This is a genomic window from Rhizobium sp. BR 315 (assembly GCF_050577975.1).
In the GTDB taxonomy this organism is placed as follows: domain Bacteria; phylum Pseudomonadota; class Alphaproteobacteria; order Rhizobiales; family Rhizobiaceae; genus Rhizobium; species Rhizobium miluonense.
Window position 1 is genome coordinate 113,240 of record NZ_JARWKZ010000005.1, and the last position, 57,671, is coordinate 170,910.

The following is a 57,671-nucleotide window of genomic DNA, read 5'->3' on the forward strand; positions in this document are numbered from 1 at the left end:
GACCGGCTGCCAGACGAAATCGAAAGGCAGCGACATGAGTACCTTTACCCCGATCGCCATTACAAACAACGCGCCGACCATGCCGCCGCCCATGAGAGCAGCATCGCCGAACGAGCCGAAATAACCGCCAGCAAGCGTTCCAAGGTTCAACAGCACGCAGTCGACCATGGCGAGCAGGAAAATCGTCAGCAACCGGTGCTGCAGATGCGCAGGCGTCGGCGACATGTTGAACGTCAGGGCGCGGCATGCAGAAAGGCCGATCACGAAAGGTGCGACCGTCAGAAAGCCATCGCGCATACCTGCAGAAATGACCAGTTGCGCCACGGGTTGCAACAAGGCGAAGATGCCGGCTGCCGTCATCAGCGTAAGGCCAGTCAGCAGAGAGTAGTAGTCACCGAGCTGTTTCCTGAAGGCAGGTGTCGCTCCTTCGCGATCATAGGCGGCGACCACGTCCGGATACTGGATGGCCTGCAAGGCCGAAACGATCAGCACGAATGGCCGCTGCAAGAGATCGAGCGCCAGCAGTGCGCCTGCCGCCCCTCCGACCCCCAGCGCCGCCGTCAGGATTGACTTCAAGCCCAGTGGCGCCAGCATACCGAGCACCGACGCGCTGGCCGCAACACTGCCATAGACGAAATGCTTGCGGACCAGCGGCGGCTCGAAGCGGGCAGCCTCGTGCAGGTTGTCGCGGGTTAGAAACACAGCCCATAGGCCATAGCCGAGATAGCCTGCCAGCAGCCCAACGATTGTAGAGGTGAAGTTCGGAGCAACGACTGCCCCGGCGAGCGTGCCGACAGCAAGAATGGTAGCGCGCGATCCCTGCAGGCGCGAGAAGGCGCGAAATTCCTGACGGAAGCGCAGCATGGTGAGGTGCAGATCGCTGCCGCCCTGGAGAACCGCGACCAGGCCGCCGAGCACCGCGATCTCTCCCGGAACCGAAAAGAACATCGAGGCCGAGGCCGCAACCAGGCAGATTGCTGCGCATGCGGCAAATTCAATGGTCAACGCCTTCCGCTCCAAAGCCTCGCTCCCTGGCGCCGAACCTGGATAGAAACGGCTGCAGGCATAGCGGATCCATTCGAAGCAGAAGATTGCCGCAAACTGGCTGATCGTTATGAAAAGCGAATAGGCCGCATAGTCCGCCGGCGTCAGCAGATGCGCCACCGCGATCAGCAGCCCGAAGGCCACTGCCGCCTGATAGAAATATGCTGCCAATGCCACAATCTTTGCCATGCTGTCAGCTAACAGCAAAAGATTGAGAAAAGCGCTAATCCGAAACGGAGGAATCCTGAGCCGGATGATCGTCGCCTCCGGCGAGTACTACCGGCAAGGCAGCGCGCTGGCGGCGTCGGGACACGGTGCTTCTATTTCCGTCTCGCCTCTTCGCTCATCCAGGCAATAACCGTCTCCAAGGCTGCCGATTTCCGATAGCGCGGCCAGACGAGGTAGAAATCGGAGGGGCCGCTCAGCGATCCCTCGATGATCTGCGTCAAGCGACCCTCAGCCAAGTCTTGCGCAACGAAATCGCGATTGGCAAGCACGATGCCCTGCCCGGCAATGGCGGCCTCGATGGCGTGCGATGTCTGGCTGAAGCTGATCCCCTTGTAAGAAGCCTGCGCCGCCCCTCCGAAGTGCCTGTCTATGAATTCCGGCCAGGAATTATGGGCGTCATGGAGCAGCACATAGCCCGCAAGCTCCTCCGAGGTCTTCGGCGGCTCCCGATCCCGCAGTAGTGCCGGGCTGCAAACTGCAATGATCTCCTGTTCGAAGAGCAGCTCGGTCGCCAATCCCGGTCCGAAGGGCGGACGCCCGTAGCGAACGGCAAGATCCACCCCATCCGCCTGAAAGCCGGACATGCGCTCTGTCGCGAGGATATGAAGATCGAGGTCGGGATGACGGGCCGTAAAATCCGGCAGGCGCGGGATCAGCCATTTCGATGCGAATGTCGGCGTGGTGCTGATGGTGAGCCTGACGGGTTGCGGCCTGAGATCACCCGTTGCCTGGGCTATAATTTCAAAGGCGCGCCTGATATCGGCGATGTAGCCGCGCCCCTCGCCCGTCAAAACCAAACTCCGCGGCATGCGCTCGAACAGCTTGACGCCAAGCTCCGCTTCCAGCCCGCGGACCTGCTGTGCTACCGCGCCCTGCGTCACCCCAAGTTCCTCGGCAGCCAGCGTGAAGCTATGATGCCGCGCGGACACTTCAAATGCCTTTAGGCCATTCAGGGAAGGAAGTTTACCGAGTAAACCGTTCATGCGATAGTTTTTCTACTGACAATCGAGAGCTTAACTGCTTCGTCCTCGCGTGAAGAAAATGATATTTCATCGGAGAGTTTGAAGCAATCAGCCTTTCCAGACCAGCACGATGGAGGAATCACATATGTCGATAGAAAAAGTGGCTGTTATCACCGCAGGCGGCAGCGGCATGGGCGCCGAAAGCGCCAGACGCCTTGCTGCCGATGGATTCAAGGTGGCTATTCTGTCGTCCTCCGGAAAGGGCGAGACCCTTGCGCAAGAGCTCGGCGGCATCGGCGTCACCGGCTCCAACCAGTCCAATGACGATCTGAAGCGCCTCGTCGATGCCACGATGGAGAAGTGGGGACGGATCGATGTGCTCGTCAACAGCGCCGGCCACGGCCCGCGCGCGCCGATCCTCGAGATCACCGACGAGCAGTGGCACACTGGCCTCGACGTCTATCTGATGAACGTCGTCCGTCCGGTCCGCCTCGTCGCTCCCATCATGCAAAGGCAGAAGTCCGGCGCCATCGTCAACATCTCCACCGCCTGGGCGTTCGAACCCTCGCCAATGTTCCCGACCTCTGCCGTATTCCGCGCGGGCCTTGCCTCCTACACGAAGATCTTCGCCGACACCTATGCCGCAGATAATGTGCGGATGAACAATGTCCTGCCCGGCTGGATCGACAGCCTGCCGTCAACCGAGGAGCGCCGCGACAGCGTGCCGATGAAGCGCTACGGCACCAGCGCCGAAATCGCCGCCACCGTCGCCTTCCTCGCCTCCGACGGCGCCGGTTACATCACCGGCCAAAATCTCAAGGTCGACGGTGGATTGACCCGCTCGGTCTAGTCCCGGCAAGAGATCCAACCATTTCGCTTTCGCTCTCCCGAGCCTTGCCTGGGGGAGCGTTTTCGTTTGGAGTATAATGACGGAGATTAAGCCGTCCCTGACTTGCCGGCGCCGAGAGTTGCGAACCTCGTAGGTCGAAAGCGACGCCGCAGCCGGTGGCGCTTGCCGCTCCCGAATTGCTTTTTTGCACTGCACACGTTAGAAGGCCCCCGCGAATTCAGGGGACGGAAACGGGCGGCGTGGGACGGCGCTGCCTTGGGAGGAGTGTCACTATGAACGTCATCAGCACGATTGCCGCCTTGCGCGAACGGCTTGCTGAGCATCGCAAGTCCAGCCGCAGGATCGGCCTGGTGCCGACCATGGGCTATCTGCATGGCGGCCATATGGAGCTGGTCTCCCGCGCCAAAGCCGAGAACGACATCGTCGTCACCTCGATCTTCGTCAATCCACTGCAATTCGGCGCCAATGAGGATCTGGCGAAATATCCGCGCGATCTCGAGCGCGACAGCGCCATGCTGCGCGACGCCGGTGTCGATTTCCTCTTCGCACCCGACGTGACCGATATGTATCCGCGCCCGATGGAGACGCTGGTCGATGTCCCGAGGCTCGGCGCGGAGCTGGAGGGCGCCGTTCGCCCAGGCCATTTTGCCGGCGTCGCAACCGTCGTCACCAAGCTCTTCAATATCGTCCAGCCGGACAGCGCCTATTTCGGCGAAAAGGATTATCAGCAGGTGGCGATCATCCGCCGCATGGTCGAAGATCTGGCGCAGCCGGTTCGCGTCGTGCCGGTGCCGACCGTTCGCGATGTGGATGGCCTGGCCCTGTCCTCACGCAACGTCTATCTCTCGAAGGAAGAGCGCGCCGCCGCCGTCGTCGTCCCGAATACGTTGGCGGAAGCCGAAAGGCTCTATGGCCTTGGCGTCGACGATCCATCCGCATTCGAGGAAGCTCTGCGGGTTTTCATCGAAAAGGAGCCGCTTGCCACCGCCGAAGTCGCCGCCGTCCGCCATCCCGACACACTGGAAGAACTGACGAAACTGCAAGGCCAGCCCGTACTCGTCGCCCTGTTCGTACGCATCGGTACCACCCGCCTGCTCGACAATCGAGTCATCGGTCGCAAGCCGTCCGCCAACGAAAGGACCGCTTGAGATGAGCACTGTCGGACACACCAAGCGCAAGACGCCTGCCGCCATTGCAGCTATGAAAGGCACGCGACCCATCGTCAGCCTGACGGCTTACACGACACCGATTGCCCGCCTGCTCGACCCGCATTGCGACCTGCTGCTGGTTGGCGATTCCCTTGGCATGGTGCTCTATGGCATGGAGACGACGGTCGGCGTCACGATGGAGATGATGATCGCCCACGGCCAGGCCGTCATGCGCGGCGCAAAGCACGCCTGCATCATCGTCGACCTGCCGTTCGGTTCCTATCAGGAGTCGAAGGAACAGGCCTTTCGCAATGCCGCCCGCATCCTGAAGGAAACGGGTTGCGACGGCGTGAAGCTGGAGGGCGGCGAGGAAATGGCGGAAACCGTCTCCTTCCTCACCTCTCGCGGAGTTCCGGTCTTCGGCCATGTCGGCCTGATGCCGCAGCAGGTCAATACGACCGGTGGCTATCGTTCCCTCGGACGCTCGGACAAGGAAGCAAGCAAGATCCGCCACGATGCCAAGGCGATCTCGGAGGCCGGCGCCTTTGCCATGGTGATCGAAGGCACGATCGAGCCACTCGCTCGCGAGATCACCGCCGCGGTCGCGATTCCGACGATCGGCATCGGCGCATCTGCGGCTTGCGATGGGCAGATCCTTGTTTCCGACGACATGCTTGGCCTGTTCAACGATTTCAAGCCGCGTTTCGTCAAGCATTTTGCCGAATTGGCACCCCTGGTCTCGAAAGCAGCAGAAGCCTATGCCGAGGAAGTGAAGGCACGCACCTTCCCGGCCATCGAACACACTTTCCAACCAAAGAAATGAGACTCTGTCAGCCCTTGGCAGGCTCCTTTTCAAGCAGATAGATCGCCTCGCCGAAGTCCTCCATCTTGCTCATCAGCGCTGCGTGAGCATCGCGCAGGCCCTGATTGTAATAGTATGGTCCGATCTCGGTCGTGAGGAAATCGAGCAAGAACTCGGCCGGCAATGTTCCAAGCGTCTGATCGAGTTCCTCGGAGAAATAGCGCTGAAGACGAGCGACGATCGCCGCCTTCTCTTCCTTCGTGAAGGTGATCTTCTTCATTCTCCGCATCTCCCATTTTGCAAGCAGACCCAAGCAACTGCTTTAAGAAAATCAATTAATCCATCAAGTAAATTGAATTGCTGCTTCCGCGCTCACGGCTTACAGCTCTCGCCATTGAACAGCGCTCGGGGGCAGATGCGCAAGGGGTGCGATGATGTCGTACTTCGTGCCCGGTCTGCGTGCTGGACTGCAATGCGGCATCCGGACGAAACCACCGGGTTTTCCACAAAGGATAGAGCGGACGATGAGTCGCGCGGATTTTTTTGAAGGCACGAAGGGTGGTATTGCCGTCGGCCTTGCTGCGGCGCCCTTCGGCGCCTTGTTTGGTGCGCTGGCCCGCGATCAAGGCATGTCGCTCGGCGAATTGACCCTGATGAGCGGCACCGTCTATGCCGGTGCCAGCCAGATGGTGGGGCTCGATCTATTCGGCCACAAGGTTGAGGCCTGGCTCATCGTTCTGTCGATACTGGCGGTAAACTTCCGTCATGTGCTCTATTCGGCTGCGATTGCGCGCTACATCAAGCACTTTTCCGTTGTGGAGAAGTTCTTCACCTTCTTCCTTCTCGTCGATCCGCAATTTGCCGAAACGATCAAGCGGCATGAAAGCGGCAAGGCGGTGACCTTCGCCTGGTACATGGGCTTTGCGGCGATGGTTTACATTCCCTGGGTGGTTATCAGCCTGATCGGCGGCCTGCTCGGGAGCCTAATCGGCGATCCGAAGGCCATCGGCCTCGATATCTTGCTGCCGATCTATTTCCTCGGCATCGTCATAGGCTTTCGCAAGCGGGACAACTTCCTGCCGGTCGTGGCCGCCAGTGCCGTGGCATCCGCCATCGCATATCGCTATGTCGGCTCGCCCTGGCATGTCAGCATCGGCGCGCTTGCCGGCGTCGCCCTTGCCGCGGTGCTGCCGCCGATAAAGGCGAACCGCAAGCCCGACCTCGTCCACGAAAACCACGAGGTCTGACCATGTTCGATTTCAATCCGCATATGGTCCTGCTGATTGCGGCTGCGGCCGTGGTGACCTTCATGACGCGAATCGGCGGCTACATCCTGATCGTCAAGATGACCCGCATTCCGCCTCGCGTCGAAGCGGCGCTGAATGCGGTGCCCGCCGCGGTCCTGACGACCCTCGTCGCACCTGCCTTCTTCATCGGCGGCTGGGATATCAAAGTGGCGATGCTCGCAGCCCTTCTCGTCGGCCTGCGCTATCCTTCGACCTATATGCTGGTCGCAGGGTGGATCGTCGTGATGGCATGGCGCCATTCCGTCGGCGCCTGAAACGTTAAGAGACCCCATCCCGTTTTGAGTCGGGATGGGGCTCCTGCTTCTTAGTGTTTCAGTTCGAGCGTGGCATTTTCCAGCCATGCCCGGATGTCGTGATCATGGATCAGCGGCATCAGCGCTTCGCGCGTCCTGACGTGATATTCGTTCAGCCAATGCAGCTCGTCATGCGTCAGCAGCTCGACGAGAACCAGGCTGCGATCGATCGGGCAGAAAGTCAGCGTCTCGAAACCCAGCATCGGCATGTCGCCGCCTTCGATCCCCTCCGGATCTCGGATATAGATCAGGTTTTCGATGCGGATGCCGAAGTGACCAGGACGGTAATAGCCGGGTTCGTTGGAAAGAATCATGCCGGGAAGCAGCTCCTGCACGGCAAGCCGGGCGATGCGCTGCGGTCCCTCATGCACGGAAAGATAGGAACCGACGCCGTGGCCGGTGCCATGGGCATAATCGACGCCTGCCTTCCAGAGCGCGATACGCGCCAGCGGATCGAGATCGCAGCCGCGCGTCCCCTTCGGGAAACGTGCCGTGCTGATCGCGATCATTCCCTTCAACACCAACGTGAAGAGACGCTTCTGTTCTTCGGAGATTGCTCCGATGCCGATGGTGCGGGTGATATCAGTTGTGCCGTTGATGTACTGCGCGCCCGAATCGATGAGGAACAATTCGCCCGCCTGAATCATCCGATCGCTCGCCGTCGTCACGCGGTAGTGAATGACGGCGGCATGCTCGCCGGCGCCGGAGATCGTATCGAAGGAGATGTCCTTCAGCGGGTTCTGCATGCTCTCGCCGACGCGGGCGCGGCAGGCCTCCAGCCGTTCGGCCGCCGCAATCTCCGTGACCGTTCCCGGCTTGCTCGTCTCGAGCCAATAGAGGAATTCGACCATGGCGGCACCATCCTGCAAATGAGCGGCCGCCGAGCCGTTGATTTCGGCGGCATTCTTGCAGGCACGCGGTAGTTTGGCAGGATCGCTGCCTTCGACGATCTCGCCGCCCTCGCGACGGATGATGTCCGTGAGCGCATAGGGAGCCAGATCCGGATCGACGAGGATGCGCCCACCATTCGCCGCAGCGGCGGCCAGGCGCTTGGTGAGCTCAGCAGGCGGCAGCTGCTTGCAGATCTGTGCCAGATAGGCCTCCGCCTCGACCTTGGTCTTGCGCTTGTCAAGAAAGAGTTCCGCTGCCCCCTCGGCATGGATGATGGCACGCGCCAGTGGATGCGGCGTGTGAGGAACGTCGCTGCCGCGGATATTGAAAATCCAGGCGACCGAAGACGGATCGGTGATCAATACCGCCTTGAGGTTCTTTTCCTTGAGGTTGGCCGCGATGGTGGCAAGCTTATCCTTGGCCAGAACGCCGGCCTGGCCGATATCCTGAATGATGACGCCGCCGAGCGGCTCGGCCGGCCGGTCGGTCCAGAGCTTGTCGAGCGGATTGTGGGGGAGGAAGACCAGCTCACCGTCGATCTCAGCCAAGGCCTTTTCCAGGCGGCGCACTTCAGCACCCGTATGCAGCCACGGATCGATGCCGAGCCGGAAGCCTTTCTTGGCATGGCGCGGCAGCCAGATATGCGGCGGCTCGTTCACGAGATCGCCGCCGGCGAAAACACTGCGATCCGCCTGCTCGGCAAGCTGCGTGACATAACGGCCATCCACGAAGACCACGGCCTGAGAGTGTGTCACAAGCGCAACACCTGCCGAGCCAGTGAAGCCCGTGAGCCATGCGAGACGCTCCGAGCATTTGGCCACATACTCGCCCTGATACTCGTCGGCACGCGGCACGAGGAAGCCGTCAATGCCAAGATCACCGAAGGCGGCACGTAAGCCAGCAACGCGCTCGCGACCGAATTGCGGGGTGGAAGTGACGTCGAAAGACTGAAACATGAGCTGATCCAAGACTGGTGGAGAATCCGTGAAACTGAATTGTGCCAGTATGTTAGAGCATGATTGCCGGAAGCGCGACGTGATTTTCGGAAGCGGCCGAAAACTGTCTGCGCGATAGCGGCTCGGGCCTGCTCCCTTGCCGAATCCACCCTCGATGCCGTTAACGAATCCGCCCATTTCATGAGCATCGTTGACCAAATATGACAACTTCACGGCACGAAACATGCATCTCGCGCATAGCTCCCATGAAGCCTCCCCCCTGCCACGCAAGCGGGAGAGTCGCTATATCCGCCACATCAAACGGGGTTCGCGAAGAACCCGCTCAAACCAAGGACTAAAGACAATGTCTATCACTCGCTCCGCATATGTTAGCCCGGCGCTGGCTGGCGAGCGTCGTACCGTACGCCACTCCGTTGGCTCGCTTCGTCAGCTCGAAGTCGAAACCTCGAGGGCAATCGGCGCAAGCCGCGGCGGTCACCGCTAAGAAGCTTACAAGCTACGCGTTCTAAGCGATCGCAATCCGGTTCTCCTCCTCCCTCCCGGATCACGATAAGAACGCTAGAGCCCGCTTGAGCACTCCTCCACACACGCTCGCGGGCAAGATCGGCGAAAGCCGGTCTCAAGGCGGTGCCTCGGCACCGCCTTTTTTATTTGCTTGCAATCGGATCGGCAGGAAGTGACCGGCTCAGGGCCGGTCGAGATGGATGGTGACCCAGCCATTGCGCCAGATCGTGCGCACATGGCGCAGATGAACGCCGTTATAAGCCGCCAAAACCTTCCAGCGCTGCTCGGCCAGGATACCGGAAAGAATGACCGAGCCGCCCGGCGCCAGATGCGCCACCAGCTGCGGCGCCATCTTGATGAGCGGGCGCGCCAGAATATTGGCGATGATCAGATCGAAGGGGCCATGGCGAGAAAAGGCCGTGGAGTGAAACCCCGGCGCAGTCTCCAATGCAATACCCGAAGCGATCCCGTTGCCGCGGACGTTTTCGCGCGCGACGCGGACCGCAACCGGATCGATATCGGTCGCCAGAACCGGAATGTTGCGCAGCTTGCGCACCGCGATCGCGAGAACACCGCTGCCGGTGCCGAGATCGAGCGCATTGCGCACGCGACGGCTGGCAAGAACCTTCTCGATCGTCTCAAGGCAGCCAGCCGTCGTTCCATGATGGCCGGTGCCGAAAGCCTGCCCGGCCTCAATCTCGATGGCGATATCGCTTGCGCCGACCTTGTCGCGATCATGCGAGCCGTGAACGAGGAAGCGCCCGGCGCGTACCGGCTTCAACCCTTCCAGCGACTTAGCAATCCAGTCGATATCGGGGATGACTTCCTTTTGGACGGACAATCCGGAAAAATTCGGCTTCAGGAGCGCCTCAAAACGGCTGCGGACGTCTTCTTCGTCGTCGGCATACAGATAGATGGAGGCTTCCCAGATATCCTTCTTCTCGTCGATCTCGGTCGTCGCGATCGGCAGTTCCTCATCCTCGAAAACCGGCGTCATCAGGTCAAGGATCTGCCCTGCCTCTTTCTCTGTTGTCGTCACATAAAGGCGGATTTCGCTCAACTCGTCGCTCTTTCTCGTTTTTACTCGGCCCAGTCGATCCAAGGCGGCCTTGGCGTATCGTAACCGGCTATACTCCGAAGCAGGGTCCGTCGCGCCGGTCCGAAGCGCAAAAGCAGCGGTGCAAAAAGATTGCGCGCCGCGATTGCCAGCGGATTTGTCATGGTGATCAGTCGCGTCAGGCCATAAGTCTGCTTCAACACTTGTTTTACGGCGGGAATTCTTAGCGCCGAATACTCCTGTTCGCGGCCTTCCGCAATGAGCCAGGCAAGCCAGCAGGCATCTTCGATACCGAGATTCATGCCGCGCGCGCCGGCCGGCGAATGGATATGGGCGGCATCGCCAGCCAGAAAAACATTGCCTTTGGCCATCGGCTCGACATGACGAAAATGAACGCGAAACTGCGAGGCCCAGATCCTTTCGGCAACTGCTGCGGGATGAACGATCCGGCTTTCGAAATCCTCCAGCGTCGAAATATAGCGAATGACATCCGATGCCACCGGCAAGCGGCCGATCATGCCGGGATCCAAGACCGAAACATCGCCGAAATGGGTATCGATCGGGCCGGCATAGCGAAAGTCAACGAGATAGAAATAGGCTTCCAGCGCCTCGCCCGGGAAGCCTGCTCCCATGGCCTTGCGCACGACGGAGTGGGCACCGTCGGCACCGACCAGAATGTCTGGGCGAACCGTTTCCATCCCGCCGTCCGGGTGCCGAAGCGTGACCTCCGGCTTCTGCAAATCGGCAATCTCGCTCGCGACGATCGCCGTCTGCCATTCAGGTGCGATACTATAACTCGCAAGCGCCTCCATCAGCAGACGTTCCGTATGCCCCTGAGCCAAGCCGCGGATGGCGCTGAAGCGGCCGCTCACCTGCCTTGGATCCAGCTCGAAAAGCGTCTTTTCGCCGGAATGGAAACGGAAACAATCGATGGATTGGGCAGCGTCGATGATACGCTCCGCGACACCGGAGGGAGAAAGCAATGTCAGCGTACGGGCGTTGACGCCAAGAGCGCGGCTCTCTTCGGCGGGCGTCGGGCCGGAGCTATCATCGACGATGCGCGGCGCAAAGCCGCGCCGGGCAAGCTCGAGCGCCGCCGTGAGACCGGCAGGCCCCGCCCCTGCAATCAAAATGGATCTTCTTTCCTTGCTAGCCCCGTTTCCCATCCAAACCCCTATCCCTTCTTGATCAGCTTCTCCAGCTTCTTCACCGCCACGTCCGGATCCTCCTGATAGGCGATGGTTCCGGCAAAGCCGCCGGACGAATCGAGCAGGAAGACCGAAGCGGTATGATCCATCGTGTAGTCGCCGTTCGGCTGCTTCTCATCCGCCGGTACCTTCTTGGCGTAAACCCGGAATCCCTTGATCATATCCATCACCTTGGCGGGGTCGCCCGAAATGCCGGTTATGCGCTTGGACACGTTGGAGACATATTGGCTCATGATTTCGGGCGTGTCGCGCTCGGGATCGACGGTTACGAAATAGGCATTGAGCTTGGTTCCATCCGGATCGACCTTCTCCAGCCAACCGTTCAGCTCGAACAGGGTCGTCGGGCAGACATCCGGACAATGCGTATAGCCGAAAAATACCGCCGAAGGCTTGCCGCGAAATGCCTGCTCGCTGATCGGCTGGCCGCTCTGCGAGACCAGCGTGAAGGCCACGCCATACGGCCCCGCTGCGGCTACCTCGGGCGTCTTGCCGCCGCCGAAGCTCAGCCAGCCCAATATGCCGGCGACGATCAATACGGCCACCCAGACACCAATTCGCACGCTTCTCATGACTGCATTCCTCATCCAACCCCGGCGACGGCACCTGAAAGCCGGTGGCGTCGATCTACCCGTCGGTGTAGCGGCTCAAAGTAGAGGACGCAATTCAAGAAGACGTGCCGAACAAGCCGAAATTGCCGCAGCAAGCGAGCCACCACTTCAAGTGCTTCCGCATTCCCCCGCACACGCCTCTCGCAGGGTCGCATAGATAAATTCTGTTTCAGTGTTAAAGCAATCCTAACCAGTCCGCGCGAACATCTATCGCAAATGTCGAGCTCGACTTCGGCCATCGCTGCCGGAACGCACGGCAGACCGATTTACTTCAGAAGGGCATGACGCCCGCCGGGTACAGCCAGGCGTTTCCCGCCGACGCACCGGACGCTGCCGCTGCTCAAGCCGCTTCAGCCGATCTTTCTTTTCAATCGCCAGCGCCGCTTGCCACCGGCGCCAAACGGGAAGCCTTCAATCATGACGAACGCCATCAAACAAGCCGGCGCCTATCTGGAAATCGTCTCCTTCCACCTCGGCGATCAGGAGTTCTGCATCGACATCATGGCCATCCGCGAAATCCGCGGCTGGGCGCCCGTGACGCCGATGCCGCATACGCCGCCTTATGTGCTCGGCCTGATCAACCTGCGTGGCGCCGTAATCCCGGTCATCGACATGGCTTGCCGCCTCGGCATGAAGATGACGGAGCCCTCCGAGCGCTCAGCCATTATCGTCACGGATATCGCCGGCAAGCTCGTCGGCCTGCTGGTCGAGCAAGTTTCCGACATGATGACCATCAAGAGCGAGGATCTGCAGCCGGCGCCGGAGATCATTCCGGAGGTACAGCGCGCCTTCTGCCGAGGCATCGTGGCCCTGGAGAAATCGATGGTCTGCTTCCTCAACCTCGACACGATCATTGCCGATCAGCTGGCACAAGCCGCGTAACTTCAAGAAGTTAGCACAAAATAAAAATCGCCCTGGAGCCTCGCTTCAGGGCGATCGATTTTTGTGTGACCAGCATTGGCAGGGGTGTAGCCAACGCGCCAGTCAGCAGGCCGTGAACAAGCGGAAGAGTCACCTCCCTTGTTCATTTTCGAAATTGCATCAAAAAGGTGCAGACCGAAAGCAACCAGAAGGAATTCGACAACCCAAGAGTATGACTTTTTTTGGTACTATCCTTCTATCGGTTGTCATTGAGGTATTCTGGTAACTCTATTTTGGCTTGCCGTTCTTCCAGTTAACGTTCTGGCCGAACAGAGGTATCGTCGAAATCGCCATTTTAGCCGACCCATCCGTCAGCTGGCGTGAGTGGATGAGATAGACCAACGTATCGTTCTTCTTGTCGTAGATGCGGGTGACAACCAGCTTCTTCCAGATAAGCGACAATCCGGCGCGGAACACTTCCTCGCCGCTCTGCGACAGGTTGATACTGCCGATCTCGATCGGTCCGGTCTGGCGGCAGGCGATGGAATTGTTGGAGGGATCTTCGAACCAGTTGCCCTTGCGCAATCGGTCAATGACGCTGCGATCAAAATAGGTCACATGGCAGGTGATGCCCGAGACTTGCGGATCCGGCACGGCATCGACCAGAATATCGTTACCCGTCCAGTCCACGCCAACCTTGCCAACCACCTCGGCAGAGGCGGAAACAGGCGCCAGGGTCAAGAAAGATGCGGCAATGGCGGCGCAGAATTTCAGTGAGGTCATCGATCATCCTCCAACATCAGCCGCAGGGAGCGAGAGCGGCTCCGCTAAGGTAAGACGGCGAATGACCGATGCAAGAGACTGCGGCTCGCAAAGCAGTGCCCGTTAAAAGGCATCGACGGCAATTCTCGTCGAGAGGCGCCATCGCCAAGGCAACGGCGCTTCCCAACATGGAGGAGAGGCGGCTCTCACTTGTTCTCGATCGCGATCCTGCCCGTTTCCAGCAGCGACTTGAGATTGGACAATATCTTCGGCCAGCCACCGGAGACCGCTTCGATGAACTTCGAATTCTCAAGCTCGATCGTGTGGGTGACCGTCAGTTTGACGGCGTCGGCGGCGGGCTCCAACTCCATGACGCAACGCGACCAGCCCTCGGCTTTCAGCTCTGGTCTGAACTCATTGCGCCATTTGAAGGCGATGCGCCGCGGCGGTTCGAATTCGGCGATTTCCCCCGTGTCGGCGATGCGGCCATCGGGAAAAAGCATCTTCCACGGCGAGCCGACCTTCCAATCGGTCTCGTGCGTCATGTCGAACCAGTATTGCCTGATGAACTCCGGTGTCGTCAGTGCCGACCAGAGCTTCTCCGGCGAAGTGCGGATGAATGTGACGTAGACGAACTTGCTTCCAGTCATGTCATTTCTCCTTGTTTCACTATTCTTGCTTCTCGGGCCTATGAACCGCCCTCGCCTTCAAGAGCCTTCTTCAATGCCGAAAGCGCGCTCAGCTGCCGGCGCTCGAACTTGCTGATCCAACGCTCGGCAATCTCGTTGATCGGCACCGAATTGATGAAATGCAGCTTCTCCCGCCCCTGTCTCTCGGTCGACACCAGATTGGCCTCCTCCAGAATGGCGAGATGCTTCGCCACTGCCTGTCGGGTCATGGCCAGATCCTCGCAAAGCGCGTTCAGCGTCTGGCCGTTGTGCTCATGGAGTCGATCCAGCAATTGCCGCCGACTGGTGTCCGCCAGAGCCTTGAAAACCGCGTCGTCATTCATATCAATACGGAACCATCTGGTTGCCTATATCTCTCTTATAGGCAACCAAATGGTTGCCTGTCAAGTAATCTTTGGAGGGCACAGCCGTAATCGATGGTAGCAAAATTGGAGGAAGACAATTGACAACGACCCCATCGCATCGGATCATCGCTCCATGATCGCAATTCGCACCACGGCAATGCATCTTATCACCATCTCTCCCTTTGCAGGGCGAGTGGAAGCTGTGTTGCGCTGAGCTAACTGCGATCCATCTCAACCCTGCCGAGGCGAGCAGGGTTGAAATCTCCTTGCTCTCCTCCCCAATACCAAGGAGAGCCCATGTCTTTCGACGAACAAGAGCCCGTTAAGCGACGATCAGGCAAAGTCGGCCCGATCGAGATCCGTGCGACGCGGCCGTCCGATGCCGAAGCGATCGCGGCGATCGCCAATCTTCCCGGTTTCCGCGCCGGCACCTTGCGCCTGCCCTTTCAAAGCGTCGAGGAAACCCGGGAATGGCTGGAAAAGCCCGCCCCCAACTCGACCCGCCTTGTCGCGGAGGTCAACGAACAAGTCGTCGGCAATGCCGGCCTCAACCGGCTTTCCGGACGACGGATGCACATCGGCCAGATCGGCATGGGTGTGCACGACGATTTCACGGGCTGCGGCGTCGGCTCGGCGCTTCTTGCCGCGCTTGTCGACAGCGCCGACAACTGGCTGGCGATCAAGCGCCTGGAACTCACCGTCTTTGTCGACAATGCACCGGCGATCCGGCTCTACGAGAAATTCGGCTTCGAAACCGAAGGACGCCTGCGCGCTTTTGCATTCCGTAACGGCGAATATGTGGACGCCTTCACGATGGCGCGCTTAAGACTCTGAACGATCGAAGGGCGGTGGGTCACGATCCCGCCGCCATCTCTTATCCGCCGATAAAATCCAGCCACTCGTCCTCGGTCATGATCTGGACGTTGAACTCCCGCGCTTTGTCGAGCTTCGAACCAGCGCCCGGTCCTGCTACGACAATATCGGTCTTTTTCGACACCGAGCCGGAAACCTTGGCGCCTAGGCTCTCTGCCTTGGCCTTGGCTTCATCGCGGGTGAACTTTTCCAAGGAGCCGGTGAAGACAACTGTCTTGCCGGCAACTGGGCTCCCGGATGTCACGGGCTGCTCGGCCTCCTGAGGCTGCACCTCTTTGAGCAAGCTTGCGATCACCTCGGTATTGCGCGGCTCCTTGTAGAATTCGACGATCGCACGCGCCACCACCTCGCCGATACCCTCGATATTGTTGAGGTCGTTCCACGCATCGCCTGAAAGCGGGGCCGCCTCTTTCATCGCCACCTCGAAGGCTTGGTAAGTGCCGTAGGAGCGTGCAAGCAGCTTGGCGGTCGTCTCGCCGACATGACGGATGCCAAGCGCGAAGATGAAGCGGTGCAAGGCAATCTGCCGCCTCTCATTGATGGCAGCATAAAGCTTGCCGACGCTGACCTTACCGAAGCCGTCGATATTTTCCAGCTTCGCAAGCGACGATTGCTGGCGCTTCTCAAGAGTGAAGATGTCAGGCGCGGTCCTGATCTGCAGTGCCTGATCTTCGCTCTCGAAAAAGAAATCGATCTGCTTCGAGCCCAAACCTTCGATATCGTAGGCATTGCGCGAGACGAAATGCTTGAGATGCTCGGTCGCCTGCGCCCGGCAGATAAAGCCGCCGGTGCAGCGGGTCACGGCATCGACCTTGCCTGTCTTTTCGTTGATGTCCCGCACCGCGTGGCTGCCGCAGACCGGACAAACCCTGGGAAACTCATAGGGCGCGCTCGACGCTTCACGCTTCTCCATCACGACATCGACGATCTGCGGGATGACGTCGCCTGCTCGCTGCACGATCACCATGTCGCCGACGCGGATATCGCGGCCATCGCGGATCGCCTCGCCCTTGTTGCCGATACCTTTGATGTAATCGGCATTGTGCAGCGTCGCATTGGTGACGACGACACCACCGACCGTGATCGGCTCAAGCCGCGCGACGGGCGTCAGCGCACCGGTGCGGCCGACCTGGATATCGATGCCGACGAGACGTGTGAACGCCTGCTCTGCGGGAAATTTATGTGCCGTCGCCCAGCGCGGCGAGCGCGAGCGGAAGCCAAGGCGAGCCTGAAGTTCCAGGCTATCGACCTTGTAGACCACGCCGTCGATATCATAATCGAGATCGGGTCGCTGCAGGCCGATCTCTTCATAGTGGCCGAGAATATCGGCGACGGAATGCAATCGCGCCATCAGCGGATTGACCGGGAAGCCCCACGATTTGAAGGCCTGCACCATGCCATATTGCGTATCGGCCGGCATGTCCGACATCTCGCCCCAGGCATAGGCAAAGAATTTCAGCTTGCGGCTGGCCGTTACCTTCGCGTCCAGCTGGCGTAGTGAACCAGCCGCGGTGTTGCGCGGGTTGACATAGGTCTGCTTGCCCTCGGCCTCCATCTGCGCATTGAGCGCCAGGAAATCGCTCTTCGCCATGTAGACCTCACCGCGTACCTCGACAACAGCGGGCGCGCCTGCGGGCAAGGTCTGGGGGATCTCCTGGATAGTTCTGATATTGGCGGTGACATTTTCGCCGGTCGTGCCGTCGCCGCGCGTTGCAGCACTCACCATCCGCCCATTTTCGTAGCGGATCGACATGGAAAGACCATCGATCTTCGGCTCGGCGGTAAAGGCAATCGAATTATCCGGAAGCCGGCCGAGGAAGCGATAGACGCTCGCAACGAAATCCTCCACATCTTCCTGCGAAAACGTGTTGTCGAGCGACAACATCGGCCTTGCATGAACGACAGGCGCGAAGGTCTCCGAAGGTGCTGCACCCACCCGACGCGATGGGCTGTCGGCGCGAACCAAAGCCGGGAACCGGGCTTCGATAGCGTCATTGCGCCGCTTCAGCGCATCATAGTCGGCATCCGAGATCTCCGGCGCGTCCTTGCCATGATAAAGCGCATCGTTGCGTGCGATCTCCGCGGCCAGATAGGCAAGCGCGGCGGCCGCTTCGTCTTCGGTCAGATCTTCGACGGGCTTCTGTTCGGTGCTCATGAATCGACACTCCCCGATTTCGGAGATGTTTTAGAGCACTTCGAGAAAAAGTGTGAAGCGGTTTTCCGCCCGGAGCGCGTAAAAACAAAGAGAAAAATCAAGTGGTGGGACGTGTGCAGCGATCAGCCGTTGCCTGATAGCAGGCGCTTAGCAGCCGCCCTCGCCTCGTCCGTCACCGAAGCGCCAGCAAGCATGCGGGCGATTTCCTCGGTCCGATCCTTGGGCTCCATGGTCGCCACGCGTGTCGAGATTTTTTCCGATCCATCTGCGACCGGGCCTTTGGAGATCAGGAGATGTGTCCCGGCGCGTGCAGCGACCTGTGGTGCGTGCGTGACGGAAAGCACCTGCACGCGATCGGACAGGCGTTTCAGCCGCTGGCCGATCGCATCGGCGACCGCACCGCCAACACCGGTATCGATTTCATCAAACACGAGGGTTGGCGCCGAACCGCGATCGGCGAGCGCCACCTTCAGCGCCAGCAGGAAACGCGACAGCTCGCCGCCGGACGCGACCTTGGTGATCGGACCGGGGCGCGTGCCGGGGTTGGTCTGCACATGGAATTCGACAACATCGATGCCCTCGGCCGTACCGGCGTCCCGGTCGCTGGTGATTTCCACCATGAAACGCGCCCGCTCTAGCTTCAGCGCCGGCAATTCCGTCATGACGGCGGCGGCAAGGGCCTCGCCCGCATGGCGACGCTTCTCCGACAGGCTGCGAGCGGCGACATCATATTCCGTCTTTGCGGCAACCAATTCGGCATCCAGGCGGGCCAGCTTCTCTTCGCCAGCATCGACATCGGCAAGATCGGAAACCATGCGCTCGGCGAGAGCCGGAAGCTCGCTTACGGGCACCGAATATTTGCGCGAGGCCGCGCGGAGCGCAAACAGCCGCTCTTCGACCCGCTCAAGTTCGCGCGGATCGTATTCCGTCTTGCGCAGTGCGGCCTCTACTTCCATCTGCGCATTGGAGAGCTGGTCGAGAGCCGCGTCGAGCAACGCGACAGTATCCTCCAGCAGGCCCGGCGCCTCATGGCTCTTGCGCTCGAGCCGGCGGACCAGCGAAGCGATATGCGGCACGGGCGAGGCGTTGCCGTTCAGGAACTCCGAAGCCTCGGCGATATCGCCGGCGATGCGCTCGGCTTTCATCATCCGCGAGCGCTTTTCGGCGAGATCATCCTCTTCGCCGTCCTGCGGCGACAGCTTTTCCAGTTCTTCGACGGAAGCACGCAGATAGTCGGCCTCGCGGGCCGCCTTCTCCACCTGCTCCCTGTGCTTCTTCAAGGTGCGCTCGTTATCGCGCCATGCCTTGTGCAGCCTGCCGACCCCTTGCGCCTCTTCCGCCAGACCGGCGAAAGCGTCGAGCAGCATGCGGTGTGCATCCGTATCGACAAGTGCACGGTCGTCATGCTGTCCATGGATTTCGACGAGAAGCTGCCCGATCTGGCGCATAAGCTGAACGCTGAGCGCCTGATCGTTGACAAAGGCCTTGGTGCGGCCGTCGGCAGATTGAACGCGGCGAAAGATGAGATCGCCGTCGTCATCGAGGCCATTCTCGCGCAAGAGCTTGCGAGCGGGATGTTGCGTGCCGACCTCGAAAACCGCCGTTACCTGACCGCGGTCCTCTCCATGACGCACGAGACCGCCATCGCCGCGCCCGCCAAGGGCCAGCGACAGGCTATCAAGCAGGATGGATTTGCCTGCACCCGTCTCGCCGGTCAACACCGAAAGTCCGGACTCGAAGGCAAGATCCAGCCGCTCGATCAAAACGATATCGCGGATCGAAAGCTGGATCAGCATCTGCGCTCAATCTCACGTCCCAAGAAGAAGTTTCTTGCCCGCTCTGGAAATCCACGAACCGGAGTTTTCGCTCGGCTCCACGCCACCCTTCTTCAGCAGCTGAAAGGAATCGGAGTACCAGCGGCTGTCCGGATAGTTGTGGCCGAGAACGGCGGCTGCCGTCTGGGCTTCAGGCACGATGCCCATCGCGTAATAGGCCTCGACCAGACGCGCCAAGGCTTCCTCGATCTGGTTGGTCGTCGGGTACTTCTCAACGACGATGCGGAAGCGGGAGATGGCGGCAAGATAATCCTTGCGCTCAAGATAATAGCGGCCGACCTGCATTTCCTTGCCGGCGAGCTGGTCGCGGGCAAAGCGGATCTTTTCCTGCGCGTCGCTGACATATTGCGACTTCGGATAATTGGTGACGAGCTTGCTCATCGCCTCGATCGTCTGCTGCGCCGCGCGCTGGTCCTGCGTGATGTCGACGATCTGCTTGGCGTAGGACGAGCCGACCAGGTACTGGACGTAATCGGCATCTTCGGAGGCCGGATACTGCCGCAGGTAGCTATTGCCTGTCTGCACGGCGTCGTCGTAGCGACCTGTACGGAACTTCACGAAAGTGCTCATCACCATCGCCTTGCGCGCCCATTCGGAGAAGGGCTGCTGCTGGTTGATGGCATCGAACTTCTTGCCGGCTTCCGTCATGTTGCCGGCCTTGATATTGGCGAGGCCCTGATTGTAGAGCAATTCCGGCGGATCGGTATCGACACCGAGCTTGGTGATGTCGATATCCTTCTTCGTATTACAACCGGTCACCACAGCACTGGTACCAGCCAGGAGAAGCGATACGAGCAAAGCCCGTGCTGCGATATTCATGCTTTCAGACCTTGCAAAACTCATCGGATCACTGTCCCACTAGCCGTCGTTGCGGAGACGGCGTTCTCTCGCTGGCGTTTCTAGCCGTAAAAACACCATCAGGGCAACGCATTGATGATGCATTAACGCATTTTTGTGGCAAAGGCCGGATTTCAGCAGGCTTTAATCACTGTTTTGACAGGGAATTCCTTTGCCGCCCACCTGATTTTCACGTCCTGCTCCAACCGAAGACAAAGCTTGCGAGTCGCCTGTCAAAAAAAGAGCCGCTCCTCATCAGAGCGGCACTCAATTTCATTGCGATTCCGAAAGATCACGCCGACCAGGGGGCGAATTCCGGGGCGTTGACCGGAACGAAATCGCGGCTGTGAGCACGCTGACGCTGCGCCGAGGACTCAACGACGTCATAAGCACTGGGATCGCTCAGCAGCGCCTTGAGAGCATTCGCATTCATCCGATGGCCGCCGCGATAGGAGCGGTAGTGGCCGATGAACTGCGCACCCGCAAGCGCGAGATCTCCAACGGCATCCAGCGTCTTGTGACGAACGAATTCATCCTTGGCGTAACGCAGGCCTTCGACGTTGATAACCGTATTGTCGTCGGAGATGACGACGGAATTCTCAAGCGACGAACCCAGCGCGTGGCCCGAAGCCCAGAGGCGCTCGACATCGCGCATGAAGCCGAAGGTGCGCGCACGCGACAGTTCGGTCTTGAAGCTCTCGGCGGTCAGGTCGCCTTCCCACTTCTGTCGGCCAATCAGCGGGCATTCGAAATCGATCTCGACTTCGAATCGCGTGCCGTCATATGGACGAAACTCGCACCAGGAACCGCCGGCCTCGATGCGCACCGGCTTGGTGACGCGGATATAGCGACGTTTGGCGCTGAGCGAGACGATACCGGTCTGCTCGATGGCTTCGATGAAGGGATAGGAGCTGCCGTCCATGATCGGCATTTCGGCGCCGGTGACTTCCACGACGACGTTATCGAGGCCGACCGCGTAAATCGCAGCCATGACATGCTCCACCGTCGCAACGGAGCGCGCCGGAGAAAAGCCAAGAACCGTGCAGAGATCCGTATTGCCGACCTGCGAGGAAACGGCGCGCAGCTCGGTCACATCGCCATTACCATGCAGGCGCTGGAAAACGACACCGGTGCCTGCCTCAGCGGGATAGAACGTAATCGACACATTGGCGCCGGAATGAACGCCGATACCCGAAAGTGTCACAGGGTTTGCAATGGTGGTCTGAAAACCCAGCAATCCGATTGCCATATAATTCTGCCTTCGTCTGTCTGATCCATGCTGGGTGGCCATCTTCGGACGCTTACCCTTCTCGCCGGTTCAGTCTGTTAACTATGCCGCTCTCTTACAAAAGCTCGCTGCCAAATGTGATTCCGCAGCCTTGCTTGGTATTTACATACGCGCCGAGGCACAGCATTCCAAATCACTGTTTCTTTCGCATTGTTACGAAAGCAGCTGATTGAATTTGTTGGATAATTTCGGATATGACAACAAGTCTAAAATAAGGAAATCCGGAGCCTTGCGGCCCCGGATTTCGTCAAGATGGTTAGCAACCTATTAAAAGGTCGTTCAGCATCAGGTCAGTTCGACTGGCGGCGCAGGAAGGCCGGAATCTCGAGCTGATCGTCTTCATGGTTCGCCATGCGTGCCTGCGGAGCCTGACGGCCCTGGTCGTCGAGGTTGCCGCGACGCGGAGCGTAGAGGCTGGCTTCCGGCGACGGTGCACGGCGCTGCGGCGCTGCGTTCGTCGAGGCCATCATGTCATCGAAGGCCGGATCTTCTTCGCGGCGGCCGAGCGAATTGGTGATTCGCTTCAGCAGGCCCATCGGGCCACGCTCTTCGGTGGCCTGGGGGGCTGCCGGCTGGGCGCGGTGTTCCATTTCGGCCTTAACGACCGGCGGGAAATCCTCGACCTTCGGCATGCGAACCTGCTCGGGAGCCTGACGGATGATCGGCTGCTGATGCATGACCGGTGCCTGCTGCTGAGGCTGCGCCTGAACCGGGGCCTGACGGACCGGCTGAGCTTCCGGAGCAGCTGCGAAGATGCGGCTCTGCGGACGGAAGCTATCTTCCGGCGCTGCGGCCTGCGGCATTACCGGCTGCTGCTGGACATGAGCCTGACGGCTCATCTGGATTTCCAGCTCGCGCTCGAGATCGGCCTCTGCCGCACGAATGGTCTGGGCAACCGGGTCCACGGTACGAGGAGCCGGAGCGGCAGCCTGTGCGGTATGGGCCTGCGCGACATGGGCAGGCTGAGCTGCGGCCGCTACCGGAGCGGCGGCCGCGGAAGGACGCATAGCCGGCTTGGCGGCCGGACGGAATTCCATTCCTCTGTCGGCAGCTTCGTTCATCGCGCGGTCGATACCCGTTGCGACGACGGAAACGCGGATGATGCCTTCCAGCGATTCGTCGAAGGTGGCGCCGAGTATAATGTTGGCGTCGGGATCGACCTCTTCGCGGATGCGGGTTGCAGCTTCATCGACCTCGAACAGGGTCAGGTCACGGCCGCCGGTGATCGAGATCAGCAGGCCCTGTGCGCCCTTCATCGAGGTTTCATCGAGCAGCGGGTTGGCAATGGCGGCCTCGGCGGCCTGCATTGCACGGCCCTGGCCGGAAGCCTCACCGGTACCCATCATGGCGCGGCCCATTTCGCGCATAACCGAACGGACGTCTGCGAAGTCGAGGTTGATGAGACCTTCCTTCACCATCAGGTCAGTGATGCAGGCAACGCCCGAATAGAGAACCTGGTCGGCCATCGAGAACGCGTCGGCGAAAGTCGTCTTGTCGTTTGCGATGCGGAACAGATTCTGGTTCGGAATGACGATCAGCGTGTCGACCGACTTCTGCAGTTCCTGGATACCCTGTTCGGCAAGACGCATGCGGCGGCCGCCTTCGAAGTGGAACGGCTTGGTGACGACGCCGACGGTCAGGATGCCCTTGTTGCGAGCGGCCTGTGCGACGACCGGTGCAGCACCCGTACCCGTGCCACCGCCCATGCCGGCGGTAACGAAGCACATGTGCGTGCCATTGAGGTGGTCGATGATTTCATCGATGCACTCTTCAGCGGCTGCACGGCCGACTTCCGGCTGCGAACCGGCGCCAAGACCTTCCGTAACGTTGACGCCGAGCTGGATGATCCGCTCCGCCTTCGTCATGGTCAGCGCCTGTGCATCAGTGTTGGCGACGACGAAATCGACGCCCTGCAAGCCTGCCGTGATCATGTTATTGACGGCATTGCCGCCACCGCCACCAACACCGAACACGGTGATTCGCGGCTTAAGCTCGGTGATATCTGGCTTATGCAGCTTGATAGTCATTGTACCCGTTCCTTCTCTTTATGGCCGCATCGCCACGCCGGCCAATTCACTCGATTTCACTTGCCTGACGCTTACCCGGAGAAACGACCTCCGGATCAGGCACTCAAAAACTCTCTTTCAACCATTGGCCGACACGGCCGATCCGGCTGTTGTTACCCCCAAGCGACGAGAGCAGACCGCTGCTCGGCGCATGTGTTTCCATGTCTGCGACCTGCGGATAGATCATCAGGCCGACCGCCGTCGAAAAAGCCGGCCCCTTGGCTGCCGTCGGCAGACCGGACACGCCCATCGGACGACCGATGCGGACATTGCGGGCAAGGACCCGGCGCGCCACATCAGGCAAACCGGTCAGCTGGCTGGCGCCGCCCGTCAGGACGACACGCTTGCCGACGATCGGGCTGAAGCCCGAACGCTGGATGCGATCGCGAATGAGTTCGAGGGTTTCCTCGATACGAGCCTTGACGATGCGCGACACCAGGGCCTTCGGCACCTGCGTCGGCTGGTCACGCTCATCTTCGCCGATCGGCGGGATGGAAATAAGTTCGCGCTCTTCCGAGGAATTCGCCAGCGCGGAGGCATGGACGACCTTCAGACGCTCCGCATCCTCGATGCGGGTGGAAAGGCCACGAGCGAGGTCGGTGGTGACGTGATGGCCGCCAAGGCTGACGGCATCGGTATGCACCAGCTTACCCTCGGCGAAGACCGAGATCGTCGTCGTGCCGCCGCCCATATCGATCGCAGCGCAGCCAAGCTCGACTTCGTCGTCGACGAGAGCGGCAAGACCGCTCGCATAAGGCGTCGCCACCATGCCTTCGACCGAAAGATGTGCGCGATTGATGCAGAGTTCGAGGTTACGAAGCGCGGCGCGCTCGGCCGTCACGACATGCATGTCGACACCGAGAGCGTCGCCGAACATCGCAAGCGGATCACGGATGCCACGCTCGCCGTCGAGCGAGTAGCCTGTCGCCAACGAATGCAGCACGGCGCGCTCCTGGCGGACCGATTGCTGGCATGCCGCAGCCAATACCTTCTTGAGATCGTTTGATTCGACTTCCTGCCCGCCCAGGTCGATGGTCGCGGTGTAGATATCGCTGCCGAGACGGCCAGCCGAGACATTGACGATCAGGCTGTCGACGGTGAGGCCAGCCATGCGCTCGGCCGCGTCGACGGAGAGCCGGACGACGCCTTCCAGCGCGTCGAGATCGGCGATCACGCCGGTCTTGATACCACGGGAGCGCTGATGGCCGATGCCGATGATCTCGATGTTATGCGTGCGGTTCGGCAGAACCTGGCTCTCTTCGCGAGGCGTCAGCCGGCCGATCATGCAAACGACCTTTGTCGAGCCGATATCGAGAACCGAGACGATGTGCGACCGCTTGGAAGACAGCGGCTTCAACCGCGGCAGGCCGAAATGAGACGAACCGAATAAGCTCATGTATCCTGCCCTGCTTTCTTCAAAGCCTTGTTTCTTGCATCGACCGCGGCCTGGCGGCGAAGCGTTGCGTCGGGGGTCAATTCTATTGCGGTACGATCTGCTAGACGAAGATCCACGGCAGCGATGTCGCGCTGCAGAAGGCTCTGGTCCTTGTCGAGCTTGGTAAGCCGCGCCAGCGCGCCATCGATATTGTCTTCCGGCAGCCTGACGATCACGCCGTTGTCGAGATAAAGATCCCAGCGACGGCCGGCGACGCGGACGAATGCTTTTACCTGAGCGTGAATATCAGGCCATTTGGCAAACGCCTCTTCCACGGAAGCGGCCGAGGTCTCTGCATCGCGCCCGACAAAGAGCGGCAGCTTGGCAAACTTGTTGTCGCGCAGCGGCGCGATCACGCTGCCGTCCTTCTGGATCAGCGAAAGTTCCGCCCCGTGCTGCCAGATGGCATAGGCCTTGCGCTCTTTCAGCTTCACTTCGACTGTCTTAGGATAGACTTTGCGAACCTCGACATTCTGAACCCAGGGCAGATTGGCAATCTTCTGACGAGCAGCATCCGCATTGAGGGCCACGAGCGAGGTCGTACCATCGAGGCCGAGCAACTGCAGGATTTCGATTTCAGAAGTCTCATCGTTGCCGGAGACCTTCACATCCTCGATCGCGAATCCGGCAGCGGACGTCGTCGCCTCTGCAACTGCCTGGCCGTGACCACCGACGGACATGCCATAAAGGCCGGTGACAGCAAAGAGCAGGACGGTCGAGACCGTACCGGTGTGAGCGGGGATATTGATACGGCCCGAACCGAGGCTGACCAGGAAGCGGACTGCACGGCGCAATGGACGCGGCAGGACGAACGCATCTTCGACGTCGTCGATGGCGAGCGGGACGCGATGACGGGACCGCCTCATATTTTTGACCGTCAGCGCAAACAAGACGCGTCCTCCACCATCCACCGGAGAAATTCACCAAACGAGTAGCCGGCATAAGCGGCCATTTCGGGCACCAGCGAGGTAGGAGTCATACCGGGCTGAGTGTTGATCTCCAGCCAGACAAGTTCACCTTCTTCGGAAAAGCGATCATCGAAACGGAAGTCAGATCGACTGACGCCGCGGCAGCCGATAGCTTCATGCGCCCTTAACGATAATGTTTGTATCTTTTGGTAAAGATTCGGTGAAATTTCCGCTGGCAGGACATGTTTTGATCCACCTTTGGCATACTTCGCGTCGTAGTCGTAGAAGCTGTGGCCGAGTGGCACGATCTCGGTAACGCCGAGAACCTTGCCTCCCATCACCCCGCAGGTCAGCTCGCGGCCATGAATATAGCGCTCGACCAGCACCTCATCGCCATAGCGCCATTCCGAAGACGTTATGATTTGCGGCGGATGCGCCTGATCTTCCTTGACGATCACGACACCAAAGCTCGACCCCTCGCGCACCGGCTTGACGACATAGGGCGGCTTCATCGGATGCTCGCCGACGATGCGGAAACGATCCATGACGAGCGAAGCTGCGACGGGAATGCCAGCGGCGGCTGCGACCGTCTTTGCCCGCGCTTTATCCATCGCGAGAGCCGAGGCAAGCACGCCGGAATGGGTATAGGGAATCTGGAGGTATTCGAGGATACCCTGGATGGTGCCGTCCTCGCCGAACGGTCCGTGCAGGGCATTAAAGACTACATCCGGCTTCAGCTCGGCCAAACGGCTGGCAACATCATGATCGACGTCGACGCGAGTGATCTGAAAGCCTTCGGCTTCGAGGGCGTCAGCGCATGCCTTTCCCGAGGAAAGGCTGACAGGCCTTTCCGAGGAAAATCCGCCCAAAAGGACAGCCACATGCTTGGCACCCATTAATACCCCCGACTTCACGGTCTCTGCTCTGCTTTTGCCGGGCCTCGCCTAACAGCGATTCTCGCCCCGCTTTCAATAGGCCGATTAGAACGACATTAAGGTTAATGAAGCGTTTACTTTCGTTAACCTTCGGCCGCTCTGCTGATGCTCGAATGGTTCGAATCAAATCGATCTAAAGAATTCTGCCATTAGATTCAGAGAGTTGCTACTTTTGAAATCGCTACATTTAGATTTTTCAAACAAAGAGGCCCGCATCGAAGGATCCGATGCGGGCCAGAAAGCCTTAAAATTGCACGCTGATTTTACTCGCTATCGTCGACCAATTTCCAGACGAGGCCGCCCAATGCACCCCCCACGATCGGCGCGACCCAGAACAGCCAAAGCTGCTGCAGCGCCCAACCGCCGACGAACAGGGCCTGACCTGTCGAACGGGCCGGATTGACCGATGTGTTGGTGATCGGGATGGAAATCAGATGGATCAGCGTCAGTGCCAAGCCGATGGCGATCGGCGCGAAACCAGCCGGCACCTTGCTGCTCGTCGATCCGAGAATCACGACGAGGAAGAACAAGGTCAGCACAATCTCGGCCACAAGAGCCGATACTATGGAGTAGCCGCCGGGCGAATGCTCGCCGTAACCATTCGCAGCAAAGCCGCCGAGCTGGAAATCAGCCTTCCCGCTGGCGATCAGATAAAGCACGGCAGCAGCGGCGATGGCGCCGACGACCTGTGCGATGATATAGGGAATAAGCTGCCCACCGGGAAAACGGCCGGCCACGGTCAGGCCAACCGATACGGCTGGATTGAAGTGCCCGCCCGATATGCCGCCGACGGCAAAAGCCATAGTCAGCACAGTCAGACCGAACGCGAAGGCAACGCCAAGAAAACCAATACCGAGGCTCGGAAATGCTGCTGCGAAGATCGCGCTGCCGCAGCCGCCAAATACGAGCCAGAATGTTCCAAGAAATTCAGCTATAAGCTTTTTCTGCATGAAATATTTCCCCTTTGCCCTCAACCGCAGCGAAAATCAGCCATTTATGAGAAGATTCCGGGAAAGCCTCGCCGGAAAGACGCCCACGCGGTAGCAAACATTCGCCCAGTTGCTCGCGAATCAACCATTGCGGCTAAATAATAGCATGCAACCGTTGATTTCTTGCGCAGTTGGCGTTTGCGTTGAACAAAAATTACGCTAAGGACAGATTCTGTCCGCTAAGTACCCCTTAGAATCGTCCAAAATGGTGGGAACATGACTGACGCGATATCTCCTTTATCGCCGACCCCCTCGTCATCGAACAACGCCGTTGCCAATTCTCCGGCACGTGTTCTGATCGCGAGCCTTATCGGCACAACGATCGAATTCTTCGATTTCTACGTTTACGCGACGGCGGCGGTTATCGTCTTCCCGAAGCTGTTCTTCCCTGCAAGCGACCCGACATCTGCAACGCTGCAGTCTTTCGCAACCTTTTCCATCGCCTTCTTCGCGCGCCCGATCGGCGCGATGATCTTCGGGCACTTCGGAGATCGGGTCGGCCGAAAGGCAACGCTTGTCGCGGCCTTGATAACCATGGGCCTATCGACGGTGGTGATCGGCCTGCTGCCGACCTATACCTCGATCGGCGTTCTCGCACCGATATTGCTGGCGCTTTGCCGGCTCGGCCAAGGCCTCGGTCTCGGCGGCGAGTGGGGCGGCGCAGTGTTGCTCGCCACGGAAAACGCTCCGGAAGGCAAACGCAGCTGGTACGCCATGTTTCCGCAGCTCGGCGCACCGATCGGCTTTATCCTGTCGGCAGGTCTGTTCCTGATCCTGCGCGAGAGCATGGCTGATGCGGACTTCCTCAACTATGGCTGGCGCATTCCCTTCCTGATCAGCATCGTGCTCGTTGCCGTCGGCCTTTATGTCCGGTTGAAGATCACGGAAACTCCGGAGTTTCAGCGCGCTATCGAGAAGGAAGAACGAGTTTCCGTTCCGATCGCGGTCATCTTCCGCTCGCACTTCCGCAGCCTGATCCTCGGCACCATCATCGCGGTCGCCACCTTCGTGCTGTTCTACCTCATGACGGCCTTCACGCTGAGCTGGGGCACCCGCCCTCCCGGCAACGGTCCGCTGCCGGCAGGTCTCGGCTACTCGCAGGGCCAGTTCCTCGTCGTCCAGCTCGTCGGCGTCGTGTTCTTCGGCCTGATGATCCCGCTCTCCGGCCTGTTGTCGGACCGCTATTCGCGCCGTCTGGTTCTGATCCTGACGACGATCGGCATTCTCATCTTCGGCCTGTTCTATTCGTCGCTGCTGACGGCCGGCCTTGCAGGAGCCTTCGTCTGCTCGATCATCGGTCTGGCATTGATGGGCTTCACTTACGGCCCGATCGGCGCCGCGCTGGCAGCGCCGTTCCCGACCACCGTGCGCTATACCGGCGCCTCGATGACCTTCAATCTCGGGGGCATCGTCGGTGCGTCTCTGGCTCCCTACATCGCCACATGGCTCGCAACGACCTACGGCCTCGTCTATGTCGGCTACTATCTGGCTGCCGCCGCCCTGCTCTCGCTGATCGGCATCCTGCTCTCGGGCAATGACGAAGTCTGAGAAAACAAGCGTAACAAATTGAAAAGGCCGGGTTTTCACCCGGCCTCTTTTCTTGAATCACTTTATGAGGTTTGAGCCGATTACGGCACCAACTTATTCGGTCGTGACGCCCTGGAACGGGCGAACTTCGCGACCGGGCATGAAGTGGCCGAAGCGCTTGATTTCCCATTCCAGCTTGACCCCGGAATTCTCGAAAACCTCGCGGCGCACCTGTTCGCCGAGATATTCCAGATCGTAGCCCGTCGCCTGCTCCATGTTGATCATGAAGTTGCAATGCAACGACGACATCTGCGCGCCGCCGATCACAAGACCGCGGCAACCGGCTTCATCGATCAGCTTCCAGGCGGAAAGGCCTTCAGGGTTCTTGAAGGTCGACCCCCCGGTCTTCTCGCGAATGGGCTGCACCGTCTCGCGATGCGCGCGCACGGCATCCATCTCCGCGCGGATCTTGGCGCGATCTTCGGGATAGCCTTCGAAAAGGACATGCGTGAAGATCAAGTCTTCCGACGCGTCCGAATGCCGATAGCTGTAGCCCATCTCGGCGTTGGTCAGCACATGCTTTTCGCCCTTGCGGTCGATTGCATGAACTTCAATGACGCGCTCGCGGGTCTCGGCACCATTGGCGCCGGCATTCATCCGCGCGGCGCCGCCGATGCTGCCCGGAATGCCGTAGAAGAAATGGAAACCGCCGATGCTGTTGTCCATCGCCATGGCGGCGACGTGCTTGTCCGGGCAGATGGCGCCGGCCAGAATGCGGTTCTCGCCTGCAAGCTCGACCGCGCCGAAGCCCTTGGCCGAAAGCCTGAGGACAACGCCCGGAATGCCGCCGTCGCGCACCAATATGTTCGACCCCACGCCGACGACCGTCAGCGGTACTGCTTCCGGCAGGATCTTCAGGAAGGCGATCAGGTCGTCCGTATCGTGCGGCTGGAACATGAGCTCCGCCAATCCACCGGCGCGGAACCACGTGACGCGATCCATCGGCGCGTCCGGCGTCAGCCTTCCCCTGATGTCCTTTACGCTGTCGCCGAGCGACGCCAGAAGCTTTTCTCCATTTACCTGTTTCATGCGGATTTACCCGAGAGGCCTTCCAATTCCTTTGGCAATGATGCTGCCCAATATGTGATACTGCCAGCCCCCAACAAAACCACAAAATCACCCGGTTGCGCAATCTCCGCAACCATGGCGGCAAGATCTTCCTGTGCCGACAGATAGCGCGCGTCGCGATGGCCGCTAGCCTTGATGCGCGACACGAGAGTCTGTGAATCCGCGCCTTCGATGGGATCTTCACCAGCGGCGTAGACCGGCGCCAGGAAGATGCTGTCGGCATCGTTGAAGCAGGCGGCAAACTCTTCGAAAAGGCTCGACAGGCGCGTGTAGCGATGCGGCTGATGCACGGCGATGACACGGCCCTTGCAGGCCTCGCGCGCAGCCTTCAGCACGGCCTTGATCTCGACCGGGTGATGACCGTAATCGTCGAAAACCTTCACCCCGTTCCATTCGCCTGTCAGCGTGAAGCGCCGCTTGACGCCGCCGAAGGACGCCAGCCCTCTGGCGATTGCCTCGTTGGAGATGCCCAACCGATTGGCAACGGCAACAGCCGCCGTCGCGTTGGAAATATTGTGACGTCCGGGCATCGGCATCACCAGATCCTTGATATGGATCACCTTGCCGGTGCGGCGTCTGCGAATTTCGACATCGAACAGCGACCGCGTGCCTTCGACGCGCACATTCATGAAACGCACGTCGGCCTGCGGATTCTCACCATAGGTAATGACCTTGCGGTCCTCGATGCGCCCCACGAGCGCCTGCACTTCCGGATGATCGATGCACATAACGCCGAAGCCGTAGAACGGCACGTTCTCGACGAACTGCCGGAAAGCCGCGCGGACGGCATCGAAATTGCCGTAATGGTCAAGGTGCTCCGGATCGATATTGGTAACGACTGCGACATCGGCTGGCAGCTTCAGGAACGTGCCGTCGGATTCGTCGGCCTCGACAACCATCCACTCGCCCGCGCCCATGCGCGCATTGGTGCCGTAGGCATTGATGATGCCGCCGTTGATGACGGTGGGATCGAGCCCGCCGGCTTCCAGAAGCGTCGCCACGAGCGATGTCGTCGTCGTCTTGCCGTGTGTGCCGCCGATGGCGATCGCATTGCGGAAGCGCATGAGTTCGGCGAGCATTTCGGCACGACGCACCACCGGCAGCAGCTTCTCGCGCGCAGCAATGAGTTCCGGGTTACTCTTCTTGATGGCAGTGGAAACGACCACGACTTCCGCGTCGCCGAGATTCTCCGCCTTGTGACCGATATGGACCGGAATGCCCTTGTCGCGCAGCCGCTGTACGTTGGCGCTTTCCGATTGGTCGGATCCCTGCACGCGATGGCCGAGGTTATGCAACACCTCGGCGATGCCGCTCATCCCGATACCACCGATACCGATAAAATGCACAAGGCCGATTGCCTTCGGCAGCTTCATACGCCTGCCCCCTTGAATTGCTGAATTGAACGTCCCCCGGCAATAGCCTCAACCATGTCGGCAAGCAAGTTAGCCGCATCCGGCTTGCCTGCCTGCTTGGCGGCCGCCGCCATCTTGGCGAGTTTTTCCGGCATGGTCATGGAGCCGCGCAGGATCGTGGAAAGCTTTTCCGGCGTCAGTTCCGATTGCGCGATGACCTTGACGCCGCCGGTTGCCGCCAGTGCTGCGGCATTGGCCGCCTGATCGTGATCGAGCGCATGCGGATAGGGCACCAGGATGGCCGGACGGCCGATTACTGCCAATTCGGATACTGTAGAAGCACCGGAACGGCAGAGAACCAGATGCGCAGCACCGATACGCTCGGCCATGTCGTTGAAGAATGGCGCGACATCGGCGCCCATCTCCAGCTTTCTGGTGCAGCTGTTGACCGTCTCCATATCCTCGGGACGCACTTGCTGCGTGATCCGCAAGCGCTTGCGCAGCGGCTCTTCCAACAGGCTGATGGCCGTCGGCACCGCTTTTGAGAAATATTGTGCGCCCTGGCTGCCGCCGAAAACGACCAGATTGAACGGATCGTCCGGAACGGAAGGCACATAGGGTCGCTTCGCAGCTTCGATGACGGCCGGACGTACGGGGTTGCCCGTTGTGACCGTCTTCTCCCCAAACGGTCCCTCTTCTGAAAGGAAACCGCCCGCAATCGCCCGCACCCGCGTCGCCAGCATCTTGTTGGCGCGGCCCATGACGGCATTCTGCTCATGCAGCATCGACGGCACGCCCATGCGTGTAGCCGCAAGCAATGGCGGGACAGTCGGATAACCGCCGAAACCGACGACGCAGACGGGCTTGATTCTCTGGATCAGCTTGCGCGCGGCGCGCATGCCCCTCCACAGCGTCCAAAGGGCGCGCGCAACCTTCAACGGGCTCTTCGAGCCGATCGTTGCCGAGGGCACGACATGGATCTCATCGGCCGGAAATTTGCCAGCATAGCGTTCGGCGCGGCTGTCGGTGACCAGGTGCACGGAATAGCCGCGCTCTTTCAGCTTGTAGGCCAGAGCTTCGGCCGGAAATACGTGGCCGCCGGTTCCGCCGGCGGCAAGAAGGACAATGCCTTTACTCATAATTTTCGCTCCCGCGAAGACCCCATTACTCGGGGCATCTCCCTGATATAGGAAGTCGCCACGACCGCGTCATCAGCGCGGACCAAGCCCCTCTCATAGACCGGCGCCTGTGCAAAAGCGACCGGAGAATGAACGGGAAGTATGGGGTGAAGTAAGGGCAAGTCCACGATGCTACTCCGCCGGCAGTCCATGCGTGACACGGAACATGCTGCGATCCTGCGCACGCTTTTCCGGGCGGTGACGCGTCAGCGCCAGAATGAAGCCTGCGGTCACGCAGATCGCGGTCATCGACGAACCACCATAGGAAATCAGCGGCAGGGTCATGCCCTTGGCGGGCAGCAGCTGCAGGTTCACGCCGATATTGATGATCGACTGAATGCCGATCTGCAGCACCAGGCCGGCAACCGCGAAACGATTGAAGTCGTTCTTCTCCCTGTAGGCATGCGACAGGCCGCGCAGCACGAGGAAGGCGAAGACGCAGACGAGTACCATGCAGAAGATCACGCCGAACTCTTCGGCAGCCACCGAGAAGATGAAGTCGGTATGGGCGTCCGGGATGATCCGCTTGACGACGCCTTCGCCCGGGCCGACGCCGAACCAGTTGCCATGGACGATCGCCTGCTTGGCGGTATCGACCTGGAAGGTGTCGCCCTCACCGGTCATGAATTTATTGACGCGTTGCGCCACGTGATCGAAGACGTAATAGGCCGCAACGAAACCACCGGCGCCAAAGCCGCCAAGAACGATGATCCAGAGCCAGGGCATGCCGGCCATGAAGAACATGCCACCCCAGACGGCCGTCGTCAGGATCGTCTGTCCAAGGTCCGGCTGCGCGACGAGCAGCGCAACGACGATGCCGAACAGAATGATGGCAAAGAGATTGCCCGGAATTTCCGGCTGGCGCGCATGCTCGGCAAACAGCCAGGCGCAGACGACGACGAAAGCGGGCTTCATGAATTCCGAAGGCTGAATCGACAGCGCCGCGATGTTAACCCAGCGCCGCGAACCCTTGACCTCGATGCCGAAGAACAGCGCGAAAAGCATCATCGCCAGCGAAACGATCAGCAGGATGACCGCCGTGCGCCGTACCTGACGAGGCGACATGAACGAAATGCCGATCATCGCCGCGATCGCCGGAACGAGGAACAGGGCGTGGCGCTTGACGAAATGGAAAGGCTCAAGCCCGATGCGCTCTGCCACCGCAGGCGACGCCGCGAAGGAGAGCATGAAGCCGATACCGATCAACAGGATGAAAAGGGCAAGGAATACACGGTCGATGGTCCAGAACCATTCGGCCAAGGCCCCACGTTCAACGCGGCTTACCATATCATTTGCCTCCAGTTGCTGAACCGATCAGCATGGTGACGCCCTCGATCGCAGCCACATGGCTGACGAACGCGTCACCCCTGACCTCGAAATTCTTATATTGATCGAAACTTGCGCAAGCCGGTGACAACATCACCGCCGCAGACTGATGCTCGTCCCCGTCCGCGTCCGCGGCCGCGTGCGCCACGGCTCGCTCCAGCGTGCCGGAGATCTCGTAGGGCACCTGTTCACCGAGCGTTGCCGCAAAGGCAGGAGCAGCCTCACCGATCAGATAGGCTTTTGCGATGCGCGGAAAGAGCGGTGCGAGCGTCGTAATGCCACCCTCTTTCGGCAGACCGCCGGCAATCCAGTAGATATTCTCGTAGCTCGAAAGCGCCGGCGCCGCGGCATCCGCATTGGTAGCCTTGGAGTCGTTGACGAAGACGACCCGACCGCGCCGGCCAACGGGCTGCATGCGATGCTTGAGACCTGGGAAGGATTTCAACCCTGCGCGAATCTCATCGGCGGTGACGCCAACCGCAAGGCAAGCGGCAATCGCCGCTGCTGCATTCTGTGCGTTATGACCACCGCGCAAGGTTTGGATACCGTCGAGATCGGCGATCCCACTCGCTGCACCGTTCGATGCCCGCATGATGCGGCTGCCCTCGGCATAGAGACCATCCGCCAACGCATGCCGGCGCGAGATTCGCGTCACCTTGGTGCCCGCCCGCTCAATGCGATCGGCGACCAGCGAGGAATAGCTGTCATCGATACCGACGACGGCAACGCCACTGCCCGCAACGAGACGCTCCTTGATATCGGCATAATGCTGCATGGTGCCATGCCGGTCGAGATGATCGGGCGTTAGATTCAGCAAAATACCGGCAGAAGGATCGAGCGTCGGCGCGAGATCGATCTGGTAGGAAGAGCATTCGACGACGTAGAAACGGCCGGCCTTCGGCGGGTCGAGCGTCAGGATTGCCGTACCGATATTACCGCCGAGCTGCGTATCGCGACCGCTCGATTGCAGGATATGAGCGATCAGGGCCGTTGTGGTCGACTTGCCGTTCGTTCCAGTGATAGCGATGAATGGACAATCCGGCGCATGCGCTCGCCGCTCGCGCACGAAGAGTTCGACATCGCCGATGACTTCCACGCCAGCGGCATGTGCGAGATCGACCGTCCAGTGCGGCTTCGGATGCGTCAGCGGTACGCCCGGCGACAAGACGAAGACCGACAGGGCATTCCAATCGATCGTCCTGAGATCGGCGACCGGGATGCCCTCGGCCGCCGCATCGCCCACGCTGTCGGGATTGTCATCCCAGGCCGTGACCTCGGCGCCACCGGCAACAAGCGCACGCGCCGTCGCAAAGCCCGAACCGCCGAGACCGAAGAGTGCGACCTTCTTTCCTTTCAGCGTGGTGACAGGGATCATCGGAGCCTCACCGCAGCTTCAGAGTGGAGAGACCGATCATTGCCAGAATGACTGCAACGATCCAGAAGCGAACAACCACCTGGCTTTCCGTCCAGCCCTTCTTCTCGAAGTGATGGTGAATCGGCGCCATCAGGAACACCCGGCGCTTCGTCATCTTGAAGAAGCCAACCTGGATGATGACCGAAAGCGCTTCGACGACGAAGAGACCGCCGATGATCGCCATGACGATCTCATGCTTCGTAGCGACAGCAACCGAGCCGATCATGCCGCCCAGCGCCAAAGAACCGGTATCGCCCATGAAGATTGCGGCCGGCGGCGCATTGAACCAGAGGAAGCCGAGGCCGGCGCCGATGACAGCACCGAGAACGACGGCCAATTCGCCCGTGCCCGGCACGAAATTGATCGCGAGGTAGTCGGCGAAGACGAAGTTGCCGGCGAGATAGGCGATGACGCCGAAGGACGCAGCCGCGATCATGACCGGCACGATCGCAAGCCCGTCAAGACCGTCGGTCAGGTTGACGGCATTGCCGGCGGCTACGATGACGAAGGCGCCGAAGAATACGAAGAACATGCCGAGATTGAGCAGCAGGTTCTTGAAGAAGGGGAACGCGACCGACGAGCCGAAGGTCGAGCCGGCGGGACCGGAAGACAGTGCCGTCGTCATCATGAAGTACACGGCGATCGCCGCGATGACGAATTCGATGCCCAGGCGCGCGCGACCGGAGAAACCCTTGTCGCTCTGCTTCGTCACCTTCAGATAATCGTCATAGAAGCCAATTGCGCCAAATCCGAGCGTGACGAGCAGCGTGGCGACCACGTAGACATTGGCCAGATCCGCCCAAAGCAGCGACGACACAACGATGCCAGCAAGGATCATCAGGCCGCCCATGGTCGGCGTGCCCGCCTTCTTGAAGTGTGTTTGCGGACCATCCGCGCGAATCGGCTGTCCCTTACCCTGACGCACGCGCAGCGAAGAGATGATTCGCGGTCCGAAAAGGAAGACGATCAACGCTGAGGTAAACAGAGCACCGCCGGTACGGAACGTGATGTATCTGAACAGATTGAGGAATCTGAAATGTGTACTGAAAAATTGAATATGGTCCGACAGTTCGGCTAGCCAAATCAGCATAAGAGCCCTTTCTAAAGCCCCTGATGGGTGCGGGTGCCCGTGTCGGAAAATGCGGGAAACTTGTCAAGCAAGCCGGCCACGATCTTTCCAAACTTCATCCCCAACGACGATTTCACCATCAACACATCGCCAGGGGCGACCGAGTTGAGCGCGAATTCCGAGAGTTCCTCCGTCGTCTCACGATATTCGACATGAACACTTTCCGGCAGCTCATCCCTCAAAGCCGCCATCTCCGGACCCGCCAGCCAGACATGCTCGATACCGGCCGCCAAAAGCGGTCCGGCAAGGTTTGCATGAACCTGCTGGGCGTAATCCCCCATTTCCAACATGTCGCCGAGGACGGCGATCCGCCTGCCCGTCCGACCGCCGACACCCGCTTTCGGCGATGTCGTCGCCAGCAGCCCGATGGCTGCGCGCATGGACGCGGGATTGGCATTGTAGCTCTCATCGATCAGCGTGAAGGAGCCGTTGCCGATCGCACGTTTATGGCGCTGCCCTCTGCCCTTTTCCGGCTGCAGGTCCGCCAGCGCCGCGACAGCCTGGTCAAGATCCGCCTCGACGATCATGACAGCGCCGAGCACGGCAAGCGCATTCTCGGCGATGTGACGACCCGGCGCGCCGATCGCCACTTCCAGCGTCTCGCCGCCGATGGTCAGCCAGAGTGTTGAGTTCTCTTCCGAGGTATTGAATTCGGCGAGACGCACATCGGCCTTGGCATGCTGGCCGAAGCTGTGAATGTGTTCGATGCCTGCCGCCGTCGCTGCGCGCTCCAGCATCTCGAACTGGTCGTTGTCGTGGTTGAGGATGGCATGCCCGCCGGGCACCACGCCGTCGAAAATCTCGGCCTTGGCTGCGGCGATCTCGCCGATGCTGTTGAAATTGCCGAGATGTGCCGGCGCAATCGTGGTGATGATGGCGACATCCGGCTGCACCATCTTTGCGAGCGGCCTGATCTCCTCGGCATGGTTCATGCCGATTTCGAAAACGCCGAAATCCGTATCTTCGGGCATGCGTGCAAGAGTGAGCGGCACGCCCCAATGATTGTTGAAGGAGGCAACGGAGGCATGCACCTTGCCCGATGGTGTCAGCGCACGGCGCAGCATCTCTTTCGTGGTCGTCTTGCCCACGGATCCGGTGACGGCGATGATCTTGGCCTGCGTGCGCCGACGAGCCGCAACGCCCAGCCGCGCCAAAGCCGCCAACACATCATCCACAACGACCTTCGGCACGGTCAGGCTACCCATTGCGGGCAGACGCGCCTCGCTGATGACGATAAAGGCCGCGCCGTTCGCCATGGCGACATTGGCATAGTCGTGACCATCGACACGATCGCCCTTGATGGCGAAAAAGGCCTCGCCCGCCTTGATGGAACGACTGTCTATGGAAATGCCTGTAATCCCGGCAGGCAGCGACCCGACGAAGCGGCCCGAGATTGCAGCGATCAGATCCTCAGTTGTCCATAGCCAGCTCAAGACTTCAATTCCTCCAATGCTTTGCGCAGTTCGGCATGATCGGAGAAAGGCAGCGTTACGCCGCCGATCGTCTGCCCTTCCTCATGCCCCTTGCCGGCGACGATCAGCGTGTCGCCGGATTTCAGCATGCCGACGCCCTTGCGGATCGCTTCGGCGCGATCGCCGACCTCCGTGGCGCAGGCAGCCGCTGCCATAATTTCCGCGCGGATAACAGCCGGATCTTCGGAACGCGGATTGTCGTCGGTCACGACGACCACATCGGCGAGACGGCAGGCGATTTCGCCCATGATCGGGCGCTTGCCGCGATCGCGGTCGCCGCCGCAGCCGAAGACGACGATGACGCGGCCCGTCGTGAACGGCCGCACCGAATTCAGGACGTTTTCCAGCGCGTCCGGCTTATGAGCGTAATCGACATAGGCAAGCGCGCCGTCATGTGTATGACCGACGAGCTCGAGACGGCCGGATGCGCCGACGAGCTTCTCCAGCGCCGCCATTGCAACCGACACGGCAACACCCGTCGATATGGCAAGACCGGCAGCGACAAGCGCATTGGCAACCTGGAAATCGCCCGCTAGCGGGATATGGATTTCGAAAATCTCATCGCCGACATGGACTTCAGCGATCTGCTTGTGGCGGAAATGCTCGACGCGCTTCAGCGTCAGGAAATCGCCCTTGCGTCCCACCGTGCGCACATCTTGCCCGGCGGCACGAGCTGCAGCGATCGCCTGCTCCGACCAGGCATCATCGGCAAAGATCACCGCCGGCGAACCTTTCGACAGCAGATCTCTGAACAGCCGCATCTTGGCGGCCATGTAGTCCTCGACCGTCGGATGGTAGTCCATGTGGTCGCGACCGAGATTGGTAAAGGCGGCGGCGGCGAGCTTGACGCCATCGAGCCGGAATTGATCGAGGCCGTGGCTGGAGGCTTCCATCGCCGCATGGGTCACGCCTTCGTCGGCAAGTTCGGCAAGCAGCGCGTGCAGCGACGACGGATCCGGTGTCGTCAACGAGCCATAATCGTTGCGGGTCGGCGACACCACGCCCGTCGTGCCGATCATCGCGGCCGGGTGTCCGGCAAAGGCCCAGATCTGCCGAGTGAAGGATGCGACCGAAGTCTTGCCGGCGGTTCCGGTCACTGCAACCATGGTCTCCGGCTGACGTCCGTAGAAACGGGAGGCGGCAACCGCGAGAAACCGGCGCGGCTCGGATACCCGCAGCAAGGGCACGCCGTTCGCGGCGCGTCCAGGCCCCGCAACGATGACGGAGGCGCCGCGCGAAGTCGCATCGTCAATAAAACTCGCGCCGTTGGCTTTCGTACCTGCAACGGCAACAAAGGCCATGCCCGGCGATACCTGTCGGCTGTCGGCAGAAATCCCGACTATCTCGAGGTCGCCAAGCGCTCCGTCAATCTGTGTGTTGAGTTCCGGAAATCCATCTCCGGCAATATCCCGCAGTTTCATCGAATGTACTTTTCGCTCTTGATCGATCCGCCCTCTCGCGAATCGACCCGTGTATTCTTTCACGCTTAATAAGACGCCAGCAAGGCCGAGTTATCTTTTCCAAAGCTGGGTTGTACTCCGAGGATGGGCGCAGCTCTGGCGATGATGTCACGGGCGATCGGCAGTGCCGTAAAGGCCGAGATCGTGCCGCCGCCGCGCTCGCCGCTCTTCGGCTCATCGATGAAGGTCATGACCATATATTGCGGATTGTCGATCGGGAACGCCGCCAGGAAGCTGTTGAAGTTCAGCGTATGCGAATAGCGACCGTTGACGACCTTGTCGGCCGTGCCAGTCTTGCTGCCGACATTATAACCGGGAACGCGGGCGTTGCGGCCGGAGCCACGGGTGCCGTTAAATTCGAGCAGGTAACGAACGTCGTCGCTGGTGCTCTTCTTGACCACCATCTTTGCGATCGAATCGGCTTGATCACGCGAGCGCGGCAGGAAGGTCGGCTCGATCAGCTTGCCGCCGTTGACCAACGCTGCCGCTGCAACCGCAGTCTGCAGCGGTGTGGTCGAGACGCCGTGGCCGAAGGAAATGGTGATCGAGTTGATCTTCTTCCAGACGCGAGGCTGGCTCGGCGCCTTCACCTCAGGCAATTCGGTGTCCATCTTATTGAGCAGGCCCAGGCGGGTCAGAAATTCCTTATGCGCATCGATCCCGACAAGATCGGCGATCTTCGCCGTACCGATGTTCGACGAATACTGGAAGATTTCCGGAACGCTCAGCACGCGACGCTGGCCATGGAAGTCATGAATGGTAAAGCCGCCGATGCGGATCGGGTTCGTCGCATCGAAAGCGTCGCGCAAGCTGATCTTACCGGAATCGAGCGCCATCGCCATGGTGAAGGTCTTGAAAGTCGATCCCATTTCGAACGTGCCGTTCGTCATGCGATTGAGCCATCCCTCGCTGGCGCCTTCGTTCGGATAGTTCGGATCGAAGTCGGGGGCCGAGGCCATGCCCAGCACCTCGCCCGTGTGCACGTCGATCACCGCTGCGCCTGCCCCCTTCGCCTGGAAGTTCTTGACGGCGTTGACGACCGCGTCGCGGACGATGCCCTGCACACGCAGGTCGATCGAAAGCTTCACCGGCTGCAGCGGCTGGTCGTTGGTCATGCCTGCGGCTGCCAGATCGGCGAGGCCCTGATTATCGATGTATTTCTCCATCCCGGCAACGCCGCGATTGTCGATGTTGACATAACCGAGAATATGGGGGGCGGTCGTACCACCCGGATAGAAGCGACGCTTCTCGGGACGGAAGCCGATTCCGGGGATGCCAAGCGCCAGGATCTGGCTCTGCTGCTTCGGCGTCAGCTGCCGGCGAAGCCAGGCAAAATGCGAGTTTTTGGCAGCAAGCTTCCTGTAAGTGGATTTCGCATCGAGATCCGGAAGGACCTTGCGCAGCTCTTCGACGGCCTCGTCGGCATCGATGATCTTGTTCGGCTCGGCAAACAGCGAGACTGTACGGATGTCGGTCGCCAGCAGAGCGCCGTTGCGGTCGACGATGTCCGGGCGCGAGGCCATCAGGCGATCCGGCGGCAGAATGCTGGAGGTGGTGTCGGGCGGCGTCATGGCGAACTGGGCAAGCCGGCCGCCGATCACACAATAGATGGCAATGAAGCTACCCACCAGCAGAACAACGCGGCTTTTGGCCTGATTGGCCTTGCGCTTGCGCGCTCCTTCGAACCGCGAACGGGAAAAACCATCGCTCGGTCGATTGTTGCCGTCGGTGGAGAAATGCGCCTTGCTCTTCAAGACCATGATGCGGGAAAGGAAAGACATTATTCGGCCACCGATCCCGTTGCGATGTTGTCGATTTCCGGCTTCTTGCGCTTGGCCAAGGCGGGCGCCTTGGGCCGAGGCGCCGGAGCGGACGCGACGTCGGCGATGGCCTTTCTGATCTGCGCGTCGGTCGTGTCACCATTCTTGGAGGCTGCAGCGGCAATCCCCTTGGAACCGACCGGCTTGCCGCTCTTGCCGCCGTCCTTCGCATCCGCCACGATTGGCGGCGGAACCTGCGAGCGCAGCATCGGCAACTCGCTCGGCTGAACGATGGACGTCGAAAGGGTCGGCTGCAACTGAAGCTCTTTGCTGTAGTTGTTGACCAGACGCTCGAGGCGGTTCGGCTGCGAGACCAAGGCCCAGTCGGCCTTGAGGAGTTCGATCGTGTCCTTCTCGAGCTTGATATCGGCCTCGAGACGACGAACCTCTTCCAGCTTCAACTCAGCCCGGTGCTTGATCGTATAGGTCACGCTGGCCATCGCCGTCATGACGCCAATCAGCACGATGTCAAAAGTCTTCAGCATATCAACCTCCGAGCTTTCCGAGACTGGCGAGATTGGGCAGATCGAAGATCGAGAGATCGGCGGCTTCGGCGGGTGCCGTCGTGCGAAGGCCGGCACGCAATTTGGCCGAGCGCGCCCGCGGATTGGCTTCCGCCTCCGCATCGCTCGCTGAAACCATCGACTTACCGATGGCATCGAAGGTTGCCGCCCGCTCATGCACCATCGGCATGTGTCGGGATCCGGCAGCACGGCCGGAGCGATCGGCAAAGAACTTCTTGACGATCCGGTCTTCCAGGGAATGGAAGGTTACGACAACCAGGCGCCCGCCCGGCTTGAGCGCGCGCTCGGCGGCAAACAGCGCCTGAGCCAGTTCGCTGAGCTCGTCGTTGACGAAGATGCGCAATGCCTGGAAGACGCGCGTGGCAGGATGGATCTTGTCCTTGGCCTTTCGCGGCGTCACGATCTCGATCAGACCGGCGAGGTCGCGGGTGGTCACGAAGGGAGCCTCGGCACGACGCTTTTCGATGGCATGCGCGATCCGCGGCGCCTGTTTTTCCTCGCCCAGAAACGCGAAGATGCGAATGAGATCCGCCAGTTTGGCACGATTGACGACATCGGCCGCCGACACGCCGCTTGCCGACATGCGCATGTCCAGCGGGCCGCTCTTATTGAAGGAAAAGCCGCGCTCCGCCTCATCGATCTGCATGGAAGAGACGCCGATATCGAGCACGACGCCATCGAGACCGCCGGCAGGCGCATGATCGGAGAGCTGAGAGAACTGCGACTGAATGAGCTTGAGCCGGCCCCCATGAGCCGCAACGATCGCCTGCCCAGCCGAAATCGCCGTCGGATCGCGATCGAGCGCAATTACATCGGCACCACCAGCCAGGATAGCCGAGGTATAGCCACCCGCGCCGAACGTTCCATCGAGAATAATCTTGCCAGGCGCGGGGGCCAGCGCCTCGAGCACTTCGGAAAGGAGAACCGGAATGTGACGAACCGGTCCGCCACCGGCATCAGAAGAACCTCCGCCTGAATTCGCCACCATTCCGCTTCCCCGTTCTATTCCGAGCGCCTGCCCGCCAGCCTGCGCTCCTCTCGTGCCTGCGCCTGCAAAGCCAGAAAGGCTTCCGGTCGCCACAATTGAAAATGATCCGCCCGACCGACGAAGGTCACTTCGCCTGCAATTCCGGTGAAGTCGCGGATGAAATCCGTGACCATCAGCCGCCCTTCCGCATCGAGCTTCATGAAGACCCCGCCCCCATGAATGAGGAGCGACATCTGGTTCGCCGCCGGCGAAAAAGGATCGTCCGCCGCGATCTGCCGTTCGAAGCGATCGAGCAGATCGAGACCGCCGACACTGATCGCCGGAAAAACAAAATCCTGGAAGCAATAAAGCTCCTGAATATTGCGCTCGGCCAGTACGGAACGAAACGCCGCCGGCACGGAAACCCGCCCCTTGGCATCGATCCGTTTGGTCGCATTTGACAGGAAGCGGTTCATGACCCGAAACACCCGTTCCCCATGACCCGCGTGCAATCATGCGCTCGCAGACACAGCCAAAATCGGACACAGCTTCGCAAACCGAAAGAGCCGACGCCCCTTCGACACTCCCGGAACGGGAGCATTCACGGCTTTGCGATGATTGGGCTCTGATTTGCCCGTATGCAGTGTTCGTTTGGGATACCATGGGACCATATGGGCGTCAATGGGATGAAGCCACGTCAGCCATGGCAACAGCTCGAATATTCATAAGCCGTTAAGTTTAACGAAAGGTTAGGATCACCTTCAGCGGACACCCCGAAACGGATTGTTTTCACAGGCGAAAACTCTTGCCCGCAACAACAGGAAACCCCGGAAAACCAGGGCATCCAAAGGCTCCCGAAATTATTTTGAGAGAGCGAAAGCGCCCTTGTTGAAGGGACGTGTTGATTTGCCAGTTGGCCTGTAAGCCGGGTTCTGTATGGCTCCGGCCGAGGCCGGAACGTGGCAGCCATTCATCTGGGACGGCGCTTGCGCGACGCCTCTTGCAACCCACCCGGATGACCGGCCCGGAAACAGGCTGGAGCGCTTGCGCGCTCCGCGTCATCCCTATTCGGTTTTGCTCCCGGTGGGGTTTTCCGTGCCGTCGCTGTTTCCAGAGACGCGGTGGGCTCTTACCCCACCCTTTCACCCTTACCCGGTCGCAAGACCGGGCGGTTTGCTTTCTGTGGCACTTTCCCTGAGGTTACCCTCGCCGGACGTTATCCGGCACCGTGTTTCCGTGGAGCCCGGACTTTCCTCACCTCATCGCCTTTCGGCATTGATGAAGCGCGGCTGCCCGGCCAACTGGCACTGGCTCATTAACCGAGACTTCAGGCAATTGCCACCGAAATATGCGGCTTTGCCCCGGCCCAATATCAGTTGCGGAAATGCGCTGAGAAATCCGTGCTGTAGCCTTCGTCTTTGATTCGACCTGCGAGCAGAAGCTCCGCTCCTAACCGGCCGATCTCATCGGAACTCTTGGCGGCAGTACCGCAACCGCCGGTCAAAACCGCCAGACGTGGCGACGATGTATAGCCGATCATCGGGTAGCCAGTTGGCGAATAGGAAACGGCACAGGAATTGGTGAAAGCCGGCGGGCGAGCTGCACTCGGAACAAGCTGATGGAATATCCGCACCAGATGCTCGCGCGCCTTGTCGCGGCCGTGCGTGCGGAACCACGCACGCAGCTGCGTCTCGTTTTCAAACTGAAGATCGTCCGGATCGCCGCCGATCTTGATATAATACTTGCCATCCGGATAGCGGATCGGCGGCAGCATATAGATGCTGTCCACGTCGCCTGGCGTCACCGAAATCAGCGACGGCATGCCGGAAAGCGCTTCGGCTTCGCTTTCGCTCACCTCGAAAAAGGTGACCGTGCGGCCATAAACCTTCATCTCAACAGGTCGCGGCAAGAGATTCTCGGCAATGGAAAAACCGCCGGCGGCCAGCAGCGCTTTTTCGGCGCTGAAAGTCTCGCCCTCGGCGGTCGTCACAACCGCGAGGCCAGCCTCATCGCGGATCGATAGGGCAGTCTGCTTGATCACTCGCGCGCCGGCCTTTTCCGCCAGCAGCGACTGCGCCCTCACCAGCCGGCGTGGGCTAATGTGGCCAGCGCCATGCGGTTCAAACACCCCTTCGCTTCCTGACGCAAAGGAGAAGAAGGGAAACTTCGCCTTAAGCCCGGCATCGTCGAGGATATCAGTTCGAACGCCGAGCCGCCCGGCTGCTTCGACGACATCGTCGACATAAGTGGTTTCGCTCCCCCGCTTCGGGCCGGTGACGAGGCAGCCGACGGGTGCATAGAATTGGATGCCGCTATCCCGTTCGATTTCCGCGTAGCGGCTGATCGAACGATTTGCGAGGCGGGCCCAATCCTGGTCCGGATCGATCGTCCGGGTAATGCGCCCCTCGTCATAATGGCTGCCGAAGACGCCCTCATGACTGTCGCGGTTCTCGGGTTCATCAGGCCCGATGACAGCAATGCCGTCCGTTTGCCTGGCCAGATGACGGGCGGCGGCTGCCCCCATCATACCCCGACCGACGACGATGAACCTGAAATCCGCTGCCATGCTATAACCCTCGCAAATGATGGTCGTTCGATAACATGGAAAGCGATTCCGCCCTACCCGCTACCTTGAGCATGACGTCAGTTCAGAAGCGCTAAGACCTTGCCGCAATAACGCTTCGAAACCGGGTTCATGCGCGTGGCGCCATGACCGGCATTGTATTTCAGGATGGTATTGCAGGTCGGGCCACCGCCGAGGTTCTGCGCCATGGCTAGATATTTCATGCCGAACTTGATGTTCGTCTCGGGATCGTAAAGCCCCTTGGCACGACCGGAATAGCCCATCAGCCGCGCCGTTGCCGGCTTGATCTGCATCAGGCCGATTTCCCCGGCGCTTCCGTGCGTTTTTGGATTGAAGTTGCTTTCGATCTTAATGACGGCCTTCGCCAGATCGACGGACACGCCGTTCTGCTTGGCATATTTGGTAATCAGTGCGGAGTAACGATCTTGCCGGACGAAGGACTCTTCGGCGCTACGCATTTCGGCGGGAACATTGGGCGTTGGAAAGCCGGTGGTGCGGCTGACAGTCTTGAGAGGAGCGGTCCGTTGCTTTGCATCAAGCGGTCCCGCAAAGGCACAATTATAGCCCATCAGCAGCATGCCCACGCACGCTGCTGCCGCAACAATCAAATTTTTCATGTAGTCTTTTGTCTCCGGGCGCGGGACTGCGGACAGCCTCAAGCCGTCCGTCCGGTTGGAGGCAAAAAGAGCCACCGGAGTGCACAGTCCCCATTTGTCGTCTACGACCGCGCGACACACAAACCAGACGGCGCGGCCGCCGTTCAGTGAGCGCCGTTAGATCAACGTAATGCGGAGATAATAGGGAAAAGCTGTGGCATAGCAGGGAGTTACGCACTTTACGGCTCATAGCCAGCTATGGATATCGCTGCCGGCGACCGCGTCTTTATGAAAAGCGAGGCAATGCGGACAGAAGGCGGTGAAGCGTATCGATCGTGGAAAAATCGGCGATGCCGTCGACACGCTCGGGGCGAAAATGGCGCTGGAAAGCCTCGACGTCGCCCTTCAGTTTCTCTGAAAATTCGCCTGTGATTTCAGTTCCGTACCCGTAGAGCGAGAGCATGGACTGCAAGGCCTCGATCGGCTGCCCTACATCGCCCTTCTGGAAGAAGCGCCCGCCGGTAATGGCAGCCGGCTCAACCCAGTGCCCGACACCTTCAGCCGCAAGCCGCGCCCAGGGGAATTTTTCACCCGGATCGACCTTGCGCACAGGGGCTACATCGGAGTGCCCAAGCACCCGTTCAGGCGCGATTGCCCAGCGTTGGCCGCAATCGTGACACAGTTCGATGACCGCTTCGATCTGCGCTTCAGGAAATTCAGGCAGTCCGCCGGGATGGCCGGCATTGGCTATTTCAATGCCGATCGACCGTGAGTTGATGTCGATGTCGCCATGCCACGAGCTCTTGCCCGCATGCCAGGCACGCCGCTCTTCGGGAACGAGCTGAACGATGCGTCCATCCTCGAAAACGAAGTAGTGGCTCGACACCTGGCTTTCCGGGCGACAGAGCCAATCCAGCGCTCCCTCGGCCGTGCCCATGCCGGTATAGTGCAGAAGGATGATGTCTGGTCGAACACCATCGCGCCGTTCGCCGTGGTTCGGCGACGGCTGTACCTTGGCGCGAGCGAAATCGGCCTTAAATGCATTCATGCTGCGCGGCGTTCTTTCTCGATCTCGGCATAGGCCGCATTCAAAGCTGCCATCCGCTCGTTGGCGATGGCATGGAACTCCTCCGGCACACCGCGCGATACGAGGCGATCTGGATGATTCTCATAGACGAGACCATGATAACGGCGGCGGATCGTCGGAAAATCGTCCTGGCGAGATACGCCGAGCACCTTGTAGGGATCGCGGCCACCGGCGTTCACATGCCGTGCCATGATCTGGTCGAACCGATCCTCGCTCATATGGAATATCTGAGCAACGTGCTGCAGGAAATCCATTTCCTTTTCGTGAATCAGACCATCCGCCTTGGCGATATGGAACAAGCCGTCGAGTACGTCTTCCAATACAGGGCAATTCTTGGTGCAGGTCTCGCAAAGCGTCGACAGCCGCTCCGCATAAGCTTCGTAGCCCGCCACGTCCTGCCGTGCCAGATTATAAAGGCGGGCAACATTCTTGGCCTGGTCCGGCGGAAATTCGAAAATCTCGCGAAACGCGTTGACCTCGTTTTCGGTCACAATGCCGTCCGCTTTCGCCATCTTGGCGGAAAGCGCGATGATCGCGACGGAAAAGGCCACCTTGCGGCGGGTTTCCGGATCGCCTTCGAACACGGTGCGAATAGCCTCGACCACCGCCGATAGGGCATTGCCAGCAGTGCTACCAATAGCATTCAGCAATTTTTCCCAAAACGACATAAGCGGTTCCGCAGGCTCTCATAAACTATGGGACACCTTGACCAAATAATGCCTGCCATTGCAAGCGGTCCATTCGTCGCAAGGCCGAAAACACTTTTCACAATTTGGTAATGATGCCGTGTATCAGGCTCGCGCCCACAGCCGAGCGCGAACACGGCCCGACCGAGCCTGAGCGGCAAAACAAACCGCGGATTTCTTAAATTCTTTACTTTACAGCCATGCACGCCTGTCGCATCCATTCCGACGGCAACCATCGAAATGACGCAGCTTGACTGCAAGGAGGATCTCCATGGCCAAACAGAAAGTCGCAATGCTTACAGCCGGCGGATTGGCGCCCTGCCTTTCTTCTGCGGTTGGCGGGCTTATCCAGCGCTATACCGACGTGGCGCCGGAGATCGACATCATCGCCTATCGTTCTGGCTACCAAGGTGTTCTGCTGGCTGACAGCATCGGGGTGACGCCGGCCATGCGCGACCGCGCCCACCTTCTGCACCGCTACGGCGGCTCGCCGATCGGCAACAGCCGCGTCAAACTCACCAATGCCGCCGACTGCGTGAAGCGCGGGCTGGTCAAGGAAGGCGAAAACCCGCTGCGCGTCGCAGCCGAACGCCTCGCAGCCGATGGCATCACCATTCTTCATACAATCGGCGGTGACGACACCAATACGACCGCGGCTGATCTCGCCGCCTATCTCGGCGCCAATGGCTACAACCTGACCGTCGTCGGCCTGCCGAAAACGGTCGACAACGACGTCGTGCCGATCCGCCAGTCTCTCGGCGCCTGGACGGCAGCCGAAGTCGGCGCGCATTTCTTCGACAATGTCAGCAACGAACAGACCGCTGCCCCACGTACTTTGGTCATTCATGAAGTCATGGGCCGTCACTGTGGCTGGCTGACGGCGGCCACAGCCCGCGCCTATATCCAGAAGACCAGCGCCAACGAATATGTCGAAGGCTTCATGATGAATGCCGCGATGAAGAGCATCGACGGCCTCTACCTGCCGGAAATGGCCTTCAATATCGAGGCGGAAGGCGAGCGGCTGCGGAAAATCATGGAGAAGACCGGCCAGGTGACCCTGTTCGTATCGGAAGGCGCCGCCCTCGACGCAATCGTCGCCGAGCGCGAAGCCGCCGGCGAGACCATCAAGCGCGATGCCTTCGGCCATGTGAAGATCGACACGATCAACGTCGGCGGCTGGTTCCAGAAGCAATTTGCGTCGATCATCGGCGCCGAGCGCTCCATGGTGCAGAAATCGGGTTATTTCGCGCGCTCCGCACCGGCAAACGGCGATGATCTCCGCCTTATCCAGGGCATGGTCGATCTCGCGGTCGAAAGCGCCCTCAACAAGGTGTCCGGCGTCACCGGCCACGACGAAGGCCAGGGCGGCAAGCTGCGCGTCATCGAATTCCCCCGCATTAAGGGCGGAAAGGCATTCGACATATCCGCGCCTTGGTTCGCCGACGTGATGGCGCATATCGGGCAGAAATACACACAAGCCTGACTGATCGGCGATCAATCGGCCTGATCGCTGATCAAGCGGCCCGATTCATAATCAGGCGGATTGACTGATCGTCAATCCGATGTCTTTGCTGGCGGCGAAAAAGGAATAGGGGAGGATTCCATGTCCATCGAAACCTGGCTCGCTTTCGCCGCCGCATCCTGCATTATGCTGGCCATACCGGGGCCGACCATTCTCCTTGTCATCTCTTATGCGCTTGGCCATGGCCGCAAAACGGCCTTGGCGACAGTCACCGGCGTCACGCTCGGCGACTTCACGGCGATGACAGCTTCCCTGGCCGGCCTGGGCGCCCTCCTCGCCGCCTCGGCGACCTTGTTCACGATTCTGAAGCTGATCGGCGCAGCCTATCTCGTCTTCCTCGGAATCAAGCTCTGGCGGGCTCCAATTGTGACCGGCCCGATGGGCGATAACGACAATCTTCCGGAAGAAAAACCGTTAAAGATTATGTTGCACGCTTATGTTGTAACGGCTCTCAACCCGAAGAGCATCGTCTTCTTCATCGCCTTCGTGCCGCAGTTCCTCGACATGTCGAAGCCATTTCTTGAGCAAACGCTTATTTTGGAGGCAACTTTCCTCACTCTGGCGGCATTGAATTCACTGATTTACGTCTTTGTCGCCGACATGGCGCGCGGGTTTATTCGCAAGGCAAACGTGCAACGCGCCGTTAACCGAACCGGCGGAACCCTGTTGATTGCAGCCGGCGCAGTGACCGCCGGATACCGCCGGATGGCTGCTTGACGCCGTCCAGGGTTGCGGCGCGATCACGGATAGGTTAATGGGGATTCATAATTTTATCGATCCTGTGACCGAATTGTGAGGTCCTGTGACCGAATTGCATCGCAAATTAGGTTTGGTTTTTTCGAAAGTGACAGAATGGTAGCGATCGGATTTCCCAGCCTGAAGCGCAGCGTTGCCTTATCGGCAATGATGTGCGGCGCTCTCGCAGGGTGTGCAAGCACTCAGCAGCAGCAGACGTCTCAGGCAGAACTCCCGTCGGCACACACCAACGTGCCGCATCCGAATACGACCCTGACCGCAACTGGCGCCGCCGCGCCCGCAGGCGGCGTAGCAATGGCAGCAGTAGCACCGGGTTTCATCGGGCCGCAGCTGCCGCAACAGGCGGCAATGGCAAAATCCGGTCGCGTGGCTGCCGGTACGGTCAACCAGCAGCAGATCGACGCCGCGCAGTCCCGTTTCGGCCAGCCGACGGTAGCGGCAGCAAACGGAGCGAGCGTTGCCATCGCCGCTGCGACGGGCGCGCCTGCGGCCAATATGACGGCAGCGGCCGCCTATGCCGCCTCCGACGTGCCGCTCGTTCCTTCCGTCGTTGCAATTCCGATGCCCAACCCGGCGCGTCCCGGTGATGCTGCGATGATGCCGGTCTCCGGCCCCATTGCGCAGGCAGAACCGACGATCCCGATGACATCGGACATCGCTGCCATCCAGGTCGCCGTGCCGACCCCGCGCCCCGATCCAGCTGCGCAGACAGAAGTCGCCTTTGCGACGCCCGCGCAGATCGGTGCTCTACGCTATGCGGATAACCGCGCGCATTACGACTTCAACTTCGACAGCACCGGACCGACGGTCGTGCCGGCTGTCATGACCACCCAGAATTATGATTCCGACGTTCCCACAGAGCAAAAGGGTTACGTCACGAAGCTGATTCAGAAATACGCCAAGCTTTACGAGATCCCGGAATCGCTGATCCATCGCGTCGTTCACCGCGAAAGCCGCTATAATCCGAAGGCCTATAACAGGGCCGGCTATTTCGGCCTGATGCAGATCAAATACAACACGGCCAAGTCGATGGGCTACGAAGGCCCGCCGTCCGGTCTGCTCGATGCCGAGACCAACATCAAGTATGCCGCGAAATACCTGCGCGGCGCGTGGATGACGGCGGACAGCAAGGCCCAGAACAAGGAAGCCAGCGCCGTTCAGCTCTATGCTCGAGGCTACTACTACGATGCCAAGCGCAAGGGTCTGTCGGACGTCGCCAACGGCAATTACTGATTTTACCGAAGCATCTTGAAAGCCGGCCTAGTTTGTGGCCGGCTTTATCACATCCATGATCCGCTTCAGCAGGATTTGCGGCCGGTAATCGGCCCAGGATGGCGTCAGTCCCATACGAACCACGACGAGATTGGCTGATGGAACGATCGCGATGGTCTGGCCATCGTGACCGGTCAGCCAGAACGTATCCGCCGGCAAGCCGAACTGAGCGTTCGAGCCGCCGGGGCCTGCGAGCCAGGCCTGAACCTGCGAGTAAACGCCTTCGGATGCTGTCGTCGGCGTGCGCATGGCGCCAACGAAGCCCTCCGGCAGAAGACGGCTCCCCTTCCAGACGCCATCCTGCAGCAGAAATTGGCCGAAGCGCGCCCAATCGCGCGCGTTGGCATAGAGATAGGAGCTGCCCACATAAGTTCCGCGTTCATCGGCCTCAAGAACGGCGCTGTGCATGCCGAGCGGCCCGAAAAGCGCTTCGCGCGGATAGGATATCGCAGCGCTCAGGTTCGGCAGCCGGTTCATCCAGAGCCGCGAGAGCAATATCCCGGTGCCGCTGGAATAGCTGAAGCGTTCGCCTGGCGCTGATACCTGACGCGCGTTGGCTGCGATACTCGTCGTATCCGGATCGAGGTAAAGCATGCGGGTTACATCGGAAACGTTGCCATAGGACTCGTTGAAGGCAAGGCCGCTCTCCATGGCGAGAAGGTCGCTGAGCTTGATCTCCTTGCGCGCATCGGCGCTCCATTGCGGAAGGAGATTCTTGTCGTCGAAAGACATGCGGCCGGCCAGCATGAGGCGACCGATAATGGCGGCATTGACGGTTTTCGTCATAGACCAGCCGATCAGGGGCGTAGCCTTGCTGAAGCCGTCGCCATAGGCTTCGGCCACGATATGCCCATCCTTGACCACGACGAGAGCGCGCATGGCGGGGCCGGCAAGATCGGGATTCGCCACGATATTGGCAAGCTTGGTGCCCTCTTCGCCCTCGGCGAGATTGACGGTGTCTCCGTCCGGCCACAGCGCATCGTTCTTCGGAGACTTGACCTTGTTCAGGAAGACGGCGCTGCGTGCTGCCTGCAAATCGCCGTCCGGCACTGCCGTGCAGCCGAGCGCTCCGCGATAAAGTGCATAGTTAGGAGCGAACATCCCGAGGAAACGCGCCCTGACCACGCCATCGTCCCGATCGACTGAAACCTGTATGAGCTTCAGTGCCGGATTTCCAGGAGCTTGCACATCGTCAGCCAGCACCTGAGCCGGATCGCGTTTGGCAACGAATGTGTTGGAGCAGACAATCTTGGCGGCATAGCCATCGCCGACCTTCAGCAGTTCCGGCGGCGAAACGGAAAGCCACACGGCTCCGCCTGCGACAATGATCAGCAGCAAAACAACAAGTGCTACGATCACTCTCGAAATCAAACGCATGTCACATACCCTCCTAAAGGTAGGCGGAGACAATCAGGAAACGGTGCAAGAAGAAAGCCCCATCGCCGCCGGGACTCCTGAAATATGTGCAGCAGCGCATTTCCGCCGGATATTCCAACAGTCTGCGTCATCAGACTGTAGCATTGCCGGGTTACACGCCCTGAACCTTAAAAAACGGTAACAAGACTCAGATGACGGAATTCGCCCCGGATGCCGGTCTCCAGAAGAACCGGAAACTCAAGGACGCTCTGCTGCAGCATAAGGCACTCTCCAAAGCTGGCCTCTCCGAGCGCCTCTTCGGGATGCTGTTTTCCGGCCTCGTCTATCCGCAGATCTGGGAGGATCCGGATGTCGATATGCAGGCGATGGAGCTTCAGCCGCATCACCGCATCGTCACCATCGGCTCCGGCGGCTGCAATATGCTTGCCTATCTCTCTCAGAGCCCGGCCTCGATCGATGTTGTCGACCTTAACCGTCATCATATCGCGCTGAACAAGCTGAAGCTCGCAGCCTTCCGGCTGCTGCCCGGCCATTCCGATCTGGTGCGCTTCTTCGCGACGCCGGATGCTGCCGCAAACAGCCAGGCCTACGACCTGCACATCGCACCGCGGCTGGATGCAGCCACGGCTTCCTACTGGGACGGCCGCGACCTCTATGGCCGCCGCCGCGTTACGGTCTTCAACCGCAACATCTACAAGACCGGTCTGCTCGGCCGCTTCATCGGCGCAGCCCATGTGCTCGCGCGCCTGCATGGCGTCCGGCTTGCCAAGATGACGGAAGCCCGCACGCTGCGCGAACAGCGGCAGTTCTTCGAAAACGAAATCGCTCCGATCTTCGATCGGCGGGCGGTTCGCTGGCTGCTCGGCCGCAAGAGCTCGCTCTTCGGTCTCGGCATCCCGCCGCAGCAATATGACGAACTTGCGAGCCTTGCCGGAGACGATTCCATCTCGGCCGTGCTCAAGCACCGCTTGGAAAAGCTCGCCTGCCATTTCCCGATGCGCGACAATTATTTTGCGTGGCAGGCCTTCGCACGCCGCTATGCAGGTCAGCATCAGGGCCCCCTGCCCACCTATCTGAAGCCCGAGCATTATGCCGCTATCCGCGCTAATGCCGATCGCGTCGACGTGCACCATGCCAACTTCACCGAACTGCTCGCCTCGAAGCCGGCCGCCTCTCGCGACCGCTACATCCTGCTCGATGCGCAGGATTGGATGACTGACGAGCAGCTCAACAGCCTCTGGGCGGAGATCACCCGCACGGCGCGCGAAGGCGCCCGCGTCATCTTCCGTACCGCGGCCGAAAAGAGCATCATCGAAGGCCGTCTCTCTCCGGCAATCCGCGATCAGTGGGTCTATTTCGAAGAACGTTCGCAAGAGCTCAATGCACTCGATCGTTCTGCCATCTACGGCGGCTTCCACATCTACGGGAAAAAAGCGTGAGCCAGGCGGATACCGGCATAGAGACCAGTTCCAACAACCATGCCAGGCTGATGGACGGCATGTACCGTTATCAGCGTCACATCTACGATCTGACACGCAAATACTACCTCTTCGGACGCGACCGAACGATAGCGCAACTGAACGTGCGCGTCGGCGGCTCGCTGCTTGAAGTCGGTTGCGGTACTGGCCGCAACATGCTGCTGGCTTACCGGAACTTCCCTTCCGCAAGGCTCTATGGCTTGGACATTTCGCAGGAGATGTTGATTTCCGCGCGCCGGAATTTTCGCGGCCTGAAGCAGATGCCGGATTTTCGCGTCGCCGACGCCACCGCCTTCTCGCCCACCGACTTCAATGTCGATGGTTTCGACCGCGTGATGGTTTCCTACGCGCTGTCGATGATTCCCGACTGGAAAAGTGCCATCGATGCGTCGCTCGATGCCGTGGCACCCGGCGGTGAGCTCCACATCGTCGATTTCGGCCAGCAGGAAGGCTTGCCGAGCTGGTTCCAAGCTCTTCTCAAGGGATGGCTGAGGAAGTTCCACGTCACCCCGCGCGCCGATCTCCTCACTGTGCTGCAGGAAAAGGCGCAAGCGCGCGGCATGTCTCTCAAGACCGAAAAAATCGGGCGGGGTTATGCCTGGCGAGCCGTCGTCGCCAAGCAGGCTTGAGCAACAGCTATTTTCAGCGCTAAATCACAGGCCGGAAGCAATCAAGCATAAGAATTTGCTTGAAGATAACGCATTTTTTACGTTGATATGGTGAATAAAGTGGCAAGACCAGCTGGCAACGGTATGGTCTGCCGCTCTTTCGGATTCTCGGGGACCATATTACGGAAGCCAAGTCTTGGGGCAGCAAGATCACTCGCGCCATAACAGGATACCCATGCGCCGGCTTCTGGCATGTCTACTGCCGCTCGCCCTTTTCTTGAATGGCTGCACGACGGGCTATGACGCCCTTTCGACAACGTCCCTTCCCAAAACCAAGTTCAGCGATACCAAGCCGCAGGATTTCGGCCGCGATCATCCGGAGCGCCACCCCATCCACGGCATCGATATCTCCAAATGGCAGGGCGATATCGACTGGAAAACCGTCAAGAGCTCGGGAGTTGCCTTCGTCTTCATCAAGGCGACGGAAGGCAAGGACAGGATCGATCCGCGCTTCACCGAATATTGGAATGAAGCGAGCGCCGCAGGACTTCTGCACGCGCCCTATCATTTCTTCTATTTCTGCTCCACCGCCGACGAACAGGCCGATTGGTTCATCCGCAACGTGCCGAAGGATGCCATGGCGCTTCCGCCTGTCGTCGATGTCGAATGGAATCCCGGATCACCGACCTGCAAGACCAGACCGGACCCCGAAACGGTGCGAACAGAAATCAAACGGTTCATGGATCGCCTCCAAGCCTATTACGGCAAGCGCCCGATCATCTACACATCGGTCGATTTCCACCGCCAGAATCTTGTCGGTTACTTCAAGGACTATCACTTCTGGGTTCGCTCGGTGGCAAAACATCCCAAAGAGATTTACGCGGATCGCACGTGGGCCTTCTGGCAATATACATCCACAGGTATCATTCCCGGCATCAAAGGCCCGACGGATATCAATGTCTTTGCCGGTTCCGAGCAAAATTGGCACAACTGGGTGGCAGCAGTACAGAAGCAAGGAAATTCTTGAGACTGATGCCACTTCTCTCTTGCTAATGTCACAATCTTCTGTGAAAGCGACCCTATTCTATCACTAGAGAGGATCGTTCATGGACCGTCACACCATTCGACGCAGCGCGCTCGCGTTGATCTTCGCTTCAGCCATGGCCGGCTCTGCGATCGCTCAGAGTGCGGCTCCGGCAGCAGTACCGCCCGCAAGTAGTGCGGCCACGCCGAAGCCAGCCTGCGGTGGTGATCTTGCAGCCTTCCTGGCCGGCGTGAAAGCCGAGGCGATTGCCGATGGCGCCGACGCCGCATCCGCGGACAAGACGCTGGCCGGCGCGCAGATCGACCAGAAGGTTCTCGCCATGGACCGCAGCCAGGGCGTATTCCGCCAGACCTTCCTCGAATTTTCGCAGCGTACCGTCAGCCAAGGTCGCCTGGATATCGGCCGTCAGAAGATGAAGCAGTATGCCGACGTCTTCGCCAAGGCTGAACAGGACTATGGCGTTCCTGCCGGCGTCATTACCGCCTTCTGGGCGATGGAAACCGATTTCGGCGCCGTTCAGGGCAATTTCAACACCCGCAACGCCCTGGTCACTCTCGCCCACGACTGCCGCAGGCCGGAATTCTTCCGCCCGCGCCTGATCGCGCTGATCGAGCTGGTGCAGCGTGGCGATGTCGACCCCGCAACCACGACGGGTGCATGGGCCGGCGAAATCGGCCAGACACAGATGCTGCCGCCCGATATCATCGCCTACGGCACCGACGGCGATGGCGACGGTCACGTCAACCTGAAGACAAGCGCGCCCGACGTCATCCTGACCACGGCGAGATTCCTCCAGCATCTCGGCTTCATTCGTGGCCAGCCCTGGCTGCAGGAGGTTGCGGTACCGGACAATCTGCCCTGGGAGAAATCCGGCATCGGCGGCCCGCTCACGGCCGGGGACTGGTTCAAGCTTGGCGTCAAGCCGCGCGATGGAGATACGAATTTCGCGTCGCTGCCGGCCGCCCTCATCCTGCCGCAAGGCCGCAAGGGGCCGGCGTTTCTGACCTATCCGAACTACAACACCTATCTCGGATGGAACCAGTCGTTCATCTACACGACGTCGGCCGCCTATTTCGCCACCCGCTTCGCCGGTGCTCCTCCCTACAGCAAGGGTGCGCCTGAGCCGGGCCTGAACGATGTCGACATGAAGGCGCTTCAGACTAAGCTCGTGGCGCGCGGCTACGATGTCGGCAAGATCGACGGTATCCTCGGCTCGGGTACGCGTGTCGCCATCCAGAAGGAACAGTTCCGCCTGGGCATGCCAGCCGATGGCTGGGCGACGTCTGCGCTGCTCAACGGTCTCTGAGCACTTCAACATTCCTATCGAAGAGGCGGCCAGCGAGCCGCCTTTTTATTTGTGCGCAGCTCCCGTCTGATTGCTTGCCGCCGCCGATTCCTCCCGTCGATGCAGGAAACGGGTGGAGACAATACCCCTCCTGACGTACAGATGCCTGAACGGGAGGAATGGCGATGAGCAACGACAATCGCATGAACACACTCACCTGGGGCCTGCTGCTACTGCTCGGGC

General features: G+C 60.0%; 52 protein-coding genes and 1 other RNA gene (2 of these 53 running past the window's edge). 16 read left to right on the plus strand and 37 right to left on the minus strand.

Annotation, left to right across the window (positions count from 1 at the left end; translation table 11 throughout):
* Positions 1–1,233 carry the 5' portion of a hypothetical protein gene (locus QD409_RS08300; RefSeq protein ID WP_430762398.1) on the minus strand. It extends 159 nt beyond the left edge of the window, so the window shows 1,233 of its 1,392 coding nt (coding positions 1–1,233); the start codon lies at positions 1,231–1,233; its stop codon lies off the left edge, out of view.
* Between the two features lie 131 nt (positions 1,234–1,364).
* Positions 1,365–2,255, minus strand: coding sequence for a transcriptional regulator GcvA (gcvA, locus tag QD409_RS08305; RefSeq protein WP_092853284.1), 891 nt, complete (start codon positions 2,253–2,255; stop codon positions 1,365–1,367).
* A 124-nt stretch (positions 2,256–2,379) separates the two neighbouring features.
* On the opposite strand from gcvA, the gene QD409_RS08310 reads away from it, so the two are divergent.
* From QD409_RS08310 to panB, 3 genes are all read left to right on the plus strand, one after another.
* On the plus strand, positions 2,380–3,084 hold the full coding sequence (locus tag QD409_RS08310; RefSeq protein ID WP_092853282.1) for an SDR family oxidoreductase: 705 nt from the start codon (positions 2,380–2,382) through the stop codon (positions 3,082–3,084).
* Between the two features lie 272 nt (positions 3,085–3,356).
* Positions 3,357–4,232 (plus strand): pantoate--beta-alanine ligase, encoded by an 876-nt coding sequence (gene panC / locus QD409_RS08315; RefSeq protein ID WP_092853280.1) that lies wholly within the window; start codon positions 3,357–3,359, stop codon positions 4,230–4,232.
* A gap of 1 nt (position 4,233) precedes the next feature.
* The gene (gene panB, locus QD409_RS08320; protein WP_092853278.1) at positions 4,234–5,055 is read left to right on the plus strand and encodes a 3-methyl-2-oxobutanoate hydroxymethyltransferase; all 822 of its coding nucleotides are present in this window, start codon (positions 4,234–4,236) and stop codon (positions 5,053–5,055) included.
* Between the two features lie 7 nt (positions 5,056–5,062).
* On the opposite strand, the gene QD409_RS08325 is transcribed toward panB, so the two are convergent.
* On the minus strand, positions 5,063–5,314 hold the full coding sequence (locus QD409_RS08325; RefSeq protein WP_092853276.1) for a DUF2164 domain-containing protein: 252 nt from the start codon (positions 5,312–5,314) through the stop codon (positions 5,063–5,065).
* A gap of 244 nt (positions 5,315–5,558) precedes the next feature.
* Here QD409_RS08325 and QD409_RS08330 point away from each other — a divergent pair, with 244 nt between their 5' ends.
* Complete coding sequence (locus tag QD409_RS08330; protein WP_430762399.1) at positions 5,559–6,281, plus strand: AzlC family ABC transporter permease; 723 nt, start codon at positions 5,559–5,561, stop codon at positions 6,279–6,281.
* A 2-nt stretch (positions 6,282–6,283) separates the two neighbouring features.
* Entirely contained in the window at positions 6,284–6,595 is a 312-nt protein-coding gene (locus QD409_RS08335; protein ID WP_430762400.1) for an AzlD family protein, read from the plus strand.
* A gap of 50 nt (positions 6,596–6,645) precedes the next feature.
* Here QD409_RS08335 and QD409_RS08340 read toward each other — a convergent pair whose 3' ends face one another.
* The 4 genes from QD409_RS08340 to QD409_RS08355 all read right to left on the minus strand — a co-directional run bounded on the left by QD409_RS08340 (position 6,646) and on the right by QD409_RS08355 (position 11,819).
* Positions 6,646–8,481 (minus strand): aminopeptidase P family protein, encoded by a 1,836-nt coding sequence (locus tag QD409_RS08340; RefSeq protein ID WP_430762401.1) that lies wholly within the window; start codon positions 8,479–8,481, stop codon positions 6,646–6,648.
* Between the two features lie 685 nt (positions 8,482–9,166).
* Positions 9,167–10,045: a 50S ribosomal protein L11 methyltransferase gene (locus tag QD409_RS08345; RefSeq protein ID WP_092853270.1), complete on the minus strand. Its 879-nt coding sequence runs from the start codon at positions 10,043–10,045 to the stop codon at positions 9,167–9,169.
* Between the two features lie 20 nt (positions 10,046–10,065).
* Positions 10,066–11,208, minus strand: a complete 1,143-nt coding sequence (locus tag QD409_RS08350) for an FAD-dependent oxidoreductase (protein ID WP_430762402.1) — start codon at positions 11,206–11,208, stop codon at positions 10,066–10,068.
* Between the two features lie 8 nt (positions 11,209–11,216).
* Positions 11,217–11,819 carry an SCO family protein gene (locus QD409_RS08355; protein WP_430762403.1) on the minus strand — a complete coding sequence of 201 codons (603 nt, stop codon included), beginning with the start codon at positions 11,817–11,819 and terminating at the stop codon, positions 11,217–11,219.
* A gap of 456 nt (positions 11,820–12,275) precedes the next feature.
* Here QD409_RS08355 and QD409_RS08360 point away from each other — a divergent pair, with 456 nt between their 5' ends.
* Complete coding sequence (locus QD409_RS08360; RefSeq protein WP_092853322.1) at positions 12,276–12,740, plus strand: chemotaxis protein CheW; 465 nt, start codon at positions 12,276–12,278, stop codon at positions 12,738–12,740.
* A 267-nt stretch (positions 12,741–13,007) separates the two neighbouring features.
* On the opposite strand, the gene QD409_RS08365 is transcribed toward QD409_RS08360, so the two are convergent.
* The 3 genes from QD409_RS08365 to QD409_RS08375 all read right to left on the minus strand — a co-directional run bounded on the left by QD409_RS08365 (position 13,008) and on the right by QD409_RS08375 (position 14,493).
* A complete protein-coding gene (locus QD409_RS08365; RefSeq protein WP_092853264.1) occupies positions 13,008–13,502 on the minus strand; it encodes a CreA family protein in 495 nt (164 codons plus the stop codon).
* A gap of 185 nt (positions 13,503–13,687) precedes the next feature.
* Positions 13,688–14,131, minus strand: coding sequence for an SRPBCC family protein (locus QD409_RS08370; protein WP_092853262.1), 444 nt, complete (start codon positions 14,129–14,131; stop codon positions 13,688–13,690).
* 38 nt (positions 14,132–14,169) lie between these two features.
* Positions 14,170–14,493 (minus strand): ArsR/SmtB family transcription factor, encoded by a 324-nt coding sequence (locus QD409_RS08375; protein WP_092853260.1) that lies wholly within the window; start codon positions 14,491–14,493, stop codon positions 14,170–14,172.
* A 318-nt stretch (positions 14,494–14,811) separates the two neighbouring features.
* On the opposite strand from QD409_RS08375, the gene QD409_RS08380 reads away from it, so the two are divergent.
* Entirely contained in the window at positions 14,812–15,348 is a 537-nt protein-coding gene (locus tag QD409_RS08380) for a GNAT family N-acetyltransferase (RefSeq protein WP_092853258.1), read from the plus strand.
* Between the two features lie 40 nt (positions 15,349–15,388).
* Here the strand turns inward: QD409_RS08380 and ligA are convergent, their stop codons facing one another.
* The 9 genes from ligA to aqpZ form a co-directional block, all read right to left on the minus strand.
* On the minus strand, positions 15,389–17,542 hold the full coding sequence (gene ligA, locus QD409_RS08385; protein ID WP_430762404.1) for an NAD-dependent DNA ligase LigA: 2,154 nt from the start codon (positions 17,540–17,542) through the stop codon (positions 15,389–15,391).
* Between the two features lie 122 nt (positions 17,543–17,664).
* Positions 17,665–19,338, minus strand: coding sequence for a DNA repair protein RecN (gene recN, locus QD409_RS08390; protein ID WP_430762405.1), 1,674 nt, complete (start codon positions 19,336–19,338; stop codon positions 17,665–17,667).
* Between the two features lie 12 nt (positions 19,339–19,350).
* Entirely contained in the window at positions 19,351–20,220 is an 870-nt protein-coding gene (locus QD409_RS08395; protein WP_430762406.1) for an outer membrane protein assembly factor BamD, read from the minus strand.
* Between the two features lie 286 nt (positions 20,221–20,506).
* Positions 20,507–21,463, minus strand: a complete 957-nt coding sequence (lpxC, locus tag QD409_RS08400; protein WP_092853250.1) for a UDP-3-O-acyl-N-acetylglucosamine deacetylase — start codon at positions 21,461–21,463, stop codon at positions 20,507–20,509.
* A gap of 329 nt (positions 21,464–21,792) precedes the next feature.
* A complete protein-coding gene (gene ftsZ / locus QD409_RS08405) occupies positions 21,793–23,529 on the minus strand; it encodes a cell division protein FtsZ (protein ID WP_092853248.1) in 1,737 nt (578 codons plus the stop codon).
* Positions 23,530–23,632: 103 nt separating this feature from the next.
* Entirely contained in the window at positions 23,633–24,964 is a 1,332-nt protein-coding gene (gene ftsA, locus QD409_RS08410) for a cell division protein FtsA (RefSeq protein WP_092853246.1), read from the minus strand.
* Positions 24,961–25,893, minus strand: a complete 933-nt coding sequence (locus QD409_RS08415) for a cell division protein FtsQ/DivIB (RefSeq protein ID WP_092853244.1) — start codon at positions 25,891–25,893, stop codon at positions 24,961–24,963. The genes ftsA and QD409_RS08415 overlap by 4 nt, the downstream gene beginning before the upstream one ends.
* A complete protein-coding gene (locus QD409_RS08420; protein ID WP_430762407.1) occupies positions 25,881–26,807 on the minus strand; it encodes a D-alanine--D-alanine ligase in 927 nt (308 codons plus the stop codon). The genes QD409_RS08415 and QD409_RS08420 overlap by 13 nt, the downstream gene beginning before the upstream one ends.
* A gap of 302 nt (positions 26,808–27,109) precedes the next feature.
* A complete protein-coding gene (aqpZ, locus tag QD409_RS08425) occupies positions 27,110–27,796 on the minus strand; it encodes an aquaporin Z (protein ID WP_430762408.1) in 687 nt (228 codons plus the stop codon).
* Positions 27,797–28,051: 255 nt separating this feature from the next.
* Between aqpZ and QD409_RS08430 the strand changes: the two genes are divergently transcribed.
* The gene (locus tag QD409_RS08430; protein ID WP_430762409.1) at positions 28,052–29,383 is read left to right on the plus strand and encodes an MFS transporter; all 1,332 of its coding nucleotides are present in this window, start codon (positions 28,052–28,054) and stop codon (positions 29,381–29,383) included.
* A 93-nt stretch (positions 29,384–29,476) separates the two neighbouring features.
* Here QD409_RS08430 and murB read toward each other — a convergent pair whose 3' ends face one another.
* The 17 genes from murB to QD409_RS08515 form a co-directional block, all read right to left on the minus strand.
* Positions 29,477–30,451, minus strand: coding sequence for a UDP-N-acetylmuramate dehydrogenase (gene murB, locus QD409_RS08435; RefSeq protein ID WP_430762410.1), 975 nt, complete (start codon positions 30,449–30,451; stop codon positions 29,477–29,479).
* Positions 30,448–31,863, minus strand: a complete 1,416-nt coding sequence (gene murC, locus QD409_RS08440) for a UDP-N-acetylmuramate--L-alanine ligase (protein ID WP_430762411.1) — start codon at positions 31,861–31,863, stop codon at positions 30,448–30,450. The genes murB and murC overlap by 4 nt, the downstream gene beginning before the upstream one ends.
* On the minus strand, positions 31,860–32,981 hold the full coding sequence (gene murG / locus QD409_RS08445; RefSeq protein WP_430762412.1) for an undecaprenyldiphospho-muramoylpentapeptide beta-N-acetylglucosaminyltransferase: 1,122 nt from the start codon (positions 32,979–32,981) through the stop codon (positions 31,860–31,862). Before murG ends, murC begins: the two co-directional genes overlap by 4 nt.
* Positions 32,982–33,152: 171 nt before the next feature.
* Positions 33,153–34,307: a putative lipid II flippase FtsW gene (gene ftsW / locus QD409_RS08450; protein ID WP_092853229.1), complete on the minus strand. Its 1,155-nt coding sequence runs from the start codon at positions 34,305–34,307 to the stop codon at positions 33,153–33,155.
* Position 34,308: 1 nt separating this feature from the next.
* Entirely contained in the window at positions 34,309–35,721 is a 1,413-nt protein-coding gene (murD, locus tag QD409_RS08455) for a UDP-N-acetylmuramoyl-L-alanine--D-glutamate ligase (protein WP_430762413.1), read from the minus strand.
* 7 nt (positions 35,722–35,728) lie between these two features.
* Positions 35,729–36,850, minus strand: a complete 1,122-nt coding sequence (mraY, locus tag QD409_RS08460) for a phospho-N-acetylmuramoyl-pentapeptide-transferase (protein ID WP_004116058.1) — start codon at positions 36,848–36,850, stop codon at positions 35,729–35,731.
* An 11-nt stretch (positions 36,851–36,861) separates the two neighbouring features.
* Positions 36,862–38,322, minus strand: coding sequence for a UDP-N-acetylmuramoylalanyl-D-glutamyl-2,6-diaminopimelate--D-alanyl-D-alanine ligase (locus QD409_RS08465; RefSeq protein ID WP_430762414.1), 1,461 nt, complete (start codon positions 38,320–38,322; stop codon positions 36,862–36,864).
* The gene (locus QD409_RS08470) at positions 38,319–39,782 is read right to left on the minus strand and encodes a UDP-N-acetylmuramoyl-L-alanyl-D-glutamate--2,6-diaminopimelate ligase (protein WP_430762415.1); all 1,464 of its coding nucleotides are present in this window, start codon (positions 39,780–39,782) and stop codon (positions 38,319–38,321) included. The genes QD409_RS08465 and QD409_RS08470 overlap by 4 nt, the downstream gene beginning before the upstream one ends.
* A 65-nt stretch (positions 39,783–39,847) precedes the next feature.
* On the minus strand, positions 39,848–41,602 hold the full coding sequence (locus QD409_RS08475) for a peptidoglycan D,D-transpeptidase FtsI family protein (protein ID WP_092853221.1): 1,755 nt from the start codon (positions 41,600–41,602) through the stop codon (positions 39,848–39,850).
* A complete protein-coding gene (ftsL, locus tag QD409_RS08480; protein ID WP_430762416.1) occupies positions 41,602–42,126 on the minus strand; it encodes a cell division protein FtsL in 525 nt (174 codons plus the stop codon). Before ftsL ends, QD409_RS08475 begins: the two co-directional genes overlap by 1 nt.
* A gap of 1 nt (position 42,127) precedes the next feature.
* Complete coding sequence (gene rsmH, locus QD409_RS08485) at positions 42,128–43,153, minus strand: 16S rRNA (cytosine(1402)-N(4))-methyltransferase RsmH (protein WP_430762417.1); 1,026 nt, start codon at positions 43,151–43,153, stop codon at positions 42,128–42,130.
* Between the two features lie 14 nt (positions 43,154–43,167).
* On the minus strand, positions 43,168–43,608 hold the full coding sequence (gene mraZ / locus QD409_RS08490; RefSeq protein ID WP_430762418.1) for a division/cell wall cluster transcriptional repressor MraZ: 441 nt from the start codon (positions 43,606–43,608) through the stop codon (positions 43,168–43,170).
* 429 nt (positions 43,609–44,037) lie between these two features.
* Positions 44,038–44,437: RNase P RNA component class A (gene rnpB / locus QD409_RS08495), an RNA gene on the minus strand.
* 67 nt (positions 44,438–44,504) lie between these two features.
* A complete protein-coding gene (locus QD409_RS08500; RefSeq protein ID WP_430762419.1) occupies positions 44,505–45,698 on the minus strand; it encodes an NAD(P)/FAD-dependent oxidoreductase in 1,194 nt (397 codons plus the stop codon).
* A 77-nt stretch (positions 45,699–45,775) separates the two neighbouring features.
* On the minus strand, positions 45,776–46,333 hold the full coding sequence (locus tag QD409_RS08505) for a lytic transglycosylase domain-containing protein (RefSeq protein WP_430762420.1): 558 nt from the start codon (positions 46,331–46,333) through the stop codon (positions 45,776–45,778).
* A 265-nt stretch (positions 46,334–46,598) separates the two neighbouring features.
* The gene (locus QD409_RS08510; RefSeq protein WP_430762421.1) at positions 46,599–47,360 is read right to left on the minus strand and encodes an N-acetylmuramoyl-L-alanine amidase; all 762 of its coding nucleotides are present in this window, start codon (positions 47,358–47,360) and stop codon (positions 46,599–46,601) included.
* Entirely contained in the window at positions 47,357–48,067 is a 711-nt protein-coding gene (locus QD409_RS08515) for a TerB family tellurite resistance protein (RefSeq protein WP_430762422.1), read from the minus strand. Before QD409_RS08515 ends, QD409_RS08510 begins: the two co-directional genes overlap by 4 nt.
* A 289-nt stretch (positions 48,068–48,356) precedes the next feature.
* On the opposite strand from QD409_RS08515, the gene QD409_RS08520 reads away from it, so the two are divergent.
* From QD409_RS08520 to QD409_RS08530, 3 genes are all read left to right on the plus strand, one after another.
* Positions 48,357–49,568, plus strand: coding sequence for a pyrophosphate--fructose-6-phosphate 1-phosphotransferase (locus tag QD409_RS08520; protein WP_430762423.1), 1,212 nt, complete (start codon positions 48,357–48,359; stop codon positions 49,566–49,568).
* Positions 49,569–49,688: 120 nt separating this feature from the next.
* The gene (locus QD409_RS08525) at positions 49,689–50,324 is read left to right on the plus strand and encodes a LysE family translocator (RefSeq protein WP_092853203.1); all 636 of its coding nucleotides are present in this window, start codon (positions 49,689–49,691) and stop codon (positions 50,322–50,324) included.
* Between the two features lie 135 nt (positions 50,325–50,459).
* Entirely contained in the window at positions 50,460–51,596 is a 1,137-nt protein-coding gene (locus QD409_RS08530; RefSeq protein WP_430762424.1) for a transglycosylase SLT domain-containing protein, read from the plus strand.
* Positions 51,597–51,623: 27 nt separating this feature from the next.
* On the opposite strand, the gene QD409_RS08535 is transcribed toward QD409_RS08530, so the two are convergent.
* Entirely contained in the window at positions 51,624–53,012 is a 1,389-nt protein-coding gene (locus tag QD409_RS08535) for a serine hydrolase domain-containing protein (RefSeq protein WP_430762425.1), read from the minus strand.
* A 191-nt stretch (positions 53,013–53,203) separates the two neighbouring features.
* Between QD409_RS08535 and QD409_RS08540 the strand changes: the two genes are divergently transcribed.
* The 5 genes from QD409_RS08540 to QD409_RS08560 all read left to right on the plus strand — a co-directional run.
* Complete coding sequence (locus tag QD409_RS08540) at positions 53,204–54,451, plus strand: DUF3419 family protein (protein ID WP_092853197.1); 1,248 nt, start codon at positions 53,204–53,206, stop codon at positions 54,449–54,451.
* Complete coding sequence (locus QD409_RS08545; protein ID WP_430762426.1) at positions 54,448–55,119, plus strand: class I SAM-dependent methyltransferase; 672 nt, start codon at positions 54,448–54,450, stop codon at positions 55,117–55,119. Before QD409_RS08540 ends, QD409_RS08545 begins: the two co-directional genes overlap by 4 nt.
* A 214-nt stretch (positions 55,120–55,333) precedes the next feature.
* A complete protein-coding gene (locus QD409_RS08550; protein WP_092853193.1) occupies positions 55,334–56,125 on the plus strand; it encodes a glycoside hydrolase family 25 protein in 792 nt (263 codons plus the stop codon).
* A gap of 79 nt (positions 56,126–56,204) precedes the next feature.
* Positions 56,205–57,449 (plus strand): lytic murein transglycosylase, encoded by a 1,245-nt coding sequence (locus QD409_RS08555; protein WP_092853191.1) that lies wholly within the window; start codon positions 56,205–56,207, stop codon positions 57,447–57,449.
* A 164-nt stretch (positions 57,450–57,613) separates the two neighbouring features.
* On the plus strand, positions 57,614–57,671 hold the beginning of the coding sequence (locus tag QD409_RS08560; protein ID WP_430762427.1) for a DMT family transporter. 869 nt of this gene lie beyond the right edge of the window; the window shows 58 of its 927 coding nt (coding positions 1–58); the start codon lies at positions 57,614–57,616; its stop codon lies beyond the right edge, outside the window.

Bases quoted from the DNA above. Each gene is read 5' to 3' on its own strand.
- gcvA (WP_092853284.1), bottom strand. From the start codon at position 2,255: ATGAACGGTTTACTCGGTAAACTTCCTTCCCTGAATGGCCTAAAGGCA.
- QD409_RS08310 (WP_092853282.1), top strand. From the start codon at position 2,380: ATGTCGATAGAAAAAGTGGCTGTTATCACCGCAGGCGGCAGCGGCATG.
- panC (WP_092853280.1), top strand. From the start codon at position 3,357: ATGAACGTCATCAGCACGATTGCCGCCTTGCGCGAACGGCTTGCTGAG.
- panB (WP_092853278.1), top strand. From the start codon at position 4,234: ATGAGCACTGTCGGACACACCAAGCGCAAGACGCCTGCCGCCATTGCA.
- QD409_RS08325 (WP_092853276.1), bottom strand. From the start codon at position 5,314: ATGAAGAAGATCACCTTCACGAAGGAAGAGAAGGCGGCGATCGTCGCT.
- QD409_RS08330 (WP_430762399.1), top strand. From the start codon at position 5,559: ATGAGTCGCGCGGATTTTTTTGAAGGCACGAAGGGTGGTATTGCCGTC.
- QD409_RS08335 (WP_430762400.1), top strand. From the start codon at position 6,284: ATGTTCGATTTCAATCCGCATATGGTCCTGCTGATTGCGGCTGCGGCC.
- QD409_RS08340 (WP_430762401.1), bottom strand. From the start codon at position 8,481: ATGTTTCAGTCTTTCGACGTCACTTCCACCCCGCAATTCGGTCGCGAG.
- QD409_RS08350 (WP_430762402.1), bottom strand. From the start codon at position 11,208: ATGGGAAACGGGGCTAGCAAGGAAAGAAGATCCATTTTGATTGCAGGG.
- QD409_RS08355 (WP_430762403.1), bottom strand. From the start codon at position 11,819: ATGAGAAGCGTGCGAATTGGTGTCTGGGTGGCCGTATTGATCGTCGCC.
- QD409_RS08360 (WP_092853322.1), top strand. From the start codon at position 12,276: ATGACGAACGCCATCAAACAAGCCGGCGCCTATCTGGAAATCGTCTCC.
- QD409_RS08365 (WP_092853264.1), bottom strand. From the start codon at position 13,502: ATGACCTCACTGAAATTCTGCGCCGCCATTGCCGCATCTTTCTTGACC.
- QD409_RS08370 (WP_092853262.1), bottom strand. From the start codon at position 14,131: ATGACTGGAAGCAAGTTCGTCTACGTCACATTCATCCGCACTTCGCCG.
- QD409_RS08375 (WP_092853260.1), bottom strand. From the start codon at position 14,493: ATGAATGACGACGCGGTTTTCAAGGCTCTGGCGGACACCAGTCGGCGG.
- QD409_RS08380 (WP_092853258.1), top strand. From the start codon at position 14,812: ATGTCTTTCGACGAACAAGAGCCCGTTAAGCGACGATCAGGCAAAGTC.
- ligA (WP_430762404.1), bottom strand. From the start codon at position 17,542: ATGAGCACCGAACAGAAGCCCGTCGAAGATCTGACCGAAGACGAAGCG.
- recN (WP_430762405.1), bottom strand. From the start codon at position 19,338: ATGCTGATCCAGCTTTCGATCCGCGATATCGTTTTGATCGAGCGGCTG.
- QD409_RS08395 (WP_430762406.1), bottom strand. From the start codon at position 20,220: ATGAGTTTTGCAAGGTCTGAAAGCATGAATATCGCAGCACGGGCTTTG.
- lpxC (WP_092853250.1), bottom strand. From the start codon at position 21,463: ATGGCAATCGGATTGCTGGGTTTTCAGACCACCATTGCAAACCCTGTG.
- ftsZ (WP_092853248.1), bottom strand. From the start codon at position 23,529: ATGACTATCAAGCTGCATAAGCCAGATATCACCGAGCTTAAGCCGCGA.
- ftsA (WP_092853246.1), bottom strand. From the start codon at position 24,964: ATGAGCTTATTCGGTTCGTCTCATTTCGGCCTGCCGCGGTTGAAGCCG.
- QD409_RS08420 (WP_430762407.1), bottom strand. From the start codon at position 26,807: ATGGGTGCCAAGCATGTGGCTGTCCTTTTGGGCGGATTTTCCTCGGAA.
- aqpZ (WP_430762408.1), bottom strand. From the start codon at position 27,796: ATGCAGAAAAAGCTTATAGCTGAATTTCTTGGAACATTCTGGCTCGTA.
- QD409_RS08430 (WP_430762409.1), top strand. From the start codon at position 28,052: ATGACTGACGCGATATCTCCTTTATCGCCGACCCCCTCGTCATCGAAC.
- murB (WP_430762410.1), bottom strand. From the start codon at position 30,451: ATGAAACAGGTAAATGGAGAAAAGCTTCTGGCGTCGCTCGGCGACAGC.
- murC (WP_430762411.1), bottom strand. From the start codon at position 31,863: ATGAAGCTGCCGAAGGCAATCGGCCTTGTGCATTTTATCGGTATCGGT.
- murG (WP_430762412.1), bottom strand. From the start codon at position 32,981: ATGAGTAAAGGCATTGTCCTTCTTGCCGCCGGCGGAACCGGCGGCCAC.
- ftsW (WP_092853229.1), bottom strand. From the start codon at position 34,307: ATGGTAAGCCGCGTTGAACGTGGGGCCTTGGCCGAATGGTTCTGGACC.
- murD (WP_430762413.1), bottom strand. From the start codon at position 35,721: ATGATCCCTGTCACCACGCTGAAAGGAAAGAAGGTCGCACTCTTCGGT.
- mraY (WP_004116058.1), bottom strand. From the start codon at position 36,850: ATGCTGATTTGGCTAGCCGAACTGTCGGACCATATTCAATTTTTCAGT.
- QD409_RS08470 (WP_430762415.1), bottom strand. From the start codon at position 39,782: ATGAAACTGCGGGATATTGCCGGAGATGGATTTCCGGAACTCAACACA.
- QD409_RS08475 (WP_092853221.1), bottom strand. From the start codon at position 41,602: ATGTCTTTCCTTTCCCGCATCATGGTCTTGAAGAGCAAGGCGCATTTC.
- ftsL (WP_430762416.1), bottom strand. From the start codon at position 42,126: ATGCTGAAGACTTTTGACATCGTGCTGATTGGCGTCATGACGGCGATG.
- rsmH (WP_430762417.1), bottom strand. From the start codon at position 43,153: ATGGTGGCGAATTCAGGCGGAGGTTCTTCTGATGCCGGTGGCGGACCG.
- mraZ (WP_430762418.1), bottom strand. From the start codon at position 43,608: ATGAACCGCTTCCTGTCAAATGCGACCAAACGGATCGATGCCAAGGGG.
- QD409_RS08500 (WP_430762419.1), bottom strand. From the start codon at position 45,698: ATGGCAGCGGATTTCAGGTTCATCGTCGTCGGTCGGGGTATGATGGGG.
- QD409_RS08505 (WP_430762420.1), bottom strand. From the start codon at position 46,333: ATGAAAAATTTGATTGTTGCGGCAGCAGCGTGCGTGGGCATGCTGCTG.
- QD409_RS08510 (WP_430762421.1), bottom strand. From the start codon at position 47,360: ATGAATGCATTTAAGGCCGATTTCGCTCGCGCCAAGGTACAGCCGTCG.
- QD409_RS08515 (WP_430762422.1), bottom strand. From the start codon at position 48,067: ATGTCGTTTTGGGAAAAATTGCTGAATGCTATTGGTAGCACTGCTGGC.
- QD409_RS08520 (WP_430762423.1), top strand. From the start codon at position 48,357: ATGGCCAAACAGAAAGTCGCAATGCTTACAGCCGGCGGATTGGCGCCC.
- QD409_RS08525 (WP_092853203.1), top strand. From the start codon at position 49,689: ATGTCCATCGAAACCTGGCTCGCTTTCGCCGCCGCATCCTGCATTATG.
- QD409_RS08530 (WP_430762424.1), top strand. From the start codon at position 50,460: ATGGTAGCGATCGGATTTCCCAGCCTGAAGCGCAGCGTTGCCTTATCG.
- QD409_RS08535 (WP_430762425.1), bottom strand. From the start codon at position 53,012: ATGCGTTTGATTTCGAGAGTGATCGTAGCACTTGTTGTTTTGCTGCTG.
- QD409_RS08540 (WP_092853197.1), top strand. From the start codon at position 53,204: ATGACGGAATTCGCCCCGGATGCCGGTCTCCAGAAGAACCGGAAACTC.
- QD409_RS08550 (WP_092853193.1), top strand. From the start codon at position 55,334: ATGCGCCGGCTTCTGGCATGTCTACTGCCGCTCGCCCTTTTCTTGAAT.
- QD409_RS08555 (WP_092853191.1), top strand. From the start codon at position 56,205: ATGGACCGTCACACCATTCGACGCAGCGCGCTCGCGTTGATCTTCGCT.